Origin of the sequence: Massilia oculi, assembly GCF_017582745.1 — a bacterium.
GTDB classification, from domain to species: Bacteria; Pseudomonadota; Gammaproteobacteria; order Burkholderiales; family Burkholderiaceae_D; genus Telluria; species Telluria oculi_A.
In genome coordinates this window covers 229,467-285,829 of the sequence record NZ_JAFVIM010000005.1, presented here as the reverse complement: position 1 = coordinate 285,829, position 56,363 = coordinate 229,467, and the positions used below count along the sequence as shown (strand labels likewise).

The following is a 56,363-nucleotide window of genomic DNA, read 5'->3' as shown; positions in this document are numbered from 1 at the left end:
AGAAGCGCTCCGAACGGGGATTCGTGGGAACCGAGGCCGAACCGGCGATCGATGCGCGCCAGGGGCGAGAGGAGCTGGTGTTCCAGATCATGCAGTTCGCGTCGGCCCCGCTGATCGCGATCACGGCCTACCAGGTGCTCGACCCCGCGAGCCAGGCCGGCGCCGTGGCGCTCGCCTTCCTGGCCGGCTTCGGCTCGGAAACCATCCTCCTGATGATCCGTGGCGTCGCCAACGGTCTCCCCCCCCGGAACGCGCCACCGCACAGTCCGGCCGCGGCGCCGGCCCCGCTTGCCGGCCAGGGTGGCGCACTGGCGCTGGCAACCCTGGCGCCAGGCGTGGGTGACGCCGGCGTCCCGCCCCTGCGCCTGGGTCTCCAGTCGGGGGATGTTTCGTCCGTCGAGCCGGTGCACATCCGCCTGTGTGTCGACGACGACCTGGAAGCAGGGTCGGCGGCCCTGAGCGTGGATGGCATGCGGGTGGGCGTCCCGGGCGACGGCTGCGTGGAACTCGCTCTCGCGCCCGGGCGGCCATACCGGGTCGAGGCGCACGGCCGGCGCGCCGGGCGCGAGGTCCACGGTGCGCAGACGCTCATCGTGGACGCCGACGATGACGCCCGGCCCTTGCAGCTGGCGCTGGCCTAGTGTCCAGGGAGACGATCATGACGCCTTTCCAAGGTGCCGCCGCGCCGCTGTCGAGCGCCGGGTTCGAGCGGGCGAAGCAGTCGCTCGAGGCCGACGCCGAGTCGCTGTGGGCCCTGATCACGGTGGAGACCAGCGGCTTCGGCTTCCTGCCGGACCGGCGGCCGAAGATCCTGTTCGAACGCCACGTGTTCCTCCGCCGCACCGGCGGCAGGTACGATGCGCATGCCGACATCAGCGCACCGACGGTCGGCGGCCACCTCGGCGGCGGCGCCGAGTACGGACGCCTGGAGCGGGCCATGCGGCTGGACCGCCAGGCCGCGTTCGACAGCGCCTCGTGGGGACTCGGGCAGGTCATGGGCTACCACGCGACCCATCTCGGTTATCCGAGCACCGAGGAGATGGTGGCGCGCTTTCGCGAGGGCGAAGACGAACAGCCGGCGGCGGCGCAGCGCTTCATCAGCGCCAATCCCCCCTTGCGCCAGGCTTTCGCGCAAAAGAAATGGTCTTGCGTGGCCTTCTTCTACAACGGCGCGGCCTATGCCAGGCATGGCTACGACCGCCGGCTCGAGCACTTCCACGACCTGTACGAGCTCAAGGGAACGCCGAGCATCACGGTGCGCATGGCGCAGGCCTGGCTGACCTATCTCGGCTACCGGCCGCGCGGCATCGACGGCATCCTTGGTCCGGGCACCGAGATGGCCGTGATCGATTTCCAGAAGGCGCGCGGGTTGCCGGTCACGGCCGAGCCGGACGAGGCCACGCTGGAACAGCTGCGGCTGGCCGTCGCCAATGGCGCACAGGCCGGCTAGCCCGCCAGCAGCGCAAACAAAATCAGCACCAGTCCGGCCATCGACACCATCCAGACCAGCGTGCGCAGCACCGGGATGCCGGCCGCGTACAGCGGCACGTAGACGATGCGCGCCAGCAGGTAGAGCCAGCTGCCCCACAGGGTCAGCGTGCCGTGCGTGCCCGAGACGTGGGCGATCAGCACCGCCGCCGCGAACAGCGGCAGGGTCTCGAACAGATTGGCCTGGGCCCGCTGCAGGCGCGCCGTCACCGGGCGTGGCGGCGGCGCGGCGCCGTCGCGCGCGCTGACGTTGTACTTCGCGCCCGTCTCCTGGGTGCGCAGGGTGGACGGCAGCAGGATCTGGACCAGGGCCAGCACCAGGGTCCAGGCCAGCAGGGTGAGTTCGGTGGTCATCAATCTTCCTTTCCGGTCGGGGCGCTTCGCATTCGATCAGGCCTTTCGATCATACGTCAGCGCATGTAAATGCCCGCTCTGCCTGAGGGCATATGACGGATTTGCAGCGCCGACCACGTTAACCTGCTTGCAAGAAAGAGAATGATCGTTTATTCTAAATAAGAGTAAACGTTCATTCACTTTTTCATCCGCCGACTTTCCGGTCGTCTCTCAGAGGTAGTTCAATGCCATCCTTACATCCTCCCGCCAGGCGCGCCCATGCGTCCCTGCTCCTTGGTTCAGCCCTGCTCGGTTCGGCTCTCTTGTCCGGCTGCGGCAAGTCCGGCGCCGACGAGCAGCAAGTGAACCAGGCCCCGCCGCCGCAAGCCGTCACCGTCGTCACCCTGAAGGCCGAGGACGTCACCCTGACGCGCGAACTGGCCGGACGCGCCACGCCGTCGCTGATCGCGGAAGTGCGGCCGCAGGTGAGCGGCATCGTCAAGGGACGCCTGTTCGAGGAGGGTGGTATGGTGAAGGCCGGCCAGCCGCTGTACCAGCTGGCCGACCTCGAGTACGCGGCCGACGCGGCCAGCGCCCGCGCCGCGCTGGCACGCGCCGAGGCGACCCTGCGCCAGGCCGAGCTGAGCGCGCGCCGCTCGGGCGAACTGGTCCAGATCGACGCCGTCAGCCGCCAGGACGACGAGAACGCGCAAGCGGCGCTGGCCCAGGCCCGCGCCGACGCCCAGGCGGCGAAGGCGGCGCTCCAGCGCGCTGAGGTGCTGCTCGGCTATGCCCGCATCGTCTCGCCGATCAGCGGCAATATCGGGCGCTCGAGCGTGACCCAGGGCGCGCTGGTCACCGCCAGCCAGCAGCAGCCGCTGGCCCTGGTGCAGCGGCTCGATCCGATGTACGTCGACGTGACCCAGTCCAGCAGCGAACTGCTCGAGCTGCGCCGCGAGATGGAAGCGGGCACCCTGAAACAGGCGAGCGACCTGCCGGTCAGGATCCTGCTCGAGGATGGCACCGCGTATGCGCGCGAAGGCAAGCTGGCCTTCGCCGACATCACGGTCGACCCGACCACCGGCAGCTATACCCTGCGGGTGACGGTGCCGAACCCGGACGGCGTCCTGCTGCCGGGCATGTACGTGCGGGCGCTGGTGGGCAATGGCGTGCGCAGCGCCGCGGTGCTGGTGCCGCAGCAGGGCGTGGCGCGCGACCCGAAAGGCAATGTGTCGGCCATGGTGGTCGGCAAGGACAACAAGATCGTGCAGCGCCAGCTGGAAGTGAACCGCGCCATCGGCAACCGCTGGCTGGTCGATAAGGGCCTGAACGCCGGCGAGCGCGTCGTGGTCGAGGGCCTGCAGAAGATCGGCCCCGGGGCGACCGTGGCGCCGACCGAGGCGGGCAGCAAGCCCGCTGCCGCCGCCAGCGCCGCTGCCGCGCAGCCGGCGAAGTCGTAAGGGAAGAATCAGATGGCACGTTATTTCATCGATCGGCCCATCTTCGCCTGGGTCATCGCGATCATCATCATGCTGGCCGGCGGCCTCGCCATGGTCAACCTGCCGGTGTCGATGTACCCGACCATCGCGCCGCCGACGGTCGAGATCCAGGCCACCTATCCGGGCGCCTCGGCCAAGGTGGTCGAGGACTCGGTGACCCAGATCATCGAGCAGAACATGAAGGGGCTGGACGGCCTGCTGTACATGTCGTCCAACAGCTCGGCCAACGGCCAGGGCAGCCTGACCTTGACGTTCTCGAACGAGACCGATCCCGACACCGCGCAGGTCCAGGTGCAGAACAAGCTGCAGCTGGCCATGCCGTTGCTGCCGCAGGAAGTGCAGCGCCAGGGCGTCAACGTCAGCAAGGCGGCTTCCGGCTTCCTGCAGGTGCTGGCCTTCGTGTCGGAAGACGGCAGCATGAGCCGCGACGACATCGCCGACTACGTGTCGGCGACCCTGGTCGACCCGCTGAGCCGCGTGCCGGGCATCGGCAACCTGCAGGTCTGGGGCGGCAAGTACGCGATGCGGATCTGGCTCGACCCGGCCAAGCTCGAAACCTTCAACCTGGCCACCACCGACGTGGTGGCCGCGATCCAGGCCCAGAACGCCCAGGTCGCGGTGGGCCAGCTGGGCGGGGCGCCGGTGGTCGAGTTCCAGCAGCTCAACGCCACGATCCAGGCCCAGGACCGGCTGCAGACGCCGGAACAGTTCCGCGAGATCGTCGTGCGCAGCAATCCGGACGGCTCGGCCCTGTTGCTGGGCGACGTCGCGCGGGTCGAGATGGGCGCCGAAACCTATGAGTTCATGACTCACCTGAACGGCAAGGCCGCCACCGGCCTCGCGCTCTCGCTGGCCACCGGCGCCAATGCGCTGGACGCGGCCGAGGGCGTGAACGCCGAAGTCGAGCGCCTGTCGCAATTCTTCCCGCCGGGACTGAAGGCGGTGGTGGCGTTCGACACCACGCCATTTGTGAAAGTGTCGATCGAGGGCGTGGTCAAGACGCTGATCGAAGCGATCGTGCTGGTGTTCCTGGTGATGTACCTGTTCCTGCAGAACTTCCGCGCCACCCTGATCCCGACCATCGCGGTGCCGGTGGTGTTGCTGGGCACCTTCGGCCTGCTGGCCGCGATGGGCTTCTCGGTCAATATGCTGACCATGTTCGCGATGGTGCTGGCGATCGGCCTGCTGGTCGACGACGCCATCGTGGTGGTCGAGAACGTCGAGCGCATCATGTCCGAGGAGGGCCTGAGCCCGAAGGAGGCGGCGCGCAAGTCGATGGACCAGATCACCGGCGCCCTGGTCGGCATCGGCATGGTGCTGTCGGCGGTGTTCGTGCCGATGGCCTTCATGACCGGCTCCACCGGCATCATCTATCGCCAGTTCACGGCCACCATCGTGTCGGCCATGGCGCTGTCGGTGCTGGTCGCGATCGTGCTCACCCCGGCCCTGTGCGCCACCATGCTCAAGCCGGTCGAGAAGGGCCACCACGGTCCCAAGAAGGGATTCTTCGGCTGGTTCAACCGCAAGTTCGACGCCGGCAGCGCGCGCTACCAGCGCGGCGTGAAGGGCATCCTGAATCGAAGCGGTCGCTTCCTCGCCATCTTCGCCCTGCTGGCTGCGGTGATGGGCGTGCTGTTCGTGCGTATGCCGAGCTCCTTCCTGCCGCCCGAGGACCAGGGCGTGCTGCTGGCGATGGTGCAGGCTCCGGTCGGCGCCACCCAGATGCGCACGATGGAATCGATCCGCAAGCTCGAGCACCACTTCATGAACGAGGAAAAGGACAGCGTCGAAACGGTGTTCACGGTGCAGGGCTTCAGCTTCGCCGGCGCCGGCCAGTCGAACGGCCTGGCCTTCATCCGCCTCAAGGATTGGGGCCTGCGCAAGGATGCCGAGATGAGCATCGACGCGATCGCCGGCCGCGCCATGGGCGCCTTCGCCGGGATCCAGGATTCGCTGATCTTCGCCTTCGCCCCGCCGGCCGTTCCCGAGCTGGGCGTGGCGGCCGGTTTCAGCTTCTTCCTGCAGGATAACGCCCAGCAGGGTCACGAGGCGCTGCTCGCGGCGCGCAACCAGTTGCTGGGGGCGGCGGCGAAGAGCGACCTCTTGACCAACGTGCGTCCCAATGGCCAGGAAGACACGCCGCAGCTGCGCGTGATCGTCGACAAGAAGAAGGCGTCCGCGCTGGGCGTGCAGATCGCCGACATCAACTCGACCCTGTCGACCGCCTGGGGCGGCCAATACATCGACGACTTCGTCGACCGCGGCCGGGTCAAGCGCGTCTACGTGCAGGCCGATGCGCAATTCCGCATGACGCCGGAAGACTTCAAGCGCTGGACCGTCCGCGCCGGCAATGGCGAGATGGTGCCGTTCTCGGCCTTCGCCAGCACCCGCTGGGACTATGGCCCCCAGCGCCTGGAGCGCTACGACGGCGTGCCGGCGATGGAAATCCAGGGAGAAGGCCGTCCCGGCGTGAGCTCGGGCGCGGCGATGGAAGAGATCGAGCGCCTGGCGCGCGAGCTTCCGCCCGGCTTCAACGTCGAGTGGACCGCGCTGTCGTACCAGGAACGCCAGGCCGGCGACCAGACCACGATGCTGTACACCTTGTCGCTGCTGGTCGTGTTCCTGTGCCTGGCCGCGCTGTACGAGAGCTGGAGCGTGCCGACCGCGGTGCTGCTGGTGGCGCCGCTGGGCATCCTGGGCACGGTGCTGGCCAATACCCTGCTGGGCATGAACCGCGACGTCTACTTCCAGGTCGCGATGCTCACCACCGTGGGCCTGACCAGCAAGAACGCGATCCTGATCGTGGAATTCGCCAAGGAAAACGTGGAAAAGGGCATGGAGCTAGTGGAAGCGACGATGCACGCCGTGCGCGACCGCCTGCGTCCGATCATCATGACCTCGCTGGCCTTCGGCCTGGGCGTGCTGCCGCTGGCGCTGGCCTCGGGCGCAGGCGCCGGCGCGCAGCGTGCGATCGGCACCGGCGTGGTGGGCGGCATGCTGGTCGGCACCATGCTGGGCGTGTTCTTCATCCCGCTGTTCTATGTCGTGGTCCAGCGCCTGTTCAAGCGCAAGAAAGCGGTCGATCCCCAACCAGCCACCGGAGCCGTGCAACATGAGCAAGCTTAATCTCTCACCGATCATGCTGGCGCTGTCCCTGGCGCTGGGTGGCTGCGGCATGCTGCAGCCCGAGTTGCCGCAGGCGCAGGCGAACATCCCGTTCGCCTGGCCGGAGGCACCCACGGCCGCTGCGGATGCGGCGCCGGCCGACAGCATCGGCTGGCGCGACTTTTTCGCCGATCCCAGGCTGGTGCGGATCATCGCCACTGCCCTGGAAAACAACCGCGACCTGCGCGAAGCGGCGCTGAACGTGGAACGCACCCGCGCCCAGTACCAGCTGCAGCGCGCCGATCGCCTGCCGTCGGTGGGCATCAGCGTCAGCGGGCAGCGCTATGGCGGGTCGGCGGCGGCCACCGGCGCGACCCCGGACGTCTATACCGCCGGTGTCGGGATCTCGGCCTTCGAGCTGGACCTGTTCGGACGCGTGCGCAACCTGTCCGACGCCGCACTGCAGCAGTATTTCGCCCAGGAGGAAGCGCGCCGCGCCGTGCAGATCAGCCTGGTCGGCGAGATTGCCAGCGTCTACCTGACCCTGGCGGCAGACGTCGCGTCGCAGCGGGCGGCCCAGGCCACCCTCGAGGACCAGGTCGCGCTGTTCGAGTTGATCAAAAAACGCCAGGCGATCGGCGCGGTGTCCGGCCTCGACGTCGAACAGGCGCGCACCACGGTGGAGACGGCGCGCGCCGACGCTGCCCAGTTCGCGGGCCTGGTGGCCACCGGCCGCCATGCGCTGGCCTTGCTGGCCGGCGCGCCGGTCGAAGACACCTTGCTGCCGGACGGCTTCGACCTCGGCGTGTCGGGCCTCTCACCGTTGCCGGTCGGGCTGGCCTCGAACGTGCTGCTGCGCCGCCCCGATGTGCGCCAGGCCGAACACCTGCTGCGCGCGGCCAATGCCAATATCGGCGCCGCGCGCGCCGCCTTCTTCCCGTCGATCAGCCTGACCGGCCTGTACGGCTCGGCCAGCGGCGAGCTCGATGGCCTGTTCGAGTCGGGCACGCGCTTCTGGAGCTTCACCCCCACCGTGAACATCCCGATCTTCCAGGGCGGACGCCTGACGGCGCAGCTGGGGATGGCCACAGCGGATCGCGACATCGCGCTGGCGCGCTACGAGAAATCGATCCAGGCCGGTTTCCGCGATGTGGCGGACGCGCTGGCCCTGACCCGCACGCTGGACGCGCGCCGGGCGGCCAGCCAGGCGCTCCTGGATGCAGCCGAGCGCACCCACCGACTGTCGAAAGAGCGTTATGATCGTGGCCTCGACAGTTACCTGGTCCTGCTCGACGCCCAGCGCACCCTGTATTCGGCACAGCAGGGCCTGATCGCCGCCCAGCTGGCCGAGCAGGACAACCGGATCAGGCTGTATCGGGTACTGGGCGGCGGCTGGAACGAACGGATGGAAGGCAGTTAGCAATATGGAGCAGGAGAGCACGCGAATGCAGTCGACGCGGACGAGCGACCGGGCGCAGGCCCAAAAGGACCGGATCCTGAATGCGGCCGAAAAAGCTTTCATCGAGCATGGTTTCCATGCCGCCGGCATGGCGCTGATCGCGGCCGAGGCCGAGATGAGCCCGGGACTGATCTACCGCTACTACCCGGGCAAGCACGACATCATCCTGGCGATCATCGAGCGCCAGCTCGAAGAGAACCGGGCCGGCATTCGCGAGCTCTATCACAGCGGCTTGGACGTGCCGCAGGCGATGTACGAAACCTATACGCATTGGCGCAACGCCGACCCGCGCGAGATGAACGTGGCCCTGTTCGCCGAGACCAGCGCCGAGGCGACCCGCAGCGCCTCGCTGGCCGAGGCGGTCGCGCAGTCCGACCGCGCCGTGCGCGAAGACCTGGAACGCTGGCTGGCGACCCCGCGCTCGGAAGGCGGGGGCGGCGTGCCCGAAGACCAGGTGCGGGTGAACTCGCTGGCGCTGCTGTATTTCATGAACGGACTCGCGATCGCCGCGGTCCGCGATCCCGGCTTCGATCCGGACACCGTCAAGGCCACCATCTTCCACTTCATGAAGGGATTGTTTCCTTCGCTGGTGTGAGCTGGATGGGCGGCCTGGCGCCAAGATAGAGAGACATGGTTCGTAAAACAAAAGAAGAGGCGCTGGAGACGCGCCGCCGCATCCTGGAAGCGGCTATCGCCGTATTCGACAAGCGCAGCTGGAAGGACGTGACCCTGGAAGACGTGGCGAACGCCGCCGGCGTGACGCGCGGCGCCGTCTACTGGCATTTCGCCGGCAAGGAATGCCTGTTCGACGCGGTCTGCAAGGCCACGCCGCTGCCGGCCGAATTGATCGACGCCGGCATCGACGCCTGGTGCGGCGACGATCCGCTGGGCCACTTCCGCGAAGCCTGCCTGGCGGTGCTGGCCGAAGCGGCGTCGCACGACGGTGCGGCCGACGTTTTTTCAGCGCCGTCGAACCGCGAGGAATTGCTCGACCCGGCCGGCAGCCTGTTGCTGCGCCATCGGGCCTCGGTCGAGCGTTCGCGCCAGTCGCTGCAGCGGGTGCTGCGGGCGGCGATCGACAAGGGCCAGTTGCCCAAAACGCTGGACACCGAACTTGGCGCGCGCCTGTTGCACGGCATCGTGGCCGGGCTGCTCGGTGACTGGCTGCTCAATCCGGGCAGCTTCGATCTCGCCGCCGATGGCGAGCGCGCGCTCGACGCGGCGCTCGTCATGCTCCAGGCGCCGTCGCTGCACTAATCGAGCAAGTCCTGGCGCGGCCGCTCCCATTGCGGCACCGGCGCCGGGCACGGCCGGTCCGCCATGTCGGCGTAGGGCAGGGTCGAGAAATTATCGACCCCGGGCGCGCTGAAGCGGATATCGGTCGCCTTGCCGTCGATCAGCGAGGGCACGCGCGCGAAGCGCAGCCAGCCGTCGAAGTGGCAGTTATCCTGCTGCAGCGCGCGCAGCCCAGCCAGGCTGCGGTCTTCCTTGTATTTCCACGACAGCGTGCGCTGCACGGCGCCCGGCTCGCCGCCGAAGCGCGCCGGGCAGGCGGCGACGTCGCTCACGCCTGGCGCCAGGCTCAGTGCGCCGATGCGCACCGCATAGCTGCCGGCGCCGCCGTTGTCGGTGATGGTCGCGAACGACCAGCACAGGGGATTCGAGGGGAAGGCCGACAACGGCATGTCGAGGATGCGGCTGCCCGGCTCGAGCTGGGCGAGCGCCGACCGGATCTGCTCGCGCGCCAGGTGGCCGGCCACGCCCTGCACCGCGATGAAGCCGAGGCAGGCCACGATCGCGGTGACCAGGCCGGCCGACCCGCCACGGCGCGCCATCACGGCGACGACAGCCGCCACCATCAGCAGGCCAGCCAGCGAACCCCACTGCAGGAAGCCCATATAGGTAAACAGCACCGGCGCGGCCAGGATCAGGGCCGCGAACAGCCAGCGCAGCACCCGGTTCGGCGCCAGCAAGGCCAGCGCGACCCCGAGCGCGGTCCAGAACACCGGCTCGATGATGAACACCATGTCGCCGTACAGCCAGCGCGAGTCGAGCGGGTGGAAGGGGTGCACGCCATACACGTTCAGGAAGTCGAGCGACAGGTGCAGCACCATCCCGAGCGCGGCGGTGGCCAGCACCGCGCGGCGCGCCGTGCGGTCGTCGCGCATCAGGCTCCGCGCGCCCGGCCACAACAGCCACATCAGGCCGAGCAGCAGCGCGATCTGGGGCAGGGCATACAGCAGCGTGTGGGTATGGCCGCGATGGTGCAGCAGATAGCCGAGCGGCGGCGCCAGCAAGGGCGTGAGCACCAGGTCCAGGTCGGGGAAATTGCTGGCCAGCGCGCCGGTGGCGAGCAGGACGCGGCGGCGCGTGCGCGCTTTATGAGGATCGGGATGGGCCGGCAGGGCGCGGTCGGCGAGTTCGCCCAGCGCCAGGCCCACCAGGGAGTGAGTGAGATTGTCCATCCCACAAGTTTACCGTGAAAGCAAGACATTGAAGCAAATCAAGATTCTCTTGGTTACATAGCACGGTGGACCATCGCATTTTTGATGCAGGTCATATTTTTCGCATTTGCTCGTGGTTAGAATGCAAGAAACTTTATTTCTCAAAAGCAATAAGGAGCGAGCACAGTGCGCAATAACCAGCCAGTCACCGGAACCGAATACGTCATGCAGCCGGGACAGTCGATCGTCTCGAAGACCGATACCAAGGGCCGCATCACCTACGTCAACCCCAGCTTCGTCGACGTCAGCGGGTTCAGCGAAGGCGAACTGCTGGGCAAGGCCCACAATATGGTGCGCCACCCCGACATGCCGCCCGAAGCCTTTGCCGACTTGTGGGCGACCCTGCAGGCGGGCGAACCCTGGACCGGCCTGGTCAAGAATCGCCGCAAGAACGGCGACTTCTACTGGGTGGTGGCGAACGTGGTGCCGATCCAGGAGCGCGGCCGCGTGACCGGCTATATGTCGGTGCGCACCGCGCCCAGCCGCCAGCAGATCGAGCAGGCCGACCGGCTGTACCGCCAGATCCGCGCCGGCGGGGCCCGCGGCCTGGGCATCGTGCGCGGCCAGGTGGTGCGCACCGGCTGGCGCCGGCGCCTGAATCTCCTGGCCGCCCTGCGCGAGCTGCCGCTGCGCCAGCGCCTGGGCTGGATGATGGGGGGCCAGGCCCTGCTGTTGTCCGCGCTCGGGGCGGCCGCAGATGGCCCGGTCTGGCGCGTGCTCGCCGGCGCCGGCGTGCTGGCCTCGCTGGCGGTCTGGTATGAGCTCAACCGCAGTATCGCGCGGCCCCTGCAGGATGCCGTCTCGACCGTCCATGCGCTGGCCGGCGGCGACCTGGCGCGCCCCGTCCCGACGCCCGGCGGCGGGGAGATCGGCCGCCTGCAGCTGGCGCTGCGCCAGCTGAACATCAACCTGACGGCGATCATGGGCGACGTGCGCGACAACGTCAGCTCGATCGAACTCGCCACCCGCGCGATCGCCGCCGGCAATGCCGACCTGGCCAGCCGTACCGAAGCCCAGGCCGCCAGCCTGGAGCAGACCGCGAGCAGCCTGGGCAATATCGCGCGCGCCGCCGGCCGCAATACCGACAGCGCGGTGCAGGCCGACGGCATGGTGCTGGCCGCCACCACGGTGGCCGGCCAGGGCGGCCAGGCGGTCGAGCGGGTCGGCCAGACCATGGACCGGATCAGCGGCTCGGCGAATCGCATCGGCGACATCATCGGCCTGATCGACGGCATCGCTTTCCAGACCAATCTGCTGGCGCTGAATGCGGCGGTGGAGGCGGCCAGGGCCGGCGAGCAGGGACGCGGCTTCGCCGTCGTGGCCGGAGAGGTGCGCAGCCTGGCCCAGCGCACCGCCGGCGCCGCCAAGGAGATCAAGGGACTGATCGAGGTCTCCAGCGGCCACGTGGGAGAGGGCGCCGAACTGGTCGGCCAGGCCGGCCAGACCATGCGCGCGGTAGTCGACCAGGTGGCCGAGGCGGCCGCCATCATGAGCGCGATCACCGCCGCCAGCCGAGAACAGGCCCAGGACATCCTGGGCGTCAATGCCGCCATGAGCGAGCTGGACGCGATCACGCGCCAGAACGCCGCCCAGGTCGAGGAATCGGCCGTGTCCTCTAGCAGCGTGGCCGATGAAGCGGCGCGCCTGTCGCTGGCTTTGTCCGTGTTCAAGTTCAAGCACTGCGGCTAGCGCAACTCTTCCATATTTGATGCATGTCAAGGATTTGCGTGAAGCAGATCAATAAACTGACAGCTAATCGTGCCACTTTGCATTTCCGCAAAGTGGCCAGCAGCTGGAGTACCTCAGTCATGTTCGCAGAAGTGCAAGCGGCGCCCCCCGTGCCGGTCCCCGCGCAGTCCCCCATCGTGCTCCACCCGGTCGTCGAATTCGATGGCGACCTGCTGGCCCGGCTCGGCAAGTCCGGCCCCCGTTACACTTCCTACCCGACCGCCGATCGCTTCAGCCCCGAATTCGGCTACCGCGACTACCTGCACGCGGTGGCCAGCGTGCGCACCCGCGGCAAGCGTCCGCTGTCGCTGTACCTGCACATCCCGTTCTGCGAAAGCGTCTGCTACTACTGCGCCTGCAACAAGATCGTCACCAGGCGCCGCGACAAGGCAGCGACCTACCTGTCTTACCTGAAGCGCGAGGTCGAGATGCAGGGCTTGCTGTTCGCCGGGATGAACGAGGTCGAGCAGCTGCACTTCGGCGGCGGCACCCCCACTTACCTGTCGGACGAGCAGATGGGCGAGCTGATGAATCACCTGCGGCGCTGCTTCAGCTTCGCGCCAGACGAGCGCGGTGAATATTCGATCGAGGTCGACCCGCGCACCGTCTCGACCGAACGCGTGCACAGCCTGCGGCGCCAGGGTTTCAACCGGATCAGCCTGGGCGTACAGGATTTCGACCCGGACGTGCAGAAGGCGGTCAACCGGGTCCAGCCCGAGGCCGAGACGGTGGCGATCATCGACGCCGCGCGCGCCGCGGGTTTCCGTTCGGTGAGCATCGACCTGATCTACGGCCTGCCGAAGCAGACCCTGGCCAGCATGACGCAAACCCTGGACAAGGTGATCAAGGCCAGCCCGGACCGCATCTCGGTCTACCACTACGCCCACATGCCGCACCTGTTCAAGCCGCAGCGGCGCATCCTGCAAGAGGACATGCCGGACAGCGACACCAAGCTCAGGATGCTCCAGCTGTGCATCGAGCGCCTCGGCGCGGCCGGCTATGTGTACATCGGCATGGACCATTTCGCCAAGCCGGACGACGACCTGGCCGTGGCCCAGCGCCAGGGCCGCCTGCACCGCAACTTCCAGGGCTACTCGACCCATGCCGACGCCGACCTGGTGGCGTGCGGCGTGTCGAGCATCGGCGCGGTGGGCGCCACCTACAGCCAGAACGTCAAGACGCTCGACGAATACTACGACCTGATCGACCAGAACGAGTTGCCGGTACAGCGCGGCATTCGCCTGTCGATGGACGACGCGCTGCGGCGCGCGATCATCCAGAAGCTGATGTGCCAGTTCGAGCTGTCGATCCCGGCCATCGAGCAGGCTTTCCCAATCGCTTTCGACCAGCATTTCGCCACCGAACTGGCCGCGCTGCGCAGGATGCAGGACGACGGCCTGGTGCAGGTGGGGCCGGAGTGGCTGACCGTCACGATGAAGGGCCGCCTGTTGATCCGTAACGTGTGCATGGTGTTCGACCGCTACCTTGCCCGGCCGGGCGAGGGCCCGCGCCATTCACAAACCGTGTAAAAGGCCAGCCATGAGCGGCGTCAGCCTGTTTCCCGTGTTTCTGGTCGGCCTGGCCGGCAGCGTGCACTGCGCCGGCATGTGCGGCGGAATCGTCGGCGCGCTGTCGCTGCCGCGTCCGCGTGCGCCGGCCATGCGGGAGCCGGCTTTCCCGGTGCCGGTGCGCAGCAGCACCGCGAGTGCAGGCGCCTCGCTGACCTGGGTCGGGGCCTATAACGCAGGGCGCATCGCCAGCTACATGACGGCCGGCGCACTGGCCGGGGGATTGGCCGGCAACGCAGCCTCGCTGGCGTCAATGCCGGCCCTGCAGGTAGGCTTCTACTGGGCCGCGAACCTGATGCTGGTGGCGCTGGGGCTGTTCCTGATGGACGCCTGGCGCGGCCTGGCCCGCGTCGAGGGGGCCGGCCAGGCATTGTGGCGCCATCTCGCCCCGCTGCTGCGGAAGGTGAACGGCGCCAGGGCTGGCGGCGGGCGCATGTTCGCGCTCGGCGCCCTGTGGGGCTGGCTGCCGTGCGGGATGGTGTACAGCGTGCTGGTGACGGCCATGCTGAGCGGCTCGGCGCTGGGGGGCGCCGGCGTGATGCTGGCGTTCGGCCTGGGCACGCTGCCGATGCTCGCCGCGCTCGGCCTGGCGGGCGGCCGGCTGCGCGTCCTGATGGCGCGGCGGGCGGTGCGCCTGTGCTGCGGGCTGGCGATCCTGGCCTTCGGCATCCTCGGCCTGGCGCGCGCCGCCGGCGGGCTGCCGGCCGGCTGGATGCACGAGCTGTGCCTCGGGAGTCCGACATGAGCGCCGTCCTCAAGGAAGCGGTGCGCGACGCGGCCGGAGCGAGCGCGGCGCGCACGCAGCCCGCCGGGTGCTTCCACTGCGGCCTGCCGGTGCCGCACGACAGCGCCTGGCAAGCCACGATCGACGGCAAGGTGGAGCGCATGTGCTGTCCCGGCTGCGCGGCGGCGGCCCGGGCCATCGTCGACGGCGGCTTCGCCGACTATTATGCGACCCGCACCGCCTACGCCGCCCAGGCCGACCTCGAGGCCGCCAATGCGCCCGAGCTCGACCTGGTCGACGACGGTGATTTCGATGGCTCGGCCAGCTTCACGGTGGAGGGCATCCGCTGCGCCGCCTGCGTGTGGCTGATCGAGCGCCGCCTGCAGGATTTGCCCGGGGTGCTGGACGTCAGCCTGAACGTGGCTACCGAGCGCCTGTTCGTGCGCTGGGATCCGTCCGGCTGCCGCCCGAGCAGCATCCTGCGCACCCTTCGCGCGATCGGCTACACCGCCTATCCCTACGATGCGCGGCGCCACGGCGAGCAGCTCGAGCGCGCGCGCAAGAAGCTGTTCCGCCAGCTGTTCGTGGCCGGCCTGTCGATGATGCAGGTGATGATGTATGCGGTGCCGGTATACATGGCCGACGAGGGCACGATGGATGCAACGATGACGGCGCTGATGCACTGGGCCTCGTTCTTCCTGACCCTGCCGGCGGTGCTGTATTCGGCCCAGCCTTTCTTCAGCGGGGCCTGGCGCGACCTGCGGCGCGGCATGCCGGGCATGGACGTTCCGGTCGCGCTCGGGATCGGCGCCGCCTTCGCTGGCAGCCTGCAGGCGCTGATGTCCGGGCAGGGCGACGTGTACTTCGATTCGGTGACCATGTTCGTGTTCCTGCTGCTGGGCAGCCGCTACCTCGAACTGGGCGCGCGCCGCAAGGCGGCCGGCGCGCTCGAGCGCCTGCAGCAGGGCCTGCCGCCGTCGGCGCTGCGCCTGCGCGGCGATCCGCAGTTGCGTGACACTGAACTGGTGACGGCCAGCAGCCTGCGGGTGGGCGACCTGGTGCTGGTGCGCGCCGGCCAGGCGGCGCCGGCCGACGGCATGATCGTCGAAGGCGACACCGACGTGGACCTGGCGCTCCTGACCGGCGAGAGTCGTACGCAGCGCCGCGGCGTGGGCGACCTGGTGCCGGGCGGCGCGGTCAATGCGGCCGACGCCATCGTATTGCGCGTCACCTCGACCGCCAACGACAGCTTGCTTTCGATGCTGGTGCGGCTGGTCGAACGCGCGGGGCAGGGTAAACCAGCGCTGGCCTTGTGGGCCGACCGGGTGGCGGCCTGGTTCGTGCTCGGCTTGCTGGTGCTGACCGTGCTGGCTTATTTCGCCTGGCTGCAGGTGGACCCGACCCGGGCCTGGCAGGTGGCGATCGCGGTGCTGGTGGTGTCGTGCCCGTGCGCGCTGTCGCTAGCCACGCCGACCGCGCTGGCCGCCGCTACTGACCGGCTGCTCCGGCGCGGCGTGCTGTCGGTGCAGCCGCACACGCTGGAAACCTTCGACCGCGCCACCCACGTGGTGTTCGACAAGACCGGCACGCTCACCCATGGCCGCCCGGTGCTGCGCCAGACGCTGTCGGTGGGCAGCCTGGCCGGCTTCGACTGCCTGCGCATCGCCGCCGCGCTGGAGGCCGACAATCCGCATCCGCTGGCGCTGGGGATCCGCGAAGCGATCATTGCACAGCCCGGCGAAGCCGCGCGCGCCGAACGCACGCAGTTCACGGTCGGGCAGGGCGTCGAGGGCTGGGTCGATGGACGTTACTACCGCCTGGGCAGCGCCGCCTGGGTCGCCGGCGTGGCCGGCGGCGTGGCGCGCGCCGCGGCGCCGGTGGGCACCACCTCGGTCTGGCTCGGCAACAGCGAAGGCTGGCTGGCGCGCTTCGACCTGGCCGACGGCCTGCGGGCCGACGCCGCCGACGTGGTGCGCCGTATCCGCGCCAGCGGCAAGACCGTGATCCTGCTCAGCGGCGACGAGCAGCATGCGGCGCAGGCCGTGGCGGCCCGCCTGGGCATCTCGACCGCCATCGGCGGCAAGCTGCCGCAGGAAAAGCTGGCCTATGTGCGGCGCCTGCAGCAGGACGGGGCGATCGTGGCGATGGTCGGCGACGGCATCAACGATGCGGCGGTGCTGCGCGGGGCCGACGTCTCGTTCGCGATGGGCCGCGGGGCCGAACTGGCGCAGCTGCATGCCGACGGCGTGCTGATGGGCGACAGCCTGGCGCCGCTGGCCGACACGCTGGACACGGCGCGCCGCACCCTGGCGGTGATCCGCCAGAACCTGACCTGGGCCACGGTCTACAACGTGGCGGCGATTCCGGCAGCGGCGACGGGTTTGTTGAATCCCTGGCTGGCGGGGATCGGCATGGCGGCCAGTTCGGCGGTGGTCGTGCTCAATGCGCTGCGCTTGCGAAAGGACTAGACGATGGAAGCCTTGTATTTGCTGGTGCCGCTCAGCGTGGTGGTGGTGGGCGTGGCCTTGTGGGTATTCTTTGGAGCGGCCGAGAGCGGGCAGTTCGACGATCTGGAGGGGCCGGCGTATCGTGTCTTGCAGGATGACGATCGCGGCGGATGATGCGTGCCGATCGCGGTGCGAGCCGGCGTTGAACGCGTGGACGGCGTAGCCGCCCACCCTACAGCATCAACGCTGGTAACTCACATGGACGGACCGCGCCCGGTATGGGTTTCCTTCTCGATGCGGTCCTGGCATTCGATGCAGGAGCGCACCGTCGGCGTGGCCAGCAGGCGTGCATCGGGGATCTCGCGGCCGCACGACTCGCAGATGCCGGCGCCGCCAGCCTCGAGCTTGCCGAGGGCGACGTCGATCTCGTGCAGCGTGTTGGCATCGTGTTCGGCCAGGTGGACTTCGTCGTGGCCGATCATCTCGGCGGTATTGCGGTCGTCGCCTTGCGCTTCATGCGCGAGCGGGCCGATCGGCGGCGTGTCGCCCTCGTCGGCCGTGGTGCGCGCGCGGACGGCGCCGAGCAGGTCTTCACGCGCCGCGTTCAGGCGCTTGGACATTTCTTCGTGAACGGATTGGGAAAGAGGCGGCATAGCGATTCCTTATTGGTTGGTGAGGAAAAGCCCCCCGGACTATGGCGGGCCGTCTAGTTTTGGACCTGATTCATCTCAAAACGATGCCCGTGGAATCGTGGAAGAAAGCGTCGCAGCTCTGAGCACAACAAGGCTACAACAGACGTTCCCCATACTCTATCCATCAAGGAACATTTTGATACACATCAAGGATTTTTGAGGTTCGTAAACGCACACTCCTGACTGTCACTCAATCGTGTCATTTCAGGAGAGCATCTTGGACAGCAGTCTAAACTATAACTACAAGATCGTGCGCCAGTTTGCCATTGCGACCGTGGTCTGGGGCGTGATCGGCATGGCGGCAGGGGTGTTCATCGCGGCCCAGCTGGCCTGGCCCGCGCTTAACTTCGATATCCCATGGCTCAGCTACGGACGCTTGCGTCCGCTGCACACCAACGCGGTGATTTTCGCCTTCGGCATTTGCGGCCTGTTCGCTACTTCGTACTACGTGGTGCAGCGCACCTGCCAGGTCCGCCTGTTCTCGGACAAGCTGGCCTCGTTCACCTTCTGGGGCTGGCAGGCGGTGCTGCTGTGCGCCGCGGTCACGCTGCCGATGGGCTTCACGCGCGGCAAGGAGTACGCCGAACTCGAATGGCCGATCTCGATCCTGATCGCCATCGTCTGGGTCGCCTACGCCGTGGTGTTCTTCGGCACCATCGTCAAGCGCAAGGTCAAGCACATCTACGTCGCCAACTGGTTCTTCGGGGCCTTCATCCTGGCGGTGGCCATCCTGCACATCGTGAACGGCATGACCTCGCCGGCCTCGCTGATGAAATCGTATTCGGTCTATTCGGGCGTGCAGGACGCCATGATCCAGTGGTGGTACGGCCATAACGCGGTCGGCTTCATCCTCACCGCCGGCTACCTGGGCATGGTCTATTACTTCATTCCGAAGCAGGCCGAGCGCCCGGTGTACTCGTACCGCCTGTCGATCGTGCACTTCTGGGCCCTGATCTTCACCTATATGTGGGCCGGTCCGCACCACCTGCACTACACCGCGCTGCCCGACTGGACGCAATCGCTGGGCATGGTGTTCTCGATCATCCTGCTGGCGCCGTCGTGGGGCGGCATGATCAACGGGATCATGACCCTGTCGGGCGCCTGGCACAAGCTGCGCTCCGACCCGCTGCTGAAATTCATGATCGTCTCGCTGTCGTTCTACGGCATGGCCACCTTCGAGGGCCCGATGATGTCGATCAAGACCATCAACGCGCTGTCGCACTACACCGACTGGACCGTCGCCCACGTCCACGCCGGCGCCCTGGGCTGGGTCGGCTTCATCACGATGGGTTCGATCTACTACATCATCCCACGCGTCGCTGGCAAGAAGCAGATGCATAGCGTCTCAATGGTTGAAACCCATTTTTGGGTGGCGACCATCGGCGTCGTCCTTTACATCGCCTCGATGTGGATCGCCGGCGTGATGCAGGGCCTGATGTGGCGCGCGGTGAATGCTGACGGCACCCTGACCTATACCTTCGCCGAGAGCGTCAAGGCCACCTGGCCCTATTACGTGATCCGCGTCACCGGCGGCGCGCTGTACCTGTGCGGCATGGTGCTGATGGCCTGGAATACCTGGATGACGATGCGCGGCACGAAGAGCGTCGACGTCCCGATCCCGGTCGGGCCGAAGAATCCGCGCGGCATGAACGAAGCCGAGCACGTCGTCCCAGCCTAAAGAAACCAGGAGTTTGCAATGAAATTCACCCATGAGTGGATCGAAAAGAATGTGTGGCTGCTGATCGGCCTCGTCCTGCTGGTCATCTCCTTCGGCGGCCTGGTCGAGATCGTGCCGCTGTTCTTCCAGAAGTCGACCACCGAACCGGTCGCCGGCCTGAAACCGTATTCGCCGCTGCGCCTGGCCGGCCGCGACGTCTACATCCGCGAGGGCTGCTACGGCTGCCACTCGCAGATGATCCGGCCGTTCCGCGCCGAGACCGAGCGCTATGGCCACTACTCGGTGGCCGGCGAGTCGGTCTACGAGCACCCGTTCCAGTGGGGCTCCAAGCGCACCGGCCCCGACCTGGCGCGCGTGGGCGGCCGCTACAGCGACGAATGGCACCGCACCCACCTCGACAATCCGCGCGACGTGGTGCCCGAGTCGAATATGCCGGCCTACCCATGGCTGGCCACGACCAAGCTGGTCCCGGGCGAGATCATGCCGAAGATGCGCGCGCTGCAGCGCGTCGGCGTGCCCTATACCGACGCGGAGATCGCGGAAGCACCGAAAGACCTGGTCGACAAGACCGAGCAGGACGCGCTGGTCGCCTACCTGCAGGGGCTGGGCACCCAGATCAAGACAAGGAATTGAGATGGCACTCCAACAAATATTCGACGACGCCAGCAGCGTCATGACCGTCATCAGCTTCGCGACCTTCATGGGCATCGTGGGCTGGACTTACCTGCTGCACAAGGGCAGCGACTTCGACGCGGCGGCTTATCTGCCGTTCGCCGACGACACCAACGAAGGTGGGGAGCATTGACATGGCCGACTTCTTCAACGATTTCTGGCACTACTACGTTGCGGTGATCACGATCCTGTCGATCGCCGGCTGCGCCATCCTGCTGTGGTCGCAGTCCAAGTTCAAGGTCAGGCTCGATGCCGACGGCAAGCCGCAGCAGACCACCGGCCACGTGTGGGACGAAGACCTCACGGAGCTGAACACGCCGATGCCGCGCTGGTGGATCATCCTGTTCTGGCTGTCGATCCTGTTCGCCGCCGCCTACCTGGTGATGTATCCGGGCCTGGGCGCCTGGCGCGGCACCCTGGGCTGGAACCAGGTGGGCGAGTACCAGGCCGAGCTGAAGCAGGCGAGAGCCGAATACGGACCGCTGTTCGAGCAGTACAAGAAGCTCGACCTGAAAGCGGTGGCCGCCGATCCGCAGGCCCACGCGATCGGCGAGCGCCTGTTCCTGACCTACTGCTCGCAATGCCACGGCTCGGATGCGCGCGGCAGCAAGGGCTTCCCGAACCTGGCGGACAACGACTGGCTGCATGGCGGCGAGCCGGACGTCATCAAGACCACGATCATGAATGGTCGCACCGGCATGATGCCGCCGATGGGCGCGGCGCTGGGCTCGGACAAGGACGTCGAGAGCGTGGCCCACTACGTGCGTTCGCTGTCGGGCCTGTCGGCCGATCCGATCAAGGTCGCCTTCGGCAAGCCGAAGTTCGCCACCTGCGTGGCCTGCCACGGCGCCGAAGGCAAGGGCAACACGATGCTGGGCGCGCCGAACCTGGCCGACAAGACCTGGCTGTATGGCGGCAGCGTGGAGACCGTGATGGAGACGATCCGCAAGGGCCGCACCAACACCATGCCGGCCTTCGGCGACTTCCTCGGCGAAGAGAAAGTCCACGTGCTGGCGGCCTATGTATGGAGCCTGTCCAATCCGACCGCCCCCGCCAACGCGACGAAAGCGACGGCAGCAAAATGAACGACCCCGCTGGAGCGCCGCGCGAAGCGATCGTCCGCATGTACGCCGCGCGGGAAGACATCTTCCCGCGCGAGATCAAGGGCCGCTATGCGACGCTGCGCTGGGCCTGCGTCTGGTTGACGCAGATCCTGTTCTACGGCCTGCCATGGCTGAACATGAACGGCCGCCAGGCCGTCCTGTTCGACCTGGCAAGCCGCAAGTTCTACCTGTTCGGCATGGTGTTCTGGCCGCAGGACTTCATTTACCTGGCGGCGTTGCTGATCGTGTGCGCCTATGGCCTGTTCCTGGTGACGGCGGTGGCGGGCCGCGTGTGGTGCGGCTTCGCCTGCCCGCAGACGGTCTATACCGAGATCTTCCTCTGGATCGAACGCAAGATCGAAGGCTCGCGCAGCAGCCAGATGCGGCTCGCGCGCCAGCCATGGAATGCGGAGAAGGTCGCCAAGCGCGGCGTCAAGCACCTGGCGTGGGGCGCGGTCGCGCTGTGGACCGGCTTTACCTTCGTCGGCTACTTCGCCCCGATCCGCTCGCTGGGCGGCGAGATCGCGGCCTTTGGCCTGGGGCCGTGGGAAACCTTCTGGATCCTGTTCTACGCCTTCGCCACCTACGGCAACGCCGGCTGGCTGCGCGAGCAGGTCTGCAAGTATATGTGCCCGTATGCGCGCTTCCAGAGCGCGATGTTCGACAAGGACACCCTGATCGTCACCTACGACGTCGCGCGCGGCGAACCGCGCAACGGCCGTCGCAAGGGCGAGGCCCAGGCGCTCGCCGGCAAGAGCGGCGACTGCATCGACTGCAGCCTGTGCGTGCAGGTGTGCCCGACCGGGATCGACATCCGCAAGGGTCTGCAATACGAGTGCATCGGCTGCGCCGCCTGCGTCGACGCCTGCAATATCGTGATGGACAAGGTGCAGAGACCGCGCGGCCTGATCCGCTATGCGACCGAGAACGGCCTGGCGCAGAAGCTCGGTGCGCACGAGATCCGGCGCCGCATGCTGCGTCCGCGCGTGCTGGTCTACAGCGCGGTGCTGGCGATGCTGGTGACGGCGATGGGCACCTCGCTGGGGCTGCGCAACCCGCTCAAGCTGGACGTGATCCGCGACCGTGGCTCGATGGGGCGCGAAGTCGACGATGGCCGCATCGAGAACGTGTACCGGCTGCAGGTGATGAACACGAGCGAGGCGTCGCAGACGCTGCAGGTGAGCGTGAGCGGCATTCCCTCGGCCGTGGTGGTGGACGACGGGGCCATCGCAATGGACGGCGCCACCACGCGCGCGGTGCCGGTGCGGGTGCGCATCGACCAGGGCGCCGGCAAGCCGGGGTCGAACAAGATCGATTTCACGGTGCGCTCGCTGAGCGATCCGGACCTGAGCGTGAGCGAGGGCGCGGCCTTTATTGTACCTAAATGAGCGTTCCGAAGTGAGCAGGCTGATATGAGCAAGGAGAAGGATATGCAATCGACCAATCCCAACTATTCCGGGGGCACCGCGGCGCCGTGGTACAAGCACCGCTGGCCGTGGTTCCTGATGATCGGCCCGGTGGCCGTGATGATCGGCACCGGCGTCTCGGCCTGGCTCGGCGCGCAGCAGCCCGATGCGATGGTGGTGGCCGACTACTACAAGCAGGGCAAGGCCATCAACCAGGACCTGCGGCGCGACCGCGTCGCCACCGAGCTGGCGCTGACCTTCGAGGCCAGCCACGATGCGAAGGCGGGACGCCTGAACGGCCGCCTGGCCAGCGGCGGCCAGCCGGTGGTGGCGCCATTCCACATCCGGCTGGCGCATCCGACCCTGCCGGAGCGCGACCTGGAGCTGGAGGCGCTGCCAGACGCCCAGGGCCGCTTCTCGGCCGCGCTGCCGATCCTCGAGCCGACCCACTGGCAGGTGGTGGTGGAGGGCGCGGCGCGCGACTGGCGGCTGGCGCGCAGCTGGAGTCCGGCGAAGCAGGGGCTGCTCGTGATCGAGGCCGACGCTAGCCCAGACGCGCGATGAGGCGCACGTAGATCAGCTCCGCGACCAGCTCCACCAGCGTCTGCGTCACGATGATCGCCGGCAGCAGCGGCACCGCGTCCGGGACGGCCAGCGCCAGCGGCAGCACCACCAGCGAATTGCGGGTGGCGCCGCTGAAGGCGACTGCGCGCCCTGCGGGCGGCGCCAGGCGGAACAGGCGCGCCACCAGCCAGCCGGCGGGCGGGGCCAGCAGCGCAAAGACGATATAGACCGGCGCCACCCGCAGCGCCGCATCGAGCGCCTGGCCGAGCTGCGGCAGCACCGACGCCACCACGATGAACAGCACCAGCACCGTTGCCGGCACCGGCAGCAGGCCAAGGATTGTCGAAGCGCGTGCGCCGGCCTGATTGCGTGCGGCCCAGAGCTGCAGCGCGACCGCCAACAGCAGCGGCACGGCGATCAGCCACACGAAAGCGTCGATGAAGGGACCCGGCTGGACCAGGCCGGCCGCGCTGTCGCCGAGAAGGATGCGCAGGTAGAGCGGCAGCATCAGCATCTGCGCGACCAGCAGGACGGGCGTCGCCGCCAGCAGCAGGCGCGCATCGGCGCGGCCGAGGTGAGAAAACGTCACCACGTAGTCGATGCAGGGTGCCAGCAGCACCAGCAAGACGCCTATCCGAATCAGCGGATCGTCCGGCACGAAGGGCAGCAGGCCGGCGACCAGCAGCGGAATCACGGCGAAGTTGGTCACCAGGAGCGCGCCCAGGAAGCGCGTGTGGGTAAACGCGCGTCCCAGTTCGGCCAGCGGCACCTGCAGGAAGGTCACGAACAGCATGAAGGCGAGGGCGGGGTTGACCGCGGACTCCAGCGCCGTGGTCCCCGGCAGCGCCAGCGCCGCCAGCGCGGCCAGCGCCACTGTCGCGAAATAGATCCCGACCTGATTGTTTTCCAGCTTGTCCCTGATGTGCTGCATGCGGTGTCGTCGCTTTCGTCGTGGAGGATGGCAAGCCTGTGCAGACCCGCCAGGCGGGCATTATACGGAGCGCGGACCTGCACCGGGGTGGTCGTGAGGTAAGATGCGGTCCAATGCGATTCAGCGGGAGAGGAAGTGCGGTACCGGAACTTGTTGTTGTACTGGCTGGCGATCGGCGTGCTCGGGATGCTCGCGTTTCGCGTGCCCCTGGCCGGCTTCGCGCTGGGTATCGGCGCGCTGCTGTACTTCGTCTATGCGATTCCCTACTGGCTGCTGTTCGTGGTGTTCTTCCACCAGCGTCCGTACAGCCGCATGGTGTTCGGCATGACGCGCCGCACCTTCGCCATCAGGCTGGCGATCGGCGCCGCGGTGGTGTGCGTCGGCAGCCTGCTGGTGGGGTGGAAGGTGCTGGCTTGCCTTGGCGCGGCGGTGCTGTATTACTGCGGCGAGATCGAACTCAAGGACCGGATGATCGCCGCGGCCGAATGACACGTCATTGGCGACACAAGGGCGAGGCCTGGGACGCCCATTCGGCCGCCTCGCGCACCGTGTCGGCATGGGGGGCGCCGGTCGTGGCGGGCACTTGCGGCGGGATGCCGCCGCGGATCGGCGCCGCGTCGCCGAGGGCGTAGCGCGACGTCGTCAGCAGCAGCACCGAGCCGTCCGGCAGCGCGTGGCTCCTGTTCGCGGTGGTCGAGCCCTGCGAGGTGTGGCCGAAAGTCCGTACCCGCTCGCCTTCGCCCAGCAGGGCCACGAGCAGCATCTCGCCGGCGCTCGAGGTCTTGCCGTCGACGACGACAGCGAGCGGCTGGCCTGAAAAGCGCACGAGCGGATTGCGGGCGTCGCCGCCGAAATACGCCTGCATGCCCGGCAGCTGCTGGGGGTCGAACAGGCGTCCTCGCACGCCGTCGCGCCTGACGAGGACCGCGCGGTTGGCCTGGCTCAGCAGGGGATGCATGGTCATCAGGATGGGCCAGGCATTGCCGCCGTATTGCACACCGAGGTCGACCACCAGCGCGCAGCTGCGGGCCGCGTCCGGCAGGGCCGCGTAGTCGGCGGCGAAGCGCTGCACGAACAGCGGCCCCTCGGTCTTGAGGTCGCCGTAGGATTGGGGCGGCGTCCAGTGCAGGACCTGGCCATGCGCCGTCGGGACCAGCGCGAACGAGGACATGCGCGCCGCGGTGCGCGCCACCGAAAAGTCCTGCCTGAACTGCCGATCCACGACGGGCGGGAAGATCATGGTGTGGCCGTCCGCATCGAGCGTTTGCAGCATCGCCGTGACGTGCCGGAACAGCGCTTGACGGTCGACCCGTTCGCCCGTGCCGTCGAGCGCGGCCAGGAGGCGGGCCCTGGCGGCCGCGTACTCGTCCTGGCTGCGCGGATACAGGCCGTCGGCTTCCACCAGCTCGATCGTCTTTTGCACGACGGCGCGCGCGGTTGCAGCAGGGATGGGATCGGCCATGCCGGGCGCCTCCGCCCGCGCCGGCGGCGCCAGCAGCAGCACGATGACTACCATGCCATTTCCAACTACGCGATATCTACGCATCCCACGCCGCTCCATCATATGGTCGAGCCGATAGCGTAGCTGCGGATCGTCATGCAGTGAGAGTAATTGTTGACCAGTTGTAACCGCCTTGGGCTTGTGTCGTACGTACGCAGTCCAACAACATCCGCACCGTTGAACTCGTTGTTGAACTGTTACTTACATGTTAGATTCCTTGGCGGCAATTGCTACCCGCCGCAGATAATCAACCACAAGGAAGACACCCAAGATGCCATCGACCCGCCAGCGCAGCCTGCGCGCCACCATCGCCGCCCTGTTCATTCCCGCCATGCTCGCCGGCGCGTCGCTGCCAGCCGTGGCTGCGCCAACTGCCACCCAGGCCGCCGCCGTCGCCCCGTACAAGGCCTTCGACGCCTGGAGCGACAAGTTTGCCGAGGATTGGGTGCGCCTGAGCCCGCAGCTGGCGACTTCGACCCAGTACTTCAGCGGCGCCGAGCAGGCCAGGCTGGACCGCGAACTGACCCCGCTGACCGCGGCGCACCGCAAGAAGTCGGTCGCGATGGCGCGCGAAGGGCTCAAGCGCCTCGACGGCTTCAAGTCGCAACCGCTGAACGAGATCCAGAAGATTTCGGCGGCGGTGATGCGCTGGTCGCTGCAGAACGTGATCGCCAACGAGCCGTTCGAGGACCACGCCTTCGTGTTCTCGCAGTTCAGCGGCCCGCAGATCAGCCTGGTCAACTTCATGACCAACACCCACCCGATGCGCAATGCCGCCGACGTGGACAGCTACCTGGCCCGTCTGGACCAGGTGGCGGTCCGCCTCGACGAAGCGCTGGTGCGCGCCAAGGGCGCAGCAAGCAAGCAGATGATCCCGCCGCGCTTCATCCTCGAGCGCGCCCAGTTCCAGGTCGATCACTTCCTCAAGCCGGCCGCTGCCGAGAACGTGCTGGTGACCACGCTGGCCCAGCGCACCGCCGAGATCAAGGATCTGTCGCCGGAGGCGCGTACGGCCGCCATCGCGCGCGCGACCGGCATCGTCGAACAGAAGATCCGTCCTTCCTACACCCGCGTGCAGGCCTTCATGGCCGAGATCCATCCGAAGACCGGTGACGTGGCCGGCATCTCGCGCCTGCCGAACGGCGCCGCCGCCTACAAGCGCGCGATCGAGAACTTCACCAGTACCCAGCTCACTGCCGACGAAATCCACACCATCGGCCTGCGCGAAGTGGCGCGCATCGAAGCCGAGATGGACAAGCACCTGCGCTCGCTCGGCCTCGCCGAAGGCAATATCGAAACCCGCATGAAGCAGCTCGACGCGCGCTTCCAGCCGAAGGGCGAGGGCGATCCGCGCCCGGCCATCATCGCCAGCTACAACGAGATGGTGCGCGACGCCGAACGCCGCAGTGCTTCGCTGTTCAATCTCAAGCCGCGCGCGCCGGTCGACGTGCGGCGCGTGCCGCCGCTGACCGAGCCGTCGGCCGCCGCCCACTACACTCTGCCGGCGCCGGATGGCAGCCGTCCGGGCATCTTCTGGGTGCCGCTGCGCGGCCCGACCTTCGACATGATCCGCATGCGCAGCCTGGCCTACCATGAAGCCGTGCCGGGCCACCACTTCCAGCTCGCCATCCAGCAGGAGATGAGCGACCTGCCGAAGTTCCGCAGCCAGCGCATCTTCAGCGGCGGCAGCGCGCACTCGGAAGGCTGGGCGCTGTACACCGAGCGCCTGGCGGTGGAGCAGGGCTGGTACAAGGACGACGTCCCGGGCCTCTTGGGCGCCCTGGGCTCGGAGCTGTTCCGCGCCCGCCGCCTGGTGGTCGACACCGGCCTGCACACCAAGGGCTGGACTCGCCAGCAGGCGATCGACTACGGCATCGGCGCCCAGGAAACCGAGCGCTACGTCGTGTGGCCGGGCCAGGCCAATGCCTACATGATCGGCATGCTGCGCATCCTGGAATTGCGCGAGAAAGCACAGAAGGAACTGGGCGACAAGTACTCGCTGCCGGCCTTCCACGACCTGGTGCTGGGCGCCGGCTCGGTGCCGCTCGACGTGCTGGGCGAGCTGGTCGACAACTGGATCGCGCAGCAGAAGAAGTCCTGATGTCGGCAGGCATGCGGCGAGGCGCCGCATGCCGCACGGTCGGACAACGTCCCCGCCATGAGCGGGGACGTTTGCTTTCTGCTACTGGCAAAAGGCCGATGCGAATCCTGCCAGGAGTGTGGCGCGAACGCGAATGATAATGATTATCGTTTACATGTATTGACGTTCTCGGTAGAATCATTGTTTTACTTGCAGCGTTTCAACACGCACCACTTACCTGAGAGAGACCGCCTCGCCATGAAAGCAATAAAAAGCCGCAAGCACCCCATCACCCGCAGCCAGCTCGCCGGCACCGCACTGGCCGCGGCCCTGCTGCCGCTTGGCGCGCACGCCGCCGATGATGCCACCGCAGCCACCGCTGCCACTGCAGCGCCTGCCTCGGTCGCCCCACAATCCACCGTCGAAGTCGTCGGCAACTACGAAAACCCGTTCCGCGCCGAGAATGCCTCGTCGCCCAAGTACACCGAGCGCCTGGTCGACACCGCCCAGACGATCCAGGTGATCAAGAAGGAGCTGTTCGAGCAGCAGGGCGCCCTGACGCTGACCGAGGCGCTGCGCAATACCCCCGGCGTCGGCGCCTTCTTCCTGGGCGAGAACGGCAACACGAATACCGGTGACGCGATCTTCATGCGCGGCTTCGATACCTCCAGCAGTATCTACGTCGACGGCGTGCGCGACATCGGCTCGATCTCGCGCGACGTGTTCAACCTGGAGCAGATCGACGTGCTGAAAGGCCCGGCCGGCACCGACAATGGCCGCAGCGCTCCCACCGGCTCGGTCAACCTGGTGACCAAGAAGGCGAATCTCACCGACCTGGTGACCGCCGCGGTCACTGGCGGCAGCGGCGACCAGAAACGCATCACGCTTGATGCCAACAAGGTGCTGGACGAGCAGCGCGGCATCGCCGTGCGCCTGAACGTGCTGGCCCAGGACTCGGGCAGCGCGGCGCGCGACGTGGTCGAGAACAAGCGCTGGGCAGTGGCGCCGAGCATCGGCTTCGGCCTGAATGGCCCGACCCGCGTGCACCTGGACTACCTGCACGTCGACCAGAACAACATCCCCGACGGCGGCGTATTCGTGATCGGCCTGCCCGGCTACACCAGCCCCGATCGCGCCCGCCCCTGGATTGCCGACGCCCCCAAGGTCGATCCCAAGAACTTCTACGGCTCGGTCGACGACTACGACGACGTCAAGGCCGACATGGCCACCGTGCGCATCGAGCACGACTTCTCGCCGACCATGAAGCTGCAGAACACGAGCCGCTACGGCAAGACCAGCCAGGACTACCTGCTGACCGCCTTCCTCACCAGCGCCGCCAACCTGGCGACGCCGGTGCAGGCCGACCCGGGCACCTGGACCCTGGCGCGCAGCATCCGCACCGGCAAGGACCAGGAAAACAAGATCCTAACCAACGTCACGACCCTGACCAGCCAGTTCAACACCGGCGCCGTGTCGCACACGCTGGTGACGGGCCTGGAAATCACCAGCGAACGCCAGACCACCTGGGGCTTGACGGGCCTCGGCACGCTGCCGGCCGCGAACATCTACAACCCCGATCCGAACCAGGCGCCGACCACGCCGGTCAACGTGCGCCGCACCGGCGCCTACAACGAGGGCGAGGTCGACACCCAGAGCGTGTACGTGTTCGACACCGTCAAGGTCGGCGAACGCTGGATCTTCAATGGCGGCGTGCGACTCGACCACTTCCGCGGCGACTATTCGGTGGTGGCGCTGACCAATAACGTGCTGACCCCGACCCGCTTCAAGGTCGGCGAAAACCTCGTCAACGGCAAGCTGTCGGCGCTGTACAAGCCCACCGCCAACAGCAGCGTATACGCGATGGTGGCCAGCTCCAAGCAGCCGCCGGGCGGCAACTTCACCGTGTCGGGCAACGCCAACAGCGCCCAGAACCCGATCTACGATCCGCAAAAGACGGTCACCACCGAAGTCGGCGGCAAGCTCGACCTGCTGAAATCCAAGCTGTCGCTGTCGGCCGCGTTGTTCCGCACCGAGGTCGAGAACGAGGTCGAGCAGGATCCGGTCGACCTGCAGTACTACCAGACCGGCGAGAAGCGGGTGCAGGGCGTGGAGCTGGGCGCGACCGGCGAGCTGGCGCCGCACTGGCTGCTCAGCGCCGGCTACCTGTACATGGACACCAGCGTCGAGCGCGGCCGCAACGTCACCGCCGCCGGCGAGAACAGCCTGACCTATACGCCGAAGCAGTCGTTCACCGCCTGGACCTCGTACGACCTGCCATGGGGCCTGCGCATCGGCGGCGGCGCGCGTTTTTCCGACAAGCTGGCGCGCGGCACCGACGGCGCGATCGGCACCCCGGCCTACACCGAGTCGTACTGGGTGTTCGACGCCATGATCGGCTACAAGGTCAGCAAGAACGTCGACCTGCGCCTGAACGTGTACAACATCGGCGACGAGAAGTACGTCTCGGCCATCAACAAGAGCGGTTATCGCTATACGCCGGGCACGCCGCGCTCGGCCAGCCTGACGGCGAACGTGCGCTTCTGATCGGGTAGCGCGCCATGGAGCGGGCCAGCGGTTCAGGTCAACGGTGCGTCAGCGCCGGCCCGCTTCTGCTATGTTGAGTCCACCTTCATGGGGGACGACATGGAACGATTCCTGATCATCTATCGCGGCGCATCGGAACCCGGCGAGCGCCAGGACGACGCATGGCGCGCCTGGTTCGACACGCTCGGCGCGGCGCTGCTCGATCCGGGCAGCCTGACGCAGGACAGCGTCGAGATCCCGAGCCGCCTGATCGGCCCCAAGCTGTCCAGCAGTTCGCTGTCGGGCTACTCGGTGATCGAGGCGGCGGACTTCAACGCCGTCGTGCGCATGGTGCAGGATTGTCCGATCTTCGACGAGCGCGGCTCAGTCGAGATCGCGCGTCTCGGTCCGGGATTCCACGCCAGCGCCGCCTGAAGACGGGCGGCGCCTGCGGTATACTCGGCGCCCATGCGCATACAGCTTTTCTCCGACCTGCATCTCGAACGCTATCCCGGCTTCCAGCCGCACATCCTGCCGGACACCGACGTCGTGGTGCTGGCCGGCGACATCGGCTCCTACCAGGCCGGCTCGCGCCTGGAAACCCAGGACTTCGGACTCGAGCGCTTCTCTCCCGCATTGCCGGCGCTGGCCGGCAAGCGGGTGCTGTTCATTCCCGGCAACCACGAATTCGATTCGCTCGACCACGACGCCACCCATGCACGGCTGCGCGCCACCTGCGAGCGGCTCGGCATCGTCTGGCTCGATCGCGAGATCGTCGTCATCGATCACGTGCGCTTCATCGGCACCACCTTGTGGAGCGACTTCGATGCCCTGGCGTTGCGCGAAGCCGACCTCACCAGGCAGATGCAGCAGCGTAACAAGGCGTTCCGCGCGGCGAACTACTACCTGAGCAAGAACACGACGCTGAAGGATGGCGAGCAGGTGCTGGCCGAGGGCATCCGCGCCATGTCGCTCGATTGCCAGGCCTGGCTGCGCGCGGCGCTGGCCACGCCCTTCGACGGCAAGACGGCGGTGGTCACCCATTTCGCCCCCAGCCTGATGAGCGCCGATCCGCGCTACGGCCTCACGCCCGGCACGGCGGGCTTCTGCAATGCGCTCGACGGCCTGTTCAAGCACGCGCAGCTGTGGATGCACGGCCATCTGCACTGCCTGAACGACTACGTGGTCGAGGGCCGCGACGGCGCCCATTCCTGGTCGTGCAGGGTGGTGGCCAACCCGCTCGGCTACCTGAGCAAGGGCGAGCAGGAGGGTTTCCGTCCCGAGCTGGTGATCGAGCTGTAGGCAGTTCTATTGCGTCGCCTCCTCGGCTGACGAGAAAGAGCCCATCAAGGCCTCGAATCCATCGTCCGCCTCGGGCGGACGTTCCTGTTCCGCATACTCGGCATACACCCAGTCGCCGCCGGCGCGCGCCACGCCTTCCGGCGGCAGCGGCTCGTGCTGCGGCGTCTTCGCCAGCGCGACGCGCATGAAATCAACCCACATCGGCAGCGCCAGGGTCGAGCCGAATTCGCGGCCGCCGAGCGAGCGTGGCTCGTCATAACCCATCCAGGCCACCGCCGCCACGTTTCCGCCATAGCCGGCGAACCAGCCGTCGACCGCATTGCTGGTGGTGCCGGTCTTGCCGGCCAGGTCGTACCGTTGCAGCTGGCGCGAGGCCGCCGCCGCGGTGCCGACGCGGGTGACGTCACGCAGCATGCTGTCGACGATGAAGGCGTTGCGCTCATCCAGCACCCGGTCAGTTTCCTGCCTCGGCCGCGGCGCCACCTGCTCGTGCAGCACCTTGCCGTCGCCATCCTGGATGCGCGCGATCAGCCACGGTTCCACCCGGTAGCCGCCGTTGGCCAGCACCGCGTAGGCGCCGGCCATCTGCAGCGGCGTGACGGCGCCCGTGCCCAGGCCGAGCGTCAGGTTGCGCGGCTGGCGGGCGGCGTCGAAGCCGAAGCGCGCCAGGTGCTCGCGGGCGTAGTCGACGTCCAGCGCGCGCAGCATGCGCACGGTCGGCACATTGCGCGAGCGCGACAGCGCGTGGCGCACCGTGACCGGGCCTTCGAACACATTGTCGTCGTTGCGCGGCGACCAGTTGGCATAGGCCTTCTCGGCGCTGAAGTCGAGCGGCTCGTCGAGGATTTGCGTGCCGGGGAAGAAACCGCGCTCCAGGCCGGCGGAGTAGACGAAGGGCTTGATGCTCGATCCCGGCTGGCGCCAGGCCTGGGTCACGTGGTTGAACTTGTGGACCGAATAATCGAAGCCGCCGACCAGTGCGCGGTAGGCGCCGGTGCCGGTGTCGAGCGCCACGAAGGCGGCGGCCACCTCGGGCAGCTGGGCGATCGACGGGGCGCCGTCGGCGGCCTTTCCCAGCCGGATGACAGCGCCGGGCGCCAGCTTCGATGCGGGCTTGGCCTTGCTTGAGAGGGCGCCGGCGGCGAAGCCGAGCCCCGGGCCGGTGATTTCGACGGCGTCGCCACTGGCGAGCAGGGCGCGCACCCGCTTGGGCGATGCGGCGACGACCACCGCCGGGACCAAGCCGTCCACGGCAGGGCGCTTCTGCAGGGCCGCCCCGATGGCATCCTCCCGTTCTGCGGCGCCGGCCGGCAGCGCGATGCGCGCCTCCGGGCCACGGTAGCCGTGGCGGCGGTCGTAGGCTAGTACGTTGCGGCGCACCGATTCGTAGGCCGCATCCTGCTCGGCGGCCACGATGGTGGTGGTGACCGTGATGCCGCGCTCATAGGCCGCCTGGCCGAAGCGGGCGTGGACCGCCTGGCGCGCGATCTCGGCGACCCAGGCCGCGCGCGGATTCAGGGTGGCGCCATAGCTGCGCACCTGCAGGCGTTCGGCCAGGGCGCGGCGGTACTGGGCTTCGGTGATGATCGCCAGTTCGCGCATGCGCCTGAGCACCACCTGCTGGCGCTTGCGGGCCGCCTGTGGATTCGATACCGGATTGCTGCTGGAAGGGTTTTGCGGCAGGCCGGCCAGCATCGCGATCTCGGCCAGGCTCAGGTCTGGCAGCGCTTTGCCGAAATAGGTGCGCGCCGCGCTGGCGAAGCCGTAGGCGCGCTGGCCGAGATAGATCTGGTTCAGGTAGACCTCGAGAATCTGGTCCTTGGACAGCGCCTTTTCGATCTTCCAGGCGAGGGCAACCTCGGTCAGCTTGCGCGGCAGCGTCTTGTCGCGCGACAGGAAGAAGTTGCGCGCGACCTGCATGGTGATGGTGGACGCGCCCTGGCTGCCGAAGTCGCCGATATTGGCCTTGGCCGCGCCAAGCGCGCGGATCCAGTCGACCCCACCATGTTCGTAGAAGCGGGTGTCCTCGATCGCCAGCACGGCCGACTTGAGCAGCGCCGGCACCTTGGCCACCGGGACGAACTCGCGCCGCTCGGCGCCGAATTCGCCGATCAGGACCTTGTCGGCGGTGTACACGCGCAGTGGGATCTTGGGACGGTAGTCGGTGACGGCCTTGATGTCGGGGACGTCGGGCAGGATCGAGGCGCCTGCCATCTGTGGGGCGGTCGCGAGCAGCAGGGCGCAGAGCGGGATGACGAGGGAGCGACGTGGTTTCATGGCGGTTTTCGTGGACGGTTGGTCGAACGCGGCCGATCTTACTGTCGCGCTGCGGCCGGGTCATGCGAAAAGCCCGAGGTAGCGCGACATGCCCCGGCGCGGCGCGGCTGGCGCTACCTTGAACCCGCTTCACCACATACCGGGGGGCGTAAAATAGTCGGTTCGACCTTTGCACACCATCTCTCTCCTTGTTCATCCGACCGTATGACTTTTTCGCCGAACCTCAAGCGCCTGCGACGTCAGGCAGCTCTCCTGACGCTGGCTTGCGGCGCCCAATTCGCTCACGCCGATGACGGCGATGCCATCAATCCCGACCGCCCCAACGTCGCCAACTCCAGCCAGGTGGTCGGTCACGGCCGCGTTCAGCTCGAGATTGGCGTCGACTGGGATCGCCAGCGCAACGACGACCTGCATGTGCGCACCTTGAGCACGCCGGCGCTGCTGCGTATCGGCCTGGGCGACACGACGGAACTGCGCGTCGAGACCGACGGCCGCAGCATCGAGCACGACCGCGATCCGGCTACCCGCGCGCGCACCACGACTGCGGGCTGGAACGCCACGTCGATCGGAGTCAAATGGCATTTTGCCGATGGGGAGGGCGCACACCCCGCCATGGGGCTGATCGGCACGATGGCGCTGCCAAGCGGTAGCTCGGGGCTGCGGGTCAAGGGTGTCCTGCCGCAGCTGGTGCTGGCGGCCGAATGGGAGCTGCCGAAAGGCTGGTCGTTGGCCGTGACGCCGGGCGCCGGGGCCGACGTGGACGATGACGGTGCGCGCTACCACTACGGTATCCTGGCGGCCTCTCTGGGCAAGAAATTCACTGAACGCCTTCAGGGATTCCTTGAAGTGGCGGCGCCGCAGATCGCGTCCGCATCGCACGGCGGCGATCGGATGCAGGCAGATGCCGGCGTGAGCTGGCGACTGAACAGAAACTGCCAGGTCGATGCGATGGTGGTGCGTGGGCTGAATGGAAATACGCCCGATCTGGGCCTGGCGTTCGGGCTGTCCGTGCGACGCTGAGGTTGCCGCAATTCGATCGGCCGACGCCACGCCAACACAATCAGTGCGCGCCCCGATGCGCCGAGGCGCACGAGATCACGCCCGCCACCAGCAGCACCAGCGCCGCTGTCTCGAACCCGCTCGGCCAGCGCGCTTCCCACAAAAATCCATACAAGGCCGCGAAGATGGTCTCGAACACGATCATCTGGCCCATCAGGCTCAGGGGCAGCGCGCGGCTGGCGTGGTTCCACAGGGCGTTGCCGACCACCGAGCACAGGATGGCGACCGCGCCTACCAGCGCGCCGAACTGCAGCCAGGCCGGCAGGGTATGCTGGCCCGGCGCCATCACGAAGGCCGGCACCGCCATCGCCAGCGCCATCAGCCCAGTCACCACGCCCACCAGCAGGTTCCATTCATGCGACGAAATCCCCTCGATGCGCGCCAGCCAGCGGCTGTTGTGCACCGCGAAGACTGTCCACGACACCAGCGCGCCGAAGGCGCAGGCCAGGCCTTCCAGCGAGCCGGGCCCGGACGCCGACAGCGACTCCCAGCCGATGCAGGCGAGACCGGCGCCGCTCAGCAGCAGCGAAGGCAGCAGACGGCGCAGTGGCACAGCGTGACGGTCGCGCGAACCCACGAGGGTGACCGCGATCGGCAGCAGCCCGATCACGATCGAGGCCATGGCCACGCCGCCCAGCTGAACCGCGTTGGCGAGGAACAGGTAATAGACGATGTTGCCGGTGAGGCTGAGCCCGACCAGGGTGCGCCAGGCCGGCCAGCCGAGATGGCGGCGCAGCCGTCCCCAGCTCGGGGCGATCAGGATGGCGGCAATCAGGCCGTAAGCCAGGTAACGTCCGGCCGAGAGCTGGATCGGCAGGAATCCGGGCGCCAGTTCCGGAGCCAGGAAGACCAGGCCCCAGAGCGCGCCGGCGGCAATGCCTGCGCCGATGCCGAGCAGGGTGGAGCGGGACAGTCCGCCCGCGCCAGTAGCGGTGTACATGATGAATCTCCTTTGAGTGGAGATTCTCGGACCCGGACGTGGCCCCGGTCTTGGCCGGGACTACTGCGGTTTTGGCGGGTTCTCCTGAGCTGCGCGCCGATGGGCGGCGGGCGTGGTATCGAACACGCGTCGCATCGCCCGCGTCAGGCTGGCCTGGTCCGAAAAGCCGCAGGCAAGGGCGATGTCGGCCACGCTGCGCGCGCTATGGGTCAGCAGGCCGCGCGCGCAATCGAGGCGGCAGCGCAGCAGCCAGGCATGCGGCGTACTGTCCAGCTCTTCGCGGAACAGCGCGTGCAGGCGGCTGACGCTCAGGTTGGCGGCGCGCGCCATCGATTCGGTGCTCCAGGCCAGGCCGGGCGCGGCCTCGATGCGCGCCAGCAGGGCGGCCAGACGCGAGGTGGCGCGCGGGGCGTCCAGGCTCAGGGTATCGAGCAGCAGCGGCACCCAGCCCTGCACCAGCGAGCGGGCCGGCGCGGACCCGTGGGCCATGAGCCCCATGAACTCGACCAGCTTGCGCGCGGCGGGGGCGAGGGTAACGAAGGGCCGCTCCAGCAGGCGCTGCCAGGGGCCATCGTCGAAGACGGCGGCGTCGACGTCGACGATCAGGGAGCCGTTTGCGCCGGGGCTCGATTGCGCGTGCCAGGCGCCGGGCGCGACCAGCGCGCCGTGGAGAGGATCGAGCCGGCCACGCCGTTCTTCGATGTCGAGCACGACTTCGCCGTGCACCGGCAGCACCAGCTGGGCGAAGTCATGGCGGTCGCCCCAGTGCACGCGGTCGTAGCTGCGCAGGTGCAGGTCGGGCGTCATGGCTGTCAGGCCATCGGGCTGCACGCGTCGGTGCCGGCCGCCAGTGCCTTCAGCTTGACCGGATCGAGCAGCGTCACTTCGCGCTTGTCGACATCGAGCCAACCCTGCTTCTTGAAGCGCGACAGCAGGCGGCTGATGCTTTCGATCGTCAGGCCCAGGTAGTTGCCGATGTCTTCGCGCGACATGCGCAGCTGGAAGCGGTTGGCCGAATAGCCACGCGTGGCATAGCGCGCCGACAGGTTGACCAGGAAAACGGCGAAGCGCTGCTCGGCGCGCATATTCCCGAGCAGGAGCATGACGTTCTGCTCGCGCGTGATTTCCTGGCTCATGATGCGGTGGAAGTGGCGCAGCAGGGTCGGCACTTCGCCGAACAGGTCTTCCAGGCGCGCGAACGGGATCTCGCACACCTCCGAGTCTTCCAGCGCCACCGCGTCGCAATGGTGGGTGCCGCTGATTGCATCCATGCCCAGCAGCTCGCCGGCCATCTGGAAACCGGTGATCTGGGCTTCGCCCGCCGCATTCACCTGGTAGGTCTTGAAGTGGCCGAAGCGCACCGCATACAGGTTGCGGAACGGCTCGCCCACGCCATACAGGCGCTCGTCGCGCTCCAGGCGGCGACGGCGGCCGATGATCTTGTCCAGGCGGTCGATCTCGGCGTCTTCCAGGCCCATCGGCAGGCACAGCTGGTGCATGCTGCACTGGGCGCAGGACTTGAGTGCGTGGATATTGAGAGGCGGCTCGGCTTGCCGGGACAGGGGCTGGCTCATGAGGGATGGTCGCTTGGGTTCAGTACACCGGGAATTATAGACCTCTTGCCTGCTGATGCCGAACGGCAAAGCCGAAATTTGCACCAAAATGGGAACTTTTGTTGCACACGCGCGGCATTTGTTCAAAAACTACTCAACAATGATAAAAATGATATTGCCAATCGTGTGAGCCGGTCGCCGTGTTTAACTAGGGGCCACCGACAAGGGGGGAATGCATGTTTGGTTTCACGGCACTGGAACTGGCGCGCATCCAGTTCGCCTTCACGATTTCGTTCCACATCATCTTCCCCGCGATCACGATCGGCATGGCCAGCTACCTGGCCGTGCTCGAGGCGTGCTGGCTCAAGACCGGGCGCCAGGTCTACGTCGACCTGTACCACTTCTGGCTCAAGATCTTCGCCGTCGCCTTCGGCATGGGGGTGGTGTCGGGCATCGTGATGGCCTACCAGATCGGCACCAACTGGAGCTACCTGTCCGAGTTCGCCGGCAGTGTCATGGGGCCGCTGCTCACCTACGAGGTGCTGACCGCCTTCTTCCTGGAAGCGGGCTTCCTGGGCGTGATGCTGTTCGGCTGGAACCGGGTCGGACCGCAGCTGCACTTCCTCGCCACCTGCATGGTAGCCATCGGCACCCTGATCTCGTCGACCTGGATCCTGGGCGCCAACAGCTGGATGCAGACGCCGCAGGGCTATGCCATCGAGGGCGGGCGCATGATCCCGGTCGACTGGCTGGCCATCGTCTTCAATCCCTCCTTTCCCTACCGCCTCGTGCACATGGTGGTGGCGGCCTACCTGGCCACGGCGCTGATCGTCGGCGCCTCCGCGGCCTGGCACCTGCTGCGCGGACGCGACAATAAAAACGTGCGCAAGATGCTGTCGATGGCGATGTGGATGATCCTGCTGGTGGCGCCGATCCAGGCGGTGATCGGCGACTTCCATGGCCTCAATACGCTCGAGCACCAGCCGGCCAAGCTGGCGGCGATGGAGGGGCATTGGGAGAACACGCCGGGCGAGGCGGTGCCGCTGATCCTGTTCGGCATTCCCGACATGGAGCGCGAAGAGACCCGCTACGCGGTCGGGATTCCCTACCTGGGCAGTATCATCCTCACGCATACGCTGAGCGGCCAGTTCCCGGGACTGAAGGAGTTCCCGCGCGAAGACCGGCCCAATTCCCTGATCGTGTTCTGGAGTTTTCGCGTCATGGTCGGCCTGGGCCTGTTGATGATCGCCCTCGGGGCCTGGAGCCTCTGGCTCAGGCGGGGAGGACGGATCTACGGCAAGCGCCTGTTCCTGCGCTTCGCCTTGCTGATGGGGCCGGCCGGGCTGATCGCCATCCTGGCCGGCTGGATCACGACCGAGGTCGGCCGCCAGCCGTGGGTGATCTACGGCGTGCTGCGCACCGCCGATGCGGTTTCGCCGCACAGCATCACCACGATGGCCGTGACGCTGGCGATGTTCGTCGTGGCCTACGTGTTCGTGTTCGGCGCCGGCACCGTCTACCTGCTGCGCCTGATTAACAAGGGGCCGCAGCACTTCGCCCTCAACAAGCCACCCGAAGGCGGGCCGGGCGAAGGGCGCACGCCGATGCGGCCGCTGTCGGCGGCCAACGTCGACAACGACGACAGCATCGAGGGCAATATCGACGACAATCCCGACCACGGCGCTGAGCGCGACGGCGGCAAACCACCGACGCGGAGCTGACACCATGGGCATCGACACATCCGTCATCTGGATCCTGATTATCTTTTTCGCCGTCTTCATGTACGTGCTGCTGGACGGCTTCGACCTGGGCATCGGCATGCTGTTCCCGTTCACGCCCAGGAAGCGCGACCGCGACACGATGATGAATTCGGTCGCGCCGGTCTGGGACGGCAACGAGACCTGGCTGGTGCTGGGCGGGGAGGGGCTGCTGGCGGCCTTCCCGGTGGCCTACGCGATCATCCTCTCGGGGCTCTACCTGCCGCTGATCTTCATGCTTATCGGCCTGGTGTTTCGCGGCGTGGCCTTCGAGTTCCGCTTCAAGGCCAAGGAGCACGAGCGCCACCTGTGGGACAAGGCCTTCATCGGCGGCTCGGTGGCGGCGGCCTTCTTCCAGGGCGTGACCCTGGGCGGCTTTTTGGACGGCATCACGGTATCTGGCCGCAGCTTCGCCGGCGGGCCGCTCGACTGGGTCGCGCCGTTCCCGCTGCTGGCCGGCCTCGGCGTGATGATCGCCTACACCCTGCTGGGCGCCACCTGGCTGGTGATGAAGACCGAGGGCGAACTGCAGGCGCGCATGATCCAGGTCGCGCGGCCCTTCGCCTGGCTGCTGCTGGGCGCCATCGTCGCGGTCAGCATCTGGACCCCGTTGCGCTTCGCGGCGGTGGCCGAGCGCTGGTTCACCTTCCCCAACATCGTCTTCCTGGCCCCGGTGCCGATCCTGGTCGTACTGTGCATGGCGCTGCTGCTGCGTTCACTGTCGCGCCAGCCGTTCCGCCAGCCCTTCGTGCTGGCGCTGGCATTGATCTTCCTCGGCTACAGCGGCATGGCGATCAGCATGTGGCCGCATGTGGTGCCGCCCGCGATCACGATCTGGGAAGCCGCCTCGCCGCCGCAAAGCCAGGGCTTCGCCCTGGTCGGAACGCTGTTCATCCTGCCCATCATCCTGATGTACACGGGATGGTCGTACTGGGTATTCCGGGGCAAGGTCAAGCACGATGCGGGGTATCACTGATGGCCGCGCGCCGCGAATGGCTGCGCCGGCTGGGGTGGATGGCGTTGTTGTGGCTGGGCGGCGTCGTCACGCTGTCGCTCGTCGCATTTCTCATAAGAATTGTGATGCACGCCGCCGGAATGCGCTAGGCGCAACTGTGCGCGCTCAATGTGAATCGGCGTCTACACTGGCGATACAAATTGAACAACTGGAGTGAGCCACAGTGTCATCAACAAGTGTGATCACGCCCGACCGCGCGGTATCGGACATCCCGATCGCGGGTGCCGGCATGCCGACCAGTGGCGAAGACCAGGCCAGGGCGGACCTGTATGCCTTGCTCTCCCGCCTGTTGCTGGCCGCGCCCGACGCGGCCCTGCTCGATGCGCTCGCGTCCGGCGACCCCATTCTGGCCGAGGGCGGTGACCCGGCGCTTGAACGCGCCTGGGACCAATTGACCGTGGCGTCCGGCGTCATGGATGCCCAGGTCGTCCACGATGAGTTCGGCGCGCTGTTCGTCAGCATCGGCACGCCGCCGGTCGACCCGTATGGCTCTCGTTACCTGGCCGGCTACATGAACGACACGCCGCTGGCGCAGCTGCGCGCAGACCTGGCCCAGCTCGGCCTGGCGCGCATCCGGGGCAGGGGAGAATTCGAGGACCACCTCGGCGCGCTGTGCGAGACCATGCGCGTGCTGGTCGCCGGCGCACCCGGCATCCGGCGCCAGCCACTGGCGATGCAGCGGCAGTTCTTCGACGCCCACATCGGCAGTTGGTGCATGCGCGCGCTGGACGACATCGCCAATGCCGAGGGCGCCAACTATTACCGCCTGGTCGCGCGCTTCGCGCAGGCATTCCTGGCAATCGAGGCGGAAAGCTTTGGAGTAGGAGAGGAAACCGATGAGCAAGCATGATCCACAAGCCCATGACCGGCCCGACCCGGCGCGCCGCGGCTTCCTGAAAGCCGCCCCGCTGGGCGCGCTGGCGGTGGCCGCTGCCGCCGCCCCGGCAACCGCGGCGCCACAGGCCGCCCCGGCCGCGCCAGACCCCAAGGTCAAGCGCGGCTACCACGAGACGGACCATATCCGCCGCTATTACGAGACCGCCGCCTACTGGTAGGCAAGCAGAGGAATCGATATGTCACTGGTCAAGTCCACGCGCGACAGCGCGTTGAAACGGCGCCGCTTCCTGGTCGGGGCCGGCGTTGCCGCCGGCGCCGGCGCCCTGGCGCGCCACCTGCCGCTGAACGTGATCGAACCGGCCCAGGCCGACCCGGTACCGGATACCCCGGTGCCGACCGTGGTCAAGCGCACCGTGTGCAGTCACTGCTCGGTCGGTTGCTCGGTCGATGCCGTCGTCGCCAACGGCGTCTGGGTGCGGCAAGAGGCCGCCTTCGATTCGCCGATCAATATGGGCGCCCACTGCGCCAAGGGCGCCTCGGTGCGCGAGCACGCCTTCGGCGAGCATCGGCTGCGCTATCCGATGAAGCTGGTCAATGGCAAATACCAGCGCATCTCCTGGGACCAGGCGATCGACGAGATCGGCGACAAGCTCCTGCAACTGCGCAAGGAAGCCGGGCCCGATGCGCTGATGGTGATCGGCAGCTCCAAGCACAACAACGAGCAGGCCTACATGCTGCGCAAATGGGTGTCGTTCTTCGGCACCAACAACTGCGACCACCAGGCCCGCATCTGTCACTCGACCACCGTTGCCGGCGTGGCCCAGACCTTCGGCTACGGGGCGATGACCAACTCGTTCAATGACCTGCACTACAGCAAGGCGGTGCTGTTCATCGGCTCCAATCCAGCCGAGGCGCACCCGATCTCGATGCTGCACTTCCTGCACGCCAAGGAGCTGGGCGCCAAGATGATCGTCATCGATCCGCGCTTTACCCGCACGGCACGCTTTGCCGACCACTATGTGCGCGTGCGGCCCGGCACCGATATCCCGCTGGTGTGGGGCATCCTGTGGCACATCTTCAATAACGGCTGGGAAGACAAGAAGTTCATCGAAGAGCGCACCTGGGGCATGGAAGACGTGCGCGCCGAAGTCATGAAATGGACGCCCGACAAGGTGTCGGACGTCACCGGCGTGCCGGAATCGGCCGTGCGCATGGCGGCCGAGATGCTGGCCACCAACCGTCCCTCGTCCGTGGTCTGGTGCATGGGCATCACCCAGCACCACGTCGGCACCGCCAATGTGCGCGCGCTGTCGATCCTGCAGCTGGCGCTGGGCAATATCGGCATTCCCGGCGGCGGCGCCAACATCTACCGCGGTCACGACAATGTGCAGGGCGCCACCGACGTCGGCCCCAACGGCGATTCGCTGCCGGGCTATTACGGCCTGGCCGAGGGCGCCTGGAAGCACTTCGCCGCGGTCTGGGGCGTCGACTATGAGTGGATCAAGTCGCGCTTCGGCTCCAAGGAGCTGATGGAAAAGCCCGGCATCACGGTCTCGCGCTGGTTCGACGCGGTCAATGAAGAAAACCAGTTCATCGACCAGCCGAGCAATCTGCGCGCCGTGTTCTACTGGGGCCACGCGCCTAACAGCCAGACCCGCCTGCCGGACATGAAGGCGGCGATGCAGAAGCTCGACATGATGGTGGTGATCGACCCCTATCCGAGCATGACGGCGGCGATGCATGGCCGTACCGACGGCGTCTACCTGCTGCCGGCCGCTTCGCAGTTCGAGACCCAGGGCTCGTGCACGGCCTCCAACCGCTCGATCCAGTGGCGCGAGCGGGTGATCCAGCCGCTGTTCGAATGCAAGACCGATCACGAGATCATGTACCTGTTCGCGCGCAAGCTCGGCTTCGCCGACGAGCTGGTGAAGAACATCAAGGTGGTGCACAACGAGCCGGTGGTCGAGGACATCCTGCGCGAAATCAACCGCTCGTGCTGGACCATCGGCTACACGGGCTGTTCGCCCGAGCGGCTCAAGCTGCACATGGAAAACAAGCACACGTTCAACCCGACGACCCTGCGCGCCGATTCCGGTCCGTGCAAGGGCGATTACTACGGCTTGCCGTGGCCGTGCTGGGGCACGCCGGAAATGAAGCATCCGGGCACGCCGATCCTGTACGACCTGAGCAAGAGCGTGGCCGAGGGTGGATTACCGTTCCGCGCCAACTGGGGTGTCGAGCATAACGGATCGAGCCTGCTGGCGGCCGACGGATCGACCAACAAGCACAGCGAGCTGGACTTGGGCTACCCCGAATTTGACCACGTGTTCCTGAAAAAACTGGGCTGGTGGGCCGAACTGACCGCGGCCGAGCAAGCCATGGCCGAGGGCAAGAACTGGAAGACCGACCTGTCGGGCGGCATCATCCGGGTCGTCATCGCCCACGGTTGCGCGCCGTTCGGCAATGCCAGGGCGCGCTGCAACGTCTGGAACTTCCCCGATCCGGTGCCGGTCCACCGCGAGCCGCTGGCCACGCCGCGGCGCGACCTGGTGGCCCAGTACCCGACCTATGACGACAAGGCCAATCACTGGCGCCTGCCGACCCTGTACAAATCGGTGCAGGCGGTCGACTACTCGAAGGATTTCCCACTGATCATGACCTCCGGCCGCCTGGTCGAGTACGAGGGGGGCGGCGAGGAAACCCGGTCCAATCCCTGGCTGGCCGAGCTGCAGCAAAACATGTTCGTCGAGATCAACCCGCGCGACGCGGTCCAGATCGGCGCCAAGCTGGGCGAGTACGTGTGGCTCGAGACCCCGACCGGCGCGCGCATGAAGATGATGGCCATGGTCACCGAGCGGGTGCCGGTGGGGCTGGTGTGGGCGCCGTTCCACTTCGGCGGCTGGTGGATGGGCGAAGATTTGGAACAACACTATCCCGAACATGGGGCGCCGATCGTGCGCGGCGAGGCCATCAATACTGGCTGGACCTATGGCTATGACGCCGTGACCATGATGCAGGAAACCAAGGTGTCGCTGTGCCGCGTGGTGCGCGCCTGAGCTGACGGAGGAGACCGACATGCCAGCAAGAATGAAATTTATCTGCGACACGGAGCGCTGCATCGACTGCAACGGCTGCGTGACCGCCTGCAAGAACGAGCACGAACTGGCCTGGGGCATCAACCGGCGCCGGGTGGTGACGATCAACGACGGTATCCCGGGCGAGCGCTCGGTGTCGGTCGCCTGCATGCATTGCACCGACGCGCCGTGCCTGGCCGTGTGCCCGACCAACTGCATCTATCACACCGAGGATGGCATCGTCCTGCACAGCAAGGACCAGTGCATCGGCTGCGGCTACTGTTATTACGCTTGCCCGTTCGGCGCGCCGCAGTTCCCCGAGACGGGCCTGTTCAACCACCGCGGCAAGATGGACAAGTGCACCTTCTGCGCCGGCGGCCCGGAACCGGATACCTCGGAGGCAGAGTTCAAGAAATACGGCCGCAACCGCATCGCCGAAGGCAAGCTCCCGGCCTGCGCCGAGCAGTGCGGCACCAAGGCGCTGCTCGGCGGGGACGCCAACATCATCGCCGACATCTATCGCCAGCGGGTCGAGACGCGCGGCTACGGCCCGCAGCTGTGGGGCTGGAAGATCGCCTACGGCAAACCCAAGCGCGGCGGCGAGTACAAGGCCGAGGGCGACTCGCCGCGCGTCAACCAGGACTTGCGCGATTCGCAGAACCATGCGGGGAGGTTCCCGACATGAAGCTCATGAGGATCTGCGCGCTCATTCTGCCTGCGGTGCTGCTGGCCGGCTGCCTCGAAGTGGACCAGCATCCGCCATGGCTCAAGGGCGAGTACGCCGGCAAGAAGGACGATCGCCATTACCAGCGCCGCTTCCACAACGACCGCATGGCCTGGTGGGCCACGGTCGAGAACCGCAACGGCAAGCAGAACGAATACAACCGGGCCAACCCCTGAGGAGGCGATATGCGAGCGAATATCAAGGCGCTCCGCGCCATGCTGCTCCTGGTGGCGGCCCTGGGCTTGTCGACCAGCTGGGCCGGCGTCAAGAACCAGAACGCCACGCCGGCCTATGCCGAGGAGCAAACCATGCTGCAGATCGAGGCCGACTCGGTGGTGCCCGATCCCGGCATGACCAGCTCGGCATCGGGCCGGGTGCACATGGACCGCCACTACCTGGGCCAGTACGGGACCAAGGAGGGCAACGTCATCGTCCAGCGCGGCGGCAATACCTGGCGCCACCTGCGCAACGGGCCGCTGGCGACGATCGCCGGCTTCATCCTGCTGGCCGTGCCGCTGGCGATTTTCGTGTTTTACCGGACCATCGGCCCGGCCAGGCAGGTGGCGGAGGCAGGCCGCAAGATGCAGCGCTTCAACCGCTGGGAGCGCCAGGTGCACTGGGCCACCGCCTTCAGCTTTATCGCCCTCGGCGTCACCGGCATCATCATCATGTACGGCAAGAAGATCATGCTGCCGTGGATGGGGCACGACCTGTTTTCCTGGGTGGCGATCATTTCGAAATACCTGCACAACTTCGTCGGGCCGCTGTTCATCCTGTGCTCAATCCTGATGTTTTTTACTTTCCTCAAGCGTAATTTCTACAACCGCGCCGACTGGCAATGGGTCAAGCAGGGCGGGGGCATCGTCAGTCACAAGCACGTCCCGGCCGGCTTCTTCAATGCCGGCGAGAAGACCTGGTTCTGGGGCGGCGTGGCGCTGCTGGGCCTGATCATGTCGGTCACCGGCCTGGTGCTCGATTTCGCCGTCGGCCAGACCCGCTACGTGATGCAGGTGGCGAACGTGCTGCACGTGGGGGCCGCGGCGCTGTACATGGCGGCCGCGATGGGCCACGCCTACATCGGCACCTGGGGCACTCCCGGCGCCTACGAGGCGATGCGCTACGGCACGGTGGACGAGAACTGGGCCAAGGCCCACCACCAGCTGTGGTACGAACAGATGAAGACCGGCGTCCCGCCCGGCATGGACAAGGACGGCAAGATGGTGCCTGGCCAGGGCGGCCGGCCGCAACCCGGTCCCGCGCATTGAGGAATGATGATGAGACGACGCAATGCATCGATCCTGGGCGCGGTGGCGCTGCTCGCGTGCACGCTGGCCGGCTGCGACCGCGGCCAGTCGCCCGCCGCCAACGGCGTAATCCAGACCAAATACCCGGGACAGGTCTCGGCCGGTGGCATGACCAGCGGCCAGATCATGGCGCGCACGGCGCGGCCGGAAACCGACGCCACCTATGCCGGCGGCACGCCGGGCACCGCCGGCGGTTCGGGCGGCAACACCAGCGGCGCCGAGACCGGCGGCGAGACCCGGGAAACCGGCCAGGGACCGTCGAGCGGCGTCACCCAGCCGTCCAGCGCCGGACGTGAAGGCAGCAATCTGCCGTCGGGCGAGAATCGCCCCACCGCGCCGGCGCCGGGAACTACCGAAGCCCCGGCGGCCAACAATGCCGCACCGCAGGGGCAGTCAGGAGGAACACGATGACGATCACGCGATTGCGCGCCTTGCCGGCACTGGCGCTAGGCCTGGGCTTGAGCCTGGCCGGCGCATCCTGGGCGGCGCTGCCGCCGCCATCGCCGGCGCAAGCCCAGGCCGCGGCGGCGAAGAAGGCCGAGGCCGACGCCAAGGCGGCCAAGGATAAGGAAGCACTGAACGCGTCGATGGACCGGGTCAGCGCCCAATGGCGCCAGCGCGCCGCGCAGGAAGGTTGGACCATCAAGCCGCCGCCGCCCGTGAGCGGGCCGATGGGTGTCGCCGCATCCGATCCGACTCCGGCCAGCGCCGGCGTGCCGGCGCCTGCGCCTGCCGGCGGCGCCCCGGGCACCTCGGGCGCCGCGCCCACCACGGCAGCCGCGCCGCTCGGGGCGCGTGCGCTGCACGCGGCCAATGTGCCGGTCAAGAGCGAGAAGCTGGGCACGGCGCGGCCGAGTGAGGACGTCAAGCAGGGGCCTACCCGCGCCGAGCCGCCTGGCACGCCGCAGACGATGAACAAGAAAGGCATTCCCGAGAACGCCCCCAAACAATGAAGGCACAGCGATGAAAATGGGAAGCATGGCGGTCGCCATCATCATGCAGCGGCGCGCGGTGCAGCACCGCTGGGGCGATATGGACAGCTGGGCCGCGGTGGGCATCGTGCCGGACCGCGGCGAGCTGCCGCGCCTGTCGGTACTGAGCGAAAGCGCGGAACGCGACTACTACCTGGTCTCCGGCCTCGAGCTCGAACTGTACACCGACGAGAACGAAGGCTATTACGAGAACATCATGGCGCCGGAATCGAAGGTATTCGTGCTGTGGCGGATGGAAGACGGCCGCGCGATGCCGGCGCGTGCTTCGGTGAGCTATGTCGAGGGCACGCGCATGTTCGACTCGGGTGAATCGGCCGACGGCGTGACCATGCCGGCCGAGATCTACAGCTGGGTCGCGGGCTACCTGCGCGAGAATTTCACGCCGCGTCCGCGTAAGGGAAGACAGCACGGATGAGCGCGAACACGATGGCCGAGGAAGGATTCCTGCGCCGCTGGGCGCGACTGAAATCGTCGCCGGAGCCGGTGGAGCAGGCCATAGCCGCCGAGGCGCCTGTTCCCGCCGTCGAGCCGCCGCCGGTGGAAGAAGCGCGGCCGCTGCCGACCCTGGACGACGTGGCGCGCCTGACGCCGGAATCCGATTACTCGGCCTTCGTCGCCAAGGGCGTCGACAAGGCCGTGCAGCGCATGGCGCTCAAAAAACTGTTCGCCGATCCGAACTTCGCGGTGATGGATGGTCTGGACATCTATATCAGCGACTACAACAAGGCCGCGCCGCTCACCGACGCCATGCTGGCGACGCTCAAGCACGCGCCTGGTGTGCTTGACCGCCTGCTGGGCAAGGACGAGGTCGAGGACGAAAACGACCCGGTAGCCGAGGGCGAGCCGGGCACGCCAACACAAGGGACCACATGAATATCCGATTCGACGACGGGCCGGCTTCCGACCCCGTCCAGGACGGTCGCGACAGGGCTGCCCGCGTGGCCGCGCTGCAGGCGGCCCGGGATTTCCCCGACTTCGAAGCGGCCGTCACGGTCGACTACCGTTCGCACGGGCGGACGCTGGTGGTGGGCAGCGCGGTCGATGCGCTGCCGCTGGCCGACCGGCTGGCCGGCACATTGTCGGTCACCGTTCTGCTGCTGGACGAGGCGGATGGACAGCCGCGCCTGTATCCGGTGCACAGGGCGCAGAACGTGGCCGTGGCCGGCTGGCTGGGCGCCTTCGAGGCGCGCTGGCGCGCGGCCGGCCAGCCCGTGGGCGAGGGCCGGTTCGACCTGGTACTCGACCTGTGCCCGGCGCGCCTGATCGCCAGCCACCAGCGCCCACACGGCTATTACGCGCCCGGCCAGGACGAGGCGGCGCGCCTGGCCGCGGTCGAGGCCCTGCTGGACATGGTCGGCGACTTCGAGAAACCGAAATACTTCAGCTATAAGGAGCGCATCTGCGCCCACGGCCGCAACGGCATCCAGGCCTGCACCGCCTGCGTCGACATCTGCTCGGCGCAGGCGATCGCCAGCGACGGCGACCGCGTGAAGGTCAACCCCTACCTGTGCGCCGGCTGCGGCGCCTGCGGCACCGTGTGCCCGACCGGGGCCATGAGCTATGCCTACCCGCCGGTGCCGCTCACCGGCAAGCGCATCCAGGCCGCCCTGCGCGCCTTCCGCGAGGCGGGCGGCGCGCAGCCGGTGCTGCTGCTGCACGATGCGCAGGGACAGGACGTGATCAACCGTCTTGGCGACAGCGTCCCGGGGCGCATCCTGCCGTTCTCGCTGCACCACGTCGCCTCGACCGGCATCGACGTCTGGCTGGCGGCTCTGGCCTACGGCGCGGCCGGCATCGCCGTGCTGACTACGGGTGACGAGGCGCCGCAATACGTGCAGGCGCTGGGCGAGCAGATGCACATCGCCCAGGCCGTGCTCGATGGCCTTGGCTATGCCGGGCCGCACTTTCAGCTGCTCCAGTTGGGGAATTCTCGACTGGAGGCGGCCCAGGAACTGGCGCTGGCCCTGCGCCATGCGCCGCGCGGCGACACGCCGGCGACGCCGGCCGTGTTCCACCTGTCGGCCGAAAAACGCAACACCCTGGATTACGCCCTCGACCACCTGCACCGCCACGCCCCGCAGCAGCCGCCGCACATCGGCTTGCCCGTCAGGGCGCCGTTCGGCGCGCTGCTTGTGGACCGCCAGGCCTGCAGCCTGTGCATGTCCTGCGTCGGCGTCTGCCCGGCCAATGCGCTGCAGGACGGGCAGGGCGCGCCGCAACTGCGCTTCATCGAAAAGAACTGCGTCCAGTGCGGCCTGTGCGCCAATACCTGCCCCGAGAACGCGATCGCGCTGCTGCCGCGCATCTCGTTCGCGCCCGAGCGCATGACGGCGGTGGTCCTGAACGAATCGCAGCCCTTCCACTGCATCCGCTGCAGCAAGCCGTTCGGCACGCTGCAGATGGTCGAGAACATGCTCGGGCGCCTGGGCTCGCACCCGGCGTTCGCGGCCAACCTCGACCGCCTGCGCATGTGCGGTGATTGTCGCGTGATCGACATGATGGCGCCCACCGACGAGATGCAAGTGACGCCGCTGCGTCGCAACTAGCGCGTCACCACCGACAGAATCGGTGGCAGAATGGTCGCAAGGCGGGGGCGTCAGGCATCCCGCCATCCACATGGCATAGCGACCAGGAGACCCCCCCATGACGCCAACCCAGCGCTTCGTGCAGGCGCGCGACTTCCTCCAGCGGCACCGCCTCGACTACGACACCGCCTATCGCGATTTCGAGCAGCCCGGGCTCGATCGCTTCAACTGGGCGCTCGACTTCTTCGACCACCAGGCCCGGGACAATCACGCTCCCGCCCTGTGGGTGGTCGAGGAAGACGGCAGCGAACGCAAGATCTCCTTCGCCGACATGGCGGCGCGCTCGAGCCAGGTGGCCGAGTACCTGCGCAATCTCGGCGTGCGGCGCGGCGAGCGCGTGCTGCTGATGTTGCCGAACCGGGTCGAGCTGTGGGAAATCATGCTGGCCGGGATCAAGCTGGGCGCCGTGCTGGTGCCGACCACGATGGCGCTGGCGGGCGACGACCTGGCCGACCGCCTGGAGCGTGGACAGGTAAGCCACGTGATCGCCCAGGCCAGCGAGGCCCATAAATTCGAGGCGCTGGCCGGCAGTTACACCCGGATCGCGGTCGGCAGCGCGGGCGACGCGGCGGCAGGCTGGCACGACTACGCGGACAGCGAGAACGTCGCCAGCGTGTTCGTCCCGGAAGGCGAAACCCGCGCCACCGACCCGCTGCTGCTGTACTTCACCTCCGGCACCACCGCGAAGCCGAAGCTGGTGCTGCACACCCACCAGAGCTATCCCGTCGGCCACCTGTCGACCATGTACTGGATCGGGCTGCAGCCGCGCGACGTCCACTGGAATATCAGCGCGCCCGGCTGGGCCAAGCATGCGTGGAGCTGCTTCTTCGCGCCGTGGAACGCGGGCGCCACCGTGTTCGTGTACAACTTCGAACGCTTCAGCAGCCGCGCTGTGCTCGACACGCTCGTGCGCTGCGGCGTGACCTCGCTGTGCGCGCCGCCGACCGCCTGGCGCATGCTGATCAAGGAAGACCTGGCCGTCTGGAAGCCCGTATTGCGCGAGCTGGTCGGCGCCGGCGAACCGCTCAACCCGGAAGTGATCGAGCAGGTCGAGCGCGCGTGGGGCATCCGCATCCGTGACGGCTTCGGCCAGACCGAGTCGAGCTGCCAGATCGGGAATTCGCCGGGCCAGCCGATCAAGCCGGGCTCGATGGGCCGTCCGCTGCCGGGCTACCGCATCGCGCTGCTCGACCTCGACGACCGGCCGGCGCTTGAGGGCGAAATCTCGGTGGAACTTGCGTCGAATCCGATCGGTCTCATGGTCGGCTACGAAGGCAACGAGGAGAAGACGTGGGAGGTGATGCGGGCCGGCCACTACCACACGGGCGATACGGCGAGCGTGGACGGCGACGGTTATTACTTCTATGTTGGCCGCAACGACGACGTGTTCAAGTCGTCCGACTACCGTATCAGCCCGTTCGAGCTCGAGAGCGTGCTGATCGAACACGAGAGCGTGCTGGAAGCGGCGATCGTGCCCAGCCCCGACCCGCTGCGCCTCGCCGTGCCGAAAGCCTTCGTGACCCTGCGCGCCGGGGTGGAGCCGAGCCGCGAGATGGCCGCCGCGCTGTTTGCCTTTAGTCGCGAACGCCTGGCGCCTTACAAGCGGATCCGGCGCATCGCCTTCCGCGAGCTGCCCAAGACCATCTCGGGCAAGATCCGGCGCGTCGAGCTGCGCCGCGAGGAAGCCGGGCGCGACGCCGGTGCCGCGGATGCCGTCGAGTACCGCGTAGAGGATTTTCCCGGCTAGCCTTACGTAAAGCCTGACAGGAGAACGATCATGCAACTGCACGCGCCAATCCAGCCCTGCCTGTGGTTCGACACCCAGGCCGAGGAAGCGGTCAAGCACTATATCTCGATCTTCCCCGATTCGCGCATCACGCACGTGTCGCACTACAGCGCGGCCGGCCATGATGTGCACCGCATGACGCCGGGCAGCGTGATGGCGGTACAGTTCGAGGTCGACGGCCAGCCCTGCATCGCGATGAACGGCGGGCCGCTGTTCCACTTCACCGAAGCCGTCTCGTTCATGGTGATGTGCGACAGCCAGGAGCAGATCGACTATTACTGGGAGCGCCTGGGAGAGGGCGGCGACGAGGCGGCGCGCCAGTGCGGCTGGCTGAAAGACAGGTTCGGGTTGTCGTGGCAAGTGACGCCGACCGAGATCATGTCCTTGATGGCAGGTCCGCAAGCCGACGCCGTCATGACGGCCCTGCTGCCGATGAAGAAGATCGAGGTCGCCGCCTTGCGCGCGGCGGCCGGACTTTCTTGACGAAGAGTGCGGACAAGGCGCGCCGATTGCCGCCATAATGGATGCATTCCCTCAATCTTATTCGGCATCAGATGACCAACAAGAAAAGCGCCAAAAAGGGCGGCGGCAAATCTGCCGATAAAGACCGTATGTATGAAGTGCGCCAGTCGCCGGTCCACGGCAACGGCGTCTTCGCGCGCCGCCCGATCGCTGCCGGCGAGCGCATCATCGAGTACAAGGGCCAGCGCATCAGCTGGGACAAGGCGACCCGGCGCGCCGAGAAGGCGGGCGGCCCGATCAACCATACTTTTTATTTCAGCCTGGCCGACGGCCGCGTGATCGACGGCGGCCGCGACGGCAACAACGCGCGCTGGATTAACCACGCCTGCACGCCCAACTGCGAAGCCTTCGAGGACGATGGAAAGGTCTTTATCCACGCCATGCAGGACATCGAGGCTGGCGAAGAGCTCAATTACAACTACGCGCTGATCTACGACGAACGCCACACACCCGCGCTCAAGAAGCTGTTCGCCTGCCGCTGCGGCACCCCCGATTGCACCGGCACCATGCTGGCTCCCAAGCGCCGTACCAGGAAGTAGGCGACAATACAGCCTGCCGCGCCCGATGCGCAGATGCCTGGAGCCTTGATGAAACCCGTAGTCCGCAGCCTGCTGGAATCCGATCTTTACAAGTTCACGATGTGGCAGGCCCTCCTGCACAGCCATCCCGGCGCCATCGGCGAGTACGAATTCCGCTGCCGCAACGAGCCGGCCTATCCGCTGGCCGAACTCAAGGAAGACGTCGAGCGCGAGCTCGACTACCTGTGCGGCATGATGTTCACCGAGGGCGAGGTGGCCTACCTGCGCAACCTGCGCTTCATCAAGAGCGACTTCGCCGACTTCCTCACCCTGTTCCGCTTCCAGCGCAAGTTCATCCGGGTCGACACCGACGGCCCGCACCTGACGATCCGCGCCAGCGGTCCGCTGGTGCACGTGATGGGCTTCGAGATCTTCGTGCTCTACATCGTCAACGAGCTGTACTTCCGCCGCTTCGACCAGGCGGAGGCCCTGGCCGAGGCGCGGCGCCGCCTGCAGCAGAAGATCGACGAGCTGCGCGCCTTCGGCAAGGAGGCGCCGCGCGCCAATCCCTTCGAGTTCTTCGACTTCGGCGTGCGCCGCCGCTATTCCGGCGAATGGCACGACGAAGTGGTGGCGACCATGGCGCGCGAGCTGCCCCAGTACTTCAAGGGCACCTCCAACGTGTATCTCGCCTATAAACTGAAGCTGACTCCGATCGGCACCATGGCCCACGAATACCTGCAGGCCCACCAGTCCTTCGGCACCCGCCTGCGTGACTTCCAGAAAGCCGCTCTCGAGAACTGGGTGCAGGAATATCGCGGCGACCTGGGCACGGCCCTGACCGACGTGGTGGGCATGGACGCCTTCCTGGCGGACTTCGACCTGTATTTCGCCAAGCTGTTCGACGGCCTGCGCCAGGATTCGGGCGATCCGGTCGTGTGGGGCGAGAAGGCGCTGGCGCACTATGCCAAGCTGCGCATCGACGCGCGCACCAAGCGCCTGGTGTTTTCCGACTCGCTCACGGTGCCCAGGGCGCTGGAGCTGTACCGTCACTTCGCCGACCGCGTGATGACCGGCTTCGGCATCGGCACCAAGCTCACCAACGACACGCCCCATAAACCGCTGAACATCGTCATGAAGCTGGTGCGCTGCAACGGCCAGCCGGTGGCCAAGCTGTCCGATACCAAGGGCAAGTCGCAGAGCACGGACGAGACCTTCATCGCCTACTTGCGCCAGGTGTTCAACAAGTACGACGCTGGCGACTGAACCCTGACGAGGGCCGCGCTGCGAAATTGTGTGAGATTTGCGGCGCCGGGACGCGCTATGCTGTCGGTTTGTCGATTCTTTCGAGACGGAGTCCGCCATGAAGCAGCTCGCACCCATCGCCCTTGCCATGATGTTCGCCATGCCCGTCGCCGCCGTGCATGCGCAGGAAACCGAGCACACCAAGGCCGGGGTGGCGGCCGCCGAGCAGTGGCTCAAGCTCGCCGACGCGGGCAATGGTGTCGAAAGCTGGCGCAGCGCCGGCACGGTCTTTCGCAGCGCCGCCACCGCCGAGCAGTGGAACGGCATGCTGGCGGGCGCGCGCGCGCCGCTGGGCGAACTGAAATCGCGTACCCTGGCCAATGCACGCTATACCCGCACCTTGCCCGGCGTAGCGGAAGGCGACTATGTGATCATCCAGTACGGCGCCGTGTACGCCAACCGTCCCGGCGTGACCGAAACCTTGGTCACGTCGCGGGAAGCCGAGGGCGGCTGGAAGGTGATCACTTACCTGATCCAGTAAGTTTCCACAGCTCGGTCGGCAGCGCCGCCGGCGCGTCCGGCTTGAAGAAGCTCGAGTCCTGGATGTGCGAGGTCGTCACGTAGATCGTGCCGTCCGGCCCCTGGGTGAAGGTATCCGGCCAGCGCAGGCGTTCGTCTTGCACGACCACCCGCAGCTCGGCTTGCGGTCCCCCGTCGAGGTCGCGCATCTTGATCGCATCGTCCTGCACCGAGGTCAGGTACATGCGGTTGCTGCCGCGGTCGAACAGCAGGCCGTCGTTGACGCCGTTGTGGCCAAATTCCTCGACCGCATCGCCGACGTCCTCGCCTTTCAAGCCGCGCTCGATCAGCACTTGCGTGGAGATGCGGTACAGGGTATCGCCCTTGATCGCCTGCCAGTACAGCCAGGCGCCGTCGCCAGAGAGTTCGATGCCGTCGGCCGAGAACTCGACCCCGCGTCCGTCCGGGCGGCGCAGCACCTCGCCGTCGTACGTGACGTTCAATCCCTTCTTCATCTGGGTAGACGGGTGGCCGTCGAGCAGGCGCACCGTCTTGTCGTGTTCGAGGTCGACCACCAGGATGGCGCCGACCACGCCCGAGTCGGTGATGTAGGCGTATTTGCCGTCGTTCGAGAAGCGCACGTCGTTGAGGTAGGATCCCTGGGGCGCTGCGTCCTCGTCGAAGGCGATCGTGCGCACGACCTGGTCGCCCGCCAGGTCGACCTGCACCAGCTTGGCGCCGCCGGAGACCAGGTGGGCCTGGGCCGGCGCCGCCGGGTCGAGCACCCACAGGCTGCCGCGGCCATCGGCCACCACGCTCTGCACGCAGACCCAGTGGTCGTTTGGCGACACCTCGTCCTTGCGCGCATTGCGCCAGGCATTCCATTCCTGGTCGGGGTAGGGAAGCAACTCGCCGTCCGCTTTCAATTCGGCCACCGAGACCGCGCTGTCCTCGGTCCAGCGCGGGAAGTTGACGAAAATGCGGTTGTCCTCGGACACCGAGACGCCAGTGACCTGGTGTTCGAAACGGGCGACGAGTTCGATCTTGTATGCGGTCATGCCAGTCCTTTCGTGATGCGCTCAAGCCGCCGCGCGGGCGGTCGTGCGCGATGGTTTGCGGGGCGCGGCCTTCGCCGGCGCACGCTTCTTGCGTGACGCCGGGGGGCGTGGATGATCTTGCAACTGAGCCTGCTCGTGGCGCAGGCGCTGCTGCAGCATGGCCAGCACCGCCGCTTCCTCCGGCTGCAGGGCGTGCAGGTCTTCCTGCAGCGTCTCCTCGGTGCGCTCGCGCAGCACCTCGATCGCGGCGCCGTCGAGATAGGCGTCCAGCACCGCCGGGTGCACATAGCACTTGCGGCAGATCGACGGCGTATTGCCGAGCTTTTCGGCCACCGACTCGATCGCGCGCACGATGTTCTTCTTGGCCTGGGCCTCGGAATCGAACTTCTCGAACTCCTGCAGGGCCAGCGCCGCCAGCACCGTGCCCGACCAGGTGCGGAAATCCTTGGCCGTGTAGTCTTCGCCGCTGATGGCGCGCAGGTAGTCGTTGACGTCGCTCGAATCGATGGCGTGGGTCTCGCCTTCCTCGTCCACGTACTGGAACAGTTCCTGGCCCGGCAGGTCGCGCGAGCGCGCGACGATGCGCGCCAGGCGCCGGTCGTGCACCTTGACCTTGTGATAGACCCCGCTCTTGCCGCGGAAGCTGAACTCGACGTCGCTGCCGTCGACCTTCGCGTGACGGTTACGCAGCGTCGTCAGCCCGAAGGATTTATTGGTGCGCGCATATTCCTCGTTTCCGACCCGCATCATGGTCGCTTCGAGCAGGTAGACGATGGTGGCCAGCACTTTTTCGCGCGGCAGGCCGGGCAGTTTCAGGGCGCGGTCGACTTCGGCGCGAATGGCCGGCAGCGCCTCGCCGAACTTGAGCATGCGCTCGTACTTGACCTCGTCGCGCGCCGTGCGCCACTTGGGGTGGTAGCGGTATTGCTTGCGGCCGCGGGCGTCGCGCCCGGTGGCTTGCAGGTGGCCGTTGGCCTGGGGGCAGATCCACACCTCGCTCCAGGCGGGCGGCACGACCAGGCTCTTGATTCGAGCCAGCGTCGCTTCGTCGGTCACGGGTTCGCCGTGGGCGTCGAGATAGCGAAAGCCATCCTTGACGGCTTCGCGCCGGATGCCGGGCCGGTCGTCATGGACGTAACGCAGGCCGGCCGCGCGGGCGGCGGTGGGTGGATCGCTGGGGACGCCGTCGGCGCTTGGCTTTTCACTGGGCATGGCAGGTTCGCTGATAGGTGGATCTTCCAGCCGATCCTACCTATAGCTTCCCCCGTTCACTGTACGCGAAGTAACGTAG

The 56,363-nt window shown here is 67.2% G+C and carries 54 protein-coding genes (1 of these 54 only partly in view); 43 read left to right on the top strand and 11 right to left on the bottom strand.

What is annotated here, in order from left to right:
* Positions 1-641, top strand: the 3' portion of a protein-coding gene (locus J3U95_RS08605; protein WP_208278190.1) for a hypothetical protein. The gene continues 577 nt to the left of window position 1, outside the view; only the last 641 of its 1,218 coding nucleotides appear in the window; its start codon lies beyond the left edge, outside the window; its stop codon occupies positions 639-641.
* Between the two features lie 17 nt (positions 642-658).
* Entirely contained in the window at positions 659-1,450 is a 792-nt protein-coding gene (locus J3U95_RS08600; protein WP_208278189.1) for an N-acetylmuramidase domain-containing protein, read from the top strand.
* On the opposite strand, the gene J3U95_RS08595 is transcribed toward J3U95_RS08600, so the two are convergent.
* Positions 1,447-1,842: an MAPEG family protein gene (locus J3U95_RS08595; RefSeq protein WP_208278188.1), complete on the bottom strand. Its 396-nt coding sequence runs from the start codon at positions 1,840-1,842 to the stop codon at positions 1,447-1,449. The two genes, J3U95_RS08600 and J3U95_RS08595, sit on opposite strands and share 4 nt — an antisense overlap.
* A 224-nt stretch (positions 1,843-2,066) precedes the next feature.
* On the opposite strand from J3U95_RS08595, the gene J3U95_RS08590 reads away from it, so the two are divergent.
* Genes J3U95_RS08590 through J3U95_RS08570 form a run of 5 tightly spaced genes read left to right on the top strand, consistent with a single transcriptional unit; the run spans position 2,067 to position 9,141 of the window.
* Entirely contained in the window at positions 2,067-3,281 is a 1,215-nt protein-coding gene (locus tag J3U95_RS08590) for an efflux RND transporter periplasmic adaptor subunit (protein WP_208278187.1), read from the top strand.
* Positions 3,282-3,293: 12 nt separating this feature from the next.
* Positions 3,294-6,446: an efflux RND transporter permease subunit gene (locus J3U95_RS08585; RefSeq protein WP_208278186.1), complete on the top strand. Its 3,153-nt coding sequence runs from the start codon at positions 3,294-3,296 to the stop codon at positions 6,444-6,446.
* Complete coding sequence (locus J3U95_RS08580) at positions 6,433-7,845, top strand: efflux transporter outer membrane subunit (RefSeq protein WP_208278185.1); 1,413 nt, start codon at positions 6,433-6,435, stop codon at positions 7,843-7,845. Before J3U95_RS08585 ends, J3U95_RS08580 begins: the two co-directional genes overlap by 14 nt.
* Positions 7,846-7,870: 25 nt before the next feature.
* On the top strand, positions 7,871-8,479 hold the full coding sequence (locus J3U95_RS08575) for a TetR/AcrR family transcriptional regulator (protein WP_208278184.1): 609 nt from the start codon (positions 7,871-7,873) through the stop codon (positions 8,477-8,479).
* Positions 8,480-8,514: 35 nt separating this feature from the next.
* Positions 8,515-9,141 (top strand): TetR family transcriptional regulator, encoded by a 627-nt coding sequence (locus J3U95_RS08570; RefSeq protein WP_208278183.1) that lies wholly within the window; start codon positions 8,515-8,517, stop codon positions 9,139-9,141.
* Here J3U95_RS08570 and J3U95_RS08565 read toward each other — a convergent pair.
* On the bottom strand, positions 9,138-10,349 hold the full coding sequence (locus tag J3U95_RS08565; protein WP_208278181.1) for a metal-dependent hydrolase: 1,212 nt from the start codon (positions 10,347-10,349) through the stop codon (positions 9,138-9,140). The genes J3U95_RS08570 and J3U95_RS08565 overlap by 4 nt on opposite strands.
* A 165-nt stretch (positions 10,350-10,514) precedes the next feature.
* Between J3U95_RS08565 and J3U95_RS08560 the strand changes: the two genes are divergently transcribed.
* From J3U95_RS08560 to ccoS, 5 genes are all read left to right on the top strand, one after another.
* Entirely contained in the window at positions 10,515-12,077 is a 1,563-nt protein-coding gene (locus tag J3U95_RS08560; protein WP_208278180.1) for a methyl-accepting chemotaxis protein, read from the top strand.
* Positions 12,078-12,196: 119 nt separating this feature from the next.
* Entirely contained in the window at positions 12,197-13,645 is a 1,449-nt protein-coding gene (gene hemN, locus J3U95_RS08555) for an oxygen-independent coproporphyrinogen III oxidase (RefSeq protein WP_208278179.1), read from the top strand.
* Between the two features lie 10 nt (positions 13,646-13,655).
* On the top strand, positions 13,656-14,429 hold the full coding sequence (locus J3U95_RS08550; protein WP_208278178.1) for a sulfite exporter TauE/SafE family protein: 774 nt from the start codon (positions 13,656-13,658) through the stop codon (positions 14,427-14,429).
* Entirely contained in the window at positions 14,426-16,876 is a 2,451-nt protein-coding gene (locus tag J3U95_RS08545) for a heavy metal translocating P-type ATPase (protein WP_208278177.1), read from the top strand. The genes J3U95_RS08550 and J3U95_RS08545 overlap by 4 nt, the downstream gene beginning before the upstream one ends.
* Before the next feature lie 3 nt (positions 16,877-16,879).
* On the top strand, positions 16,880-17,029 hold the full coding sequence (ccoS, locus tag J3U95_RS08540; protein WP_208278176.1) for a cbb3-type cytochrome oxidase assembly protein CcoS: 150 nt from the start codon (positions 16,880-16,882) through the stop codon (positions 17,027-17,029).
* 80 nt (positions 17,030-17,109) lie between these two features.
* On the opposite strand, the gene J3U95_RS08535 is transcribed toward ccoS, so the two are convergent.
* Positions 17,110-17,508 carry a TraR/DksA family transcriptional regulator gene (locus J3U95_RS08535; protein WP_208278175.1) on the bottom strand — a complete coding sequence of 133 codons (399 nt, stop codon included), beginning with the start codon at positions 17,506-17,508 and terminating at the stop codon, positions 17,110-17,112.
* Between the two features lie 256 nt (positions 17,509-17,764).
* Here J3U95_RS08535 and ccoN point away from each other — a divergent pair, with 256 nt between their 5' ends.
* Genes ccoN through J3U95_RS08505 form a run of 6 tightly spaced genes read left to right on the top strand, consistent with a single transcriptional unit; the run spans position 17,765 to position 22,970 of the window.
* A complete protein-coding gene (ccoN, locus tag J3U95_RS08530; protein WP_208278174.1) occupies positions 17,765-19,225 on the top strand; it encodes a cytochrome-c oxidase, cbb3-type subunit I in 1,461 nt (486 codons plus the stop codon).
* 18 nt (positions 19,226-19,243) lie between these two features.
* The gene (gene ccoO / locus J3U95_RS08525; protein ID WP_208278173.1) at positions 19,244-19,858 is read left to right on the top strand and encodes a cytochrome-c oxidase, cbb3-type subunit II; all 615 of its coding nucleotides are present in this window, start codon (positions 19,244-19,246) and stop codon (positions 19,856-19,858) included.
* Between the two features lies 1 nt (position 19,859).
* The gene (locus tag J3U95_RS08520; RefSeq protein WP_208278172.1) at positions 19,860-20,030 is read left to right on the top strand and encodes a cbb3-type cytochrome oxidase subunit 3; all 171 of its coding nucleotides are present in this window, start codon (positions 19,860-19,862) and stop codon (positions 20,028-20,030) included.
* 1 nt (position 20,031) lies between these two features.
* The gene (gene ccoP, locus J3U95_RS08515) at positions 20,032-20,982 is read left to right on the top strand and encodes a cytochrome-c oxidase, cbb3-type subunit III (RefSeq protein ID WP_208278171.1); all 951 of its coding nucleotides are present in this window, start codon (positions 20,032-20,034) and stop codon (positions 20,980-20,982) included.
* Complete coding sequence (gene ccoG / locus J3U95_RS08510) at positions 20,979-22,388, top strand: cytochrome c oxidase accessory protein CcoG (protein ID WP_208278170.1); 1,410 nt, start codon at positions 20,979-20,981, stop codon at positions 22,386-22,388. Before ccoP ends, ccoG begins: the two co-directional genes overlap by 4 nt.
* A gap of 24 nt (positions 22,389-22,412) precedes the next feature.
* Positions 22,413-22,970: a FixH family protein gene (locus J3U95_RS08505; protein WP_208278169.1), complete on the top strand. Its 558-nt coding sequence runs from the start codon at positions 22,413-22,415 to the stop codon at positions 22,968-22,970.
* Here J3U95_RS08505 and J3U95_RS08500 read toward each other — a convergent pair.
* Positions 22,951-23,901 (bottom strand): arsenic resistance protein, encoded by a 951-nt coding sequence (locus tag J3U95_RS08500; RefSeq protein ID WP_208278168.1) that lies wholly within the window; start codon positions 23,899-23,901, stop codon positions 22,951-22,953. The genes J3U95_RS08505 and J3U95_RS08500 overlap by 20 nt on opposite strands.
* 135 nt (positions 23,902-24,036) lie before the next feature.
* Here J3U95_RS08500 and J3U95_RS08495 point away from each other — a divergent pair, with 135 nt between their 5' ends.
* A complete protein-coding gene (locus J3U95_RS08495; RefSeq protein ID WP_208278167.1) occupies positions 24,037-24,390 on the top strand; it encodes a hypothetical protein in 354 nt (117 codons plus the stop codon).
* Positions 24,391-24,394: 4 nt separating this feature from the next.
* Here the strand turns inward: J3U95_RS08495 and J3U95_RS08490 are convergent, their stop codons facing one another.
* Complete coding sequence (locus tag J3U95_RS08490) at positions 24,395-25,417, bottom strand: S41 family peptidase (protein WP_208278166.1); 1,023 nt, start codon at positions 25,415-25,417, stop codon at positions 24,395-24,397.
* Between the two features lie 256 nt (positions 25,418-25,673).
* On the opposite strand from J3U95_RS08490, the gene J3U95_RS08485 reads away from it, so the two are divergent.
* The 4 genes from J3U95_RS08485 to J3U95_RS08470 all read left to right on the top strand — a co-directional run bounded on the left by J3U95_RS08485 (position 25,674) and on the right by J3U95_RS08470 (position 31,307).
* Positions 25,674-27,503 carry a DUF885 domain-containing protein gene (locus tag J3U95_RS08485; protein WP_208278165.1) on the top strand — a complete coding sequence of 610 codons (1,830 nt, stop codon included), beginning with the start codon at positions 25,674-25,676 and terminating at the stop codon, positions 27,501-27,503.
* Positions 27,504-27,740: 237 nt separating this feature from the next.
* Positions 27,741-30,026 (top strand): catecholate siderophore receptor Fiu, encoded by a 2,286-nt coding sequence (locus tag J3U95_RS08480; protein WP_208278164.1) that lies wholly within the window; start codon positions 27,741-27,743, stop codon positions 30,024-30,026.
* Positions 30,027-30,125: 99 nt separating this feature from the next.
* Positions 30,126-30,440, top strand: coding sequence for a YciI family protein (locus J3U95_RS08475; RefSeq protein ID WP_208278163.1), 315 nt, complete (start codon positions 30,126-30,128; stop codon positions 30,438-30,440).
* Positions 30,441-30,473: 33 nt separating this feature from the next.
* On the top strand, positions 30,474-31,307 hold the full coding sequence (locus J3U95_RS08470) for a metallophosphoesterase (RefSeq protein ID WP_208278162.1): 834 nt from the start codon (positions 30,474-30,476) through the stop codon (positions 31,305-31,307).
* Between the two features lie 6 nt (positions 31,308-31,313).
* On the opposite strand, the gene J3U95_RS08465 is transcribed toward J3U95_RS08470, so the two are convergent.
* Positions 31,314-33,584: a penicillin-binding protein 1A gene (locus J3U95_RS08465; protein WP_208278161.1), complete on the bottom strand. Its 2,271-nt coding sequence runs from the start codon at positions 33,582-33,584 to the stop codon at positions 31,314-31,316.
* 204 nt (positions 33,585-33,788) lie between these two features.
* Here J3U95_RS08465 and J3U95_RS08460 point away from each other — a divergent pair, with 204 nt between their 5' ends.
* Positions 33,789-34,604, top strand: coding sequence for a transporter (locus J3U95_RS08460; RefSeq protein WP_208278160.1), 816 nt, complete (start codon positions 33,789-33,791; stop codon positions 34,602-34,604).
* Positions 34,605-34,644: 40 nt separating this feature from the next.
* Here J3U95_RS08460 and J3U95_RS08455 read toward each other — a convergent pair whose 3' ends face one another.
* The 3 genes from J3U95_RS08455 to fnr are packed head-to-tail and all read right to left on the bottom strand — an operon-like array spanning position 34,645 to position 37,157.
* Positions 34,645-35,583: a DMT family transporter gene (locus J3U95_RS08455; RefSeq protein ID WP_208278159.1), complete on the bottom strand. Its 939-nt coding sequence runs from the start codon at positions 35,581-35,583 to the stop codon at positions 34,645-34,647.
* Positions 35,584-35,643: 60 nt separating this feature from the next.
* Complete coding sequence (locus tag J3U95_RS08450; RefSeq protein ID WP_208278158.1) at positions 35,644-36,390, bottom strand: AraC family transcriptional regulator; 747 nt, start codon at positions 36,388-36,390, stop codon at positions 35,644-35,646.
* Positions 36,391-36,395: 5 nt separating this feature from the next.
* A complete protein-coding gene (gene fnr / locus J3U95_RS08445) occupies positions 36,396-37,157 on the bottom strand; it encodes a fumarate/nitrate reduction transcriptional regulator Fnr (protein ID WP_208278157.1) in 762 nt (253 codons plus the stop codon).
* Positions 37,158-37,372: 215 nt separating this feature from the next.
* Here fnr and J3U95_RS08440 point away from each other — a divergent pair, with 215 nt between their 5' ends.
* The 19 genes from J3U95_RS08440 (at position 37,373) to J3U95_RS08350 (ending at position 54,036) form a co-directional block, all read left to right on the top strand.
* A complete protein-coding gene (locus tag J3U95_RS08440; protein WP_208278156.1) occupies positions 37,373-38,857 on the top strand; it encodes a cytochrome ubiquinol oxidase subunit I in 1,485 nt (494 codons plus the stop codon).
* A 4-nt stretch (positions 38,858-38,861) separates the two neighbouring features.
* Positions 38,862-39,869, top strand: a complete 1,008-nt coding sequence (gene cydB, locus J3U95_RS08435) for a cytochrome d ubiquinol oxidase subunit II (protein WP_208278155.1) — start codon at positions 38,862-38,864, stop codon at positions 39,867-39,869.
* Entirely contained in the window at positions 39,869-39,997 is a 129-nt protein-coding gene (locus J3U95_RS08430) for a DUF2474 domain-containing protein (RefSeq protein ID WP_005667240.1), read from the top strand. The genes cydB and J3U95_RS08430 overlap by 1 nt, the downstream gene beginning before the upstream one ends.
* A gap of 74 nt (positions 39,998-40,071) precedes the next feature.
* On the top strand, positions 40,072-40,758 hold the full coding sequence (locus J3U95_RS08425; RefSeq protein WP_370662048.1) for a TorD/DmsD family molecular chaperone: 687 nt from the start codon (positions 40,072-40,074) through the stop codon (positions 40,756-40,758).
* A complete protein-coding gene (locus J3U95_RS08420) occupies positions 40,745-40,963 on the top strand; it encodes a formate dehydrogenase (protein WP_208278154.1) in 219 nt (72 codons plus the stop codon). The genes J3U95_RS08425 and J3U95_RS08420 overlap by 14 nt, the downstream gene beginning before the upstream one ends.
* Before the next feature lie 18 nt (positions 40,964-40,981).
* On the top strand, positions 40,982-43,801 hold the full coding sequence (locus J3U95_RS08415; protein ID WP_208278153.1) for a formate dehydrogenase subunit alpha: 2,820 nt from the start codon (positions 40,982-40,984) through the stop codon (positions 43,799-43,801).
* Between the two features lie 19 nt (positions 43,802-43,820).
* Positions 43,821-44,504: a formate dehydrogenase FDH3 subunit beta gene (fdh3B, locus tag J3U95_RS08410; protein ID WP_208278152.1), complete on the top strand. Its 684-nt coding sequence runs from the start codon at positions 43,821-43,823 to the stop codon at positions 44,502-44,504.
* On the top strand, positions 44,501-44,719 hold the full coding sequence (locus tag J3U95_RS08405) for a hypothetical protein (RefSeq protein ID WP_208278151.1): 219 nt from the start codon (positions 44,501-44,503) through the stop codon (positions 44,717-44,719). Before fdh3B ends, J3U95_RS08405 begins: the two co-directional genes overlap by 4 nt.
* A gap of 9 nt (positions 44,720-44,728) precedes the next feature.
* Positions 44,729-45,808 carry a formate dehydrogenase subunit gamma gene (locus J3U95_RS08400; protein ID WP_208278150.1) on the top strand — a complete coding sequence of 360 codons (1,080 nt, stop codon included), beginning with the start codon at positions 44,729-44,731 and terminating at the stop codon, positions 45,806-45,808.
* A gap of 9 nt (positions 45,809-45,817) precedes the next feature.
* Positions 45,818-46,258: a hypothetical protein gene (locus tag J3U95_RS08395; RefSeq protein WP_208278149.1), complete on the top strand. Its 441-nt coding sequence runs from the start codon at positions 45,818-45,820 to the stop codon at positions 46,256-46,258.
* On the top strand, positions 46,255-46,800 hold the full coding sequence (locus tag J3U95_RS08390) for a hypothetical protein (RefSeq protein WP_208278148.1): 546 nt from the start codon (positions 46,255-46,257) through the stop codon (positions 46,798-46,800). Before J3U95_RS08395 ends, J3U95_RS08390 begins: the two co-directional genes overlap by 4 nt.
* A 10-nt stretch (positions 46,801-46,810) precedes the next feature.
* Complete coding sequence (locus J3U95_RS08385) at positions 46,811-47,254, top strand: DUF3305 domain-containing protein (protein WP_208278147.1); 444 nt, start codon at positions 46,811-46,813, stop codon at positions 47,252-47,254.
* Positions 47,251-47,712: a DUF3306 domain-containing protein gene (locus tag J3U95_RS08380; protein ID WP_229519709.1), complete on the top strand. Its 462-nt coding sequence runs from the start codon at positions 47,251-47,253 to the stop codon at positions 47,710-47,712. Before J3U95_RS08385 ends, J3U95_RS08380 begins: the two co-directional genes overlap by 4 nt.
* Positions 47,709-49,385 (top strand): 4Fe-4S binding protein, encoded by a 1,677-nt coding sequence (locus J3U95_RS08375; protein WP_208278146.1) that lies wholly within the window; start codon positions 47,709-47,711, stop codon positions 49,383-49,385. The genes J3U95_RS08380 and J3U95_RS08375 overlap by 4 nt, the downstream gene beginning before the upstream one ends.
* A gap of 97 nt (positions 49,386-49,482) precedes the next feature.
* Positions 49,483-51,171 carry an AMP-binding protein gene (locus tag J3U95_RS08370; protein ID WP_208278145.1) on the top strand — a complete coding sequence of 563 codons (1,689 nt, stop codon included), beginning with the start codon at positions 49,483-49,485 and terminating at the stop codon, positions 51,169-51,171.
* Positions 51,172-51,201: 30 nt separating this feature from the next.
* Positions 51,202-51,693, top strand: a complete 492-nt coding sequence (locus tag J3U95_RS08365) for a VOC family protein (protein ID WP_208278144.1) — start codon at positions 51,202-51,204, stop codon at positions 51,691-51,693.
* A 71-nt stretch (positions 51,694-51,764) separates the two neighbouring features.
* Positions 51,765-52,271 carry an SET domain-containing protein gene (locus J3U95_RS08360; protein WP_208278143.1) on the top strand — a complete coding sequence of 169 codons (507 nt, stop codon included), beginning with the start codon at positions 51,765-51,767 and terminating at the stop codon, positions 52,269-52,271.
* A gap of 48 nt (positions 52,272-52,319) precedes the next feature.
* The gene (pncB, locus tag J3U95_RS08355; protein ID WP_208278142.1) at positions 52,320-53,516 is read left to right on the top strand and encodes a nicotinate phosphoribosyltransferase; all 1,197 of its coding nucleotides are present in this window, start codon (positions 52,320-52,322) and stop codon (positions 53,514-53,516) included.
* A 97-nt stretch (positions 53,517-53,613) separates the two neighbouring features.
* Positions 53,614-54,036 carry a DUF4019 domain-containing protein gene (locus J3U95_RS08350; protein WP_208278141.1) on the top strand — a complete coding sequence of 141 codons (423 nt, stop codon included), beginning with the start codon at positions 53,614-53,616 and terminating at the stop codon, positions 54,034-54,036.
* Here J3U95_RS08350 and J3U95_RS08345 read toward each other — a convergent pair.
* Positions 54,017-55,072 carry an L-dopachrome tautomerase-related protein gene (locus J3U95_RS08345; RefSeq protein WP_208278140.1) on the bottom strand — a complete coding sequence of 352 codons (1,056 nt, stop codon included), beginning with the start codon at positions 55,070-55,072 and terminating at the stop codon, positions 54,017-54,019. The genes J3U95_RS08350 and J3U95_RS08345 overlap by 20 nt on opposite strands.
* A 21-nt stretch (positions 55,073-55,093) precedes the next feature.
* Positions 55,094-56,284, bottom strand: a complete 1,191-nt coding sequence (locus tag J3U95_RS08340) for a DNA topoisomerase IB (protein WP_208278139.1) — start codon at positions 56,282-56,284, stop codon at positions 55,094-55,096.
* Positions 56,285-56,363: the final 79 nt, after the last annotated feature.

Bases quoted from the DNA above. Each gene is read 5' to 3' on its own strand.
- J3U95_RS08600 (WP_208278189.1), top strand. From the start codon at position 659: ATGACGCCTTTCCAAGGTGCCGCCGCGCCGCTGTCGAGCGCCGGGTTC.
- J3U95_RS08595 (WP_208278188.1), bottom strand. From the start codon at position 1,842: ATGACCACCGAACTCACCCTGCTGGCCTGGACCCTGGTGCTGGCCCTG.
- J3U95_RS08590 (WP_208278187.1), top strand. From the start codon at position 2,067: ATGCCATCCTTACATCCTCCCGCCAGGCGCGCCCATGCGTCCCTGCTC.
- J3U95_RS08585 (WP_208278186.1), top strand. From the start codon at position 3,294: ATGGCACGTTATTTCATCGATCGGCCCATCTTCGCCTGGGTCATCGCG.
- J3U95_RS08580 (WP_208278185.1), top strand. From the start codon at position 6,433: ATGAGCAAGCTTAATCTCTCACCGATCATGCTGGCGCTGTCCCTGGCG.
- J3U95_RS08575 (WP_208278184.1), top strand. From the start codon at position 7,871: ATGCAGTCGACGCGGACGAGCGACCGGGCGCAGGCCCAAAAGGACCGG.
- J3U95_RS08570 (WP_208278183.1), top strand. From the start codon at position 8,515: ATGGTTCGTAAAACAAAAGAAGAGGCGCTGGAGACGCGCCGCCGCATC.
- J3U95_RS08565 (WP_208278181.1), bottom strand. From the start codon at position 10,349: ATGGACAATCTCACTCACTCCCTGGTGGGCCTGGCGCTGGGCGAACTC.
- hemN (WP_208278179.1), top strand. From the start codon at position 12,197: ATGTTCGCAGAAGTGCAAGCGGCGCCCCCCGTGCCGGTCCCCGCGCAG.
- J3U95_RS08550 (WP_208278178.1), top strand. From the start codon at position 13,656: ATGAGCGGCGTCAGCCTGTTTCCCGTGTTTCTGGTCGGCCTGGCCGGC.
- J3U95_RS08545 (WP_208278177.1), top strand. From the start codon at position 14,426: ATGAGCGCCGTCCTCAAGGAAGCGGTGCGCGACGCGGCCGGAGCGAGC.
- ccoS (WP_208278176.1), top strand. From the start codon at position 16,880: ATGGAAGCCTTGTATTTGCTGGTGCCGCTCAGCGTGGTGGTGGTGGGC.
- J3U95_RS08535 (WP_208278175.1), bottom strand. From the start codon at position 17,508: ATGCCGCCTCTTTCCCAATCCGTTCACGAAGAAATGTCCAAGCGCCTG.
- ccoO (WP_208278173.1), top strand. From the start codon at position 19,244: ATGAAATTCACCCATGAGTGGATCGAAAAGAATGTGTGGCTGCTGATC.
- J3U95_RS08520 (WP_208278172.1), top strand. From the start codon at position 19,860: ATGGCACTCCAACAAATATTCGACGACGCCAGCAGCGTCATGACCGTC.
- ccoP (WP_208278171.1), top strand. From the start codon at position 20,032: ATGGCCGACTTCTTCAACGATTTCTGGCACTACTACGTTGCGGTGATC.
- ccoG (WP_208278170.1), top strand. From the start codon at position 20,979: ATGAACGACCCCGCTGGAGCGCCGCGCGAAGCGATCGTCCGCATGTAC.
- J3U95_RS08505 (WP_208278169.1), top strand. From the start codon at position 22,413: ATGAGCAAGGAGAAGGATATGCAATCGACCAATCCCAACTATTCCGGG.
- J3U95_RS08500 (WP_208278168.1), bottom strand. From the start codon at position 23,901: ATGCAGCACATCAGGGACAAGCTGGAAAACAATCAGGTCGGGATCTAT.
- J3U95_RS08490 (WP_208278166.1), bottom strand. From the start codon at position 25,417: ATGGTAGTCATCGTGCTGCTGCTGGCGCCGCCGGCGCGGGCGGAGGCG.
- J3U95_RS08485 (WP_208278165.1), top strand. From the start codon at position 25,674: ATGCCATCGACCCGCCAGCGCAGCCTGCGCGCCACCATCGCCGCCCTG.
- J3U95_RS08480 (WP_208278164.1), top strand. From the start codon at position 27,741: ATGAAAGCAATAAAAAGCCGCAAGCACCCCATCACCCGCAGCCAGCTC.
- J3U95_RS08475 (WP_208278163.1), top strand. From the start codon at position 30,126: ATGGAACGATTCCTGATCATCTATCGCGGCGCATCGGAACCCGGCGAG.
- J3U95_RS08470 (WP_208278162.1), top strand. From the start codon at position 30,474: ATGCGCATACAGCTTTTCTCCGACCTGCATCTCGAACGCTATCCCGGC.
- J3U95_RS08465 (WP_208278161.1), bottom strand. From the start codon at position 33,584: ATGAAACCACGTCGCTCCCTCGTCATCCCGCTCTGCGCCCTGCTGCTC.
- J3U95_RS08460 (WP_208278160.1), top strand. From the start codon at position 33,789: ATGACTTTTTCGCCGAACCTCAAGCGCCTGCGACGTCAGGCAGCTCTC.
- J3U95_RS08455 (WP_208278159.1), bottom strand. From the start codon at position 35,583: ATGTACACCGCTACTGGCGCGGGCGGACTGTCCCGCTCCACCCTGCTC.
- J3U95_RS08450 (WP_208278158.1), bottom strand. From the start codon at position 36,390: ATGACGCCCGACCTGCACCTGCGCAGCTACGACCGCGTGCACTGGGGC.
- fnr (WP_208278157.1), bottom strand. From the start codon at position 37,157: ATGAGCCAGCCCCTGTCCCGGCAAGCCGAGCCGCCTCTCAATATCCAC.
- J3U95_RS08440 (WP_208278156.1), top strand. From the start codon at position 37,373: ATGTTTGGTTTCACGGCACTGGAACTGGCGCGCATCCAGTTCGCCTTC.
- cydB (WP_208278155.1), top strand. From the start codon at position 38,862: ATGGGCATCGACACATCCGTCATCTGGATCCTGATTATCTTTTTCGCC.
- J3U95_RS08430 (WP_005667240.1), top strand. From the start codon at position 39,869: ATGGCCGCGCGCCGCGAATGGCTGCGCCGGCTGGGGTGGATGGCGTTG.
- J3U95_RS08420 (WP_208278154.1), top strand. From the start codon at position 40,745: ATGAGCAAGCATGATCCACAAGCCCATGACCGGCCCGACCCGGCGCGC.
- J3U95_RS08415 (WP_208278153.1), top strand. From the start codon at position 40,982: ATGTCACTGGTCAAGTCCACGCGCGACAGCGCGTTGAAACGGCGCCGC.
- fdh3B (WP_208278152.1), top strand. From the start codon at position 43,821: ATGCCAGCAAGAATGAAATTTATCTGCGACACGGAGCGCTGCATCGAC.
- J3U95_RS08405 (WP_208278151.1), top strand. From the start codon at position 44,501: ATGAAGCTCATGAGGATCTGCGCGCTCATTCTGCCTGCGGTGCTGCTG.
- J3U95_RS08400 (WP_208278150.1), top strand. From the start codon at position 44,729: ATGCGAGCGAATATCAAGGCGCTCCGCGCCATGCTGCTCCTGGTGGCG.
- J3U95_RS08395 (WP_208278149.1), top strand. From the start codon at position 45,818: ATGAGACGACGCAATGCATCGATCCTGGGCGCGGTGGCGCTGCTCGCG.
- J3U95_RS08390 (WP_208278148.1), top strand. From the start codon at position 46,255: ATGACGATCACGCGATTGCGCGCCTTGCCGGCACTGGCGCTAGGCCTG.
- J3U95_RS08385 (WP_208278147.1), top strand. From the start codon at position 46,811: ATGAAAATGGGAAGCATGGCGGTCGCCATCATCATGCAGCGGCGCGCG.
- J3U95_RS08380 (WP_229519709.1), top strand. From the start codon at position 47,251: ATGAGCGCGAACACGATGGCCGAGGAAGGATTCCTGCGCCGCTGGGCG.
- J3U95_RS08375 (WP_208278146.1), top strand. From the start codon at position 47,709: ATGAATATCCGATTCGACGACGGGCCGGCTTCCGACCCCGTCCAGGAC.
- J3U95_RS08370 (WP_208278145.1), top strand. From the start codon at position 49,483: ATGACGCCAACCCAGCGCTTCGTGCAGGCGCGCGACTTCCTCCAGCGG.
- J3U95_RS08365 (WP_208278144.1), top strand. From the start codon at position 51,202: ATGCAACTGCACGCGCCAATCCAGCCCTGCCTGTGGTTCGACACCCAG.
- J3U95_RS08360 (WP_208278143.1), top strand. From the start codon at position 51,765: ATGACCAACAAGAAAAGCGCCAAAAAGGGCGGCGGCAAATCTGCCGAT.
- pncB (WP_208278142.1), top strand. From the start codon at position 52,320: ATGAAACCCGTAGTCCGCAGCCTGCTGGAATCCGATCTTTACAAGTTC.
- J3U95_RS08350 (WP_208278141.1), top strand. From the start codon at position 53,614: ATGAAGCAGCTCGCACCCATCGCCCTTGCCATGATGTTCGCCATGCCC.
- J3U95_RS08345 (WP_208278140.1), bottom strand. From the start codon at position 55,072: ATGACCGCATACAAGATCGAACTCGTCGCCCGTTTCGAACACCAGGTC.
- J3U95_RS08340 (WP_208278139.1), bottom strand. From the start codon at position 56,284: ATGCCCAGTGAAAAGCCAAGCGCCGACGGCGTCCCCAGCGATCCACCC.